This is a genomic window from Paenibacillus sp. OV219, assembly GCF_900110075.1.
In the GTDB taxonomy this organism is placed as follows: Bacteria; Bacillota; Bacilli; order Paenibacillales; family Paenibacillaceae; genus Paenibacillus_Z.
The window spans coordinates 230,686-288,356 of sequence record NZ_FOCJ01000007.1; the positions used below are offsets into that span (position 1 = coordinate 230,686).

Below are 57,671 nucleotides of genomic sequence, written 5' to 3' on the forward strand. Positions count from 1 at the left end.
ATGTACCTCTATCGGAAGCCCAGAACGCTCGACCATTCTTCGCGCCAGATTACCGACAATCTCCAGCTTATGAAGTCCTGCATCAATGTCCACAAGCCACAGCTCGCGAACGGGCAATTCATGATGATACTGAATAAAACCTTCCACCAGCTCCGGCGTGTACGAGGAGCCTCCACCAATTACGACCATTTTCAATCCGTCTGCCACAAACACTCACATCCCTTTCTTACACCGTTATATGATCAAAATCCCCTAAAGCCCGCATACGCACATACACGTCCTCGGTAATCGTCACTCCGTCCTCTTCCATCGCTGCCCATACGGCTCCGAAGACCGGATCCACTGTCAGTGTTACGATGCGAGCGCTCGGCGCAACCTCATGGACAACCTGCTTCAGTGCACCGCGAATCCAACCGCCGCGGTCACCGCGTGTTACAAGGCTGCCAGTTAATACGACGTCGAACTCGTCGCCGCCCATCCCAAGCCGCCGTGCAACAGCGGCTGCGGATTTCCCAAGCTCCTCACCTTGGCGCTGCAAAATCGCAATCGCAACTGCATCGCCTGCCGCCGCCGCTTCGAACAGCAGCTTCGCCACATCTACAGGTACGTTCTTATCGTGATCGAGATAATCATTGTACATGTTCTCCACGCTTGAATAATCGAGACTAGCCAGCAGTAGCTCCGTCAGCAGCGTCGGCTGCTCACGCTCGTCCCAGGCGCGGATGACCGAGCGGAACACTTCCACATTCAAAGCGCCGCCTCCGCCAAAATCGCCATACATATAGCTGAAGCCGCCGACCTGCAGCTGCTCGCCAGCCTTGTTCCGGCCGGCACAGTTCGTGCCTGTGCCGCATATAACCGAGATGCCGTAAGCGCGATCCGTTCCGGCGCGCAGGCCAATGATCGTATCGCACGCGATCGAGAAGCGCGGGAATCCGAGCGCGCTCACAATCGGGCGCAGAATGCGGAAGTCCGTCTCGCGGTCAGCGCCAGCAAGGCCGAAGTAAGCATGCGCCACATCCGCACGCTGTATGCCCGCTTGCTGCAGTGCAGCAGCAGCTGCTTCCTCCAAGTGACGTGCCGCCTGGCCAGCATCAATCTGATGATTGCCGTTGCCGCTGGCTCCTTTGCCGAGCACATAGCCGTGCTCGTCCGTAACTAGCGCATGCGTCTTGCTGCCGCCGGCGTCAATGCCAACATAGTAAGCCATCGTAAGCTCACTCCTTTTCTTTATGCTCTAGCAGCGCAGCTGCAATAGTTTTTGTAGATTGCCTTACTATGAGTTCAGGTTCGATTCGGACACTGGAAGCGCGTTCCATTGCACCGTCAATTCGCTTGAGCAGCATATCAGCAGCTGCAACAGCGATAAGATCGGCAGGCTGGCGTACCGTCGTCAGAAACGGACGCAGCCGTGAAGCGATAACCTGGTCGTCGTAGCCAACAACCGCCACTTCATCCGGCACGCGAATGCCCGCCTCAAGAAAAGCATTGGTCACGCCGACGGCAATCGTATCGTCCCCAGCAAACACGGCGTCAGGCAGATGCTTCGTTTCAATCCAGCGCCGGGCAGTCTGATAGCCGAACTCCGTCTCGTAATCGCCGCTAGCGATCTCGAACGGCGCAAGCCCGGCTTCATCTAGCGCTTGCAGGAAGCCGCTGCGTCGTTCCTTCGTGCTGCGGAACAGCTCGCTTCCGCTCAGGTGGGCAATCGAACGTGCGCCGAGCTGCGCAAGCAACTGGCCAGCGATATATCCGCCCTTAACATTGTCGATCGTCACGGAGTAAGTGTCATTCTCCGCATTCTGGTTATCAATAAGCACATACGGAATGTTGCGCCGCTTGAGCTCGACGATATAACGGTCTTCCTCCACAGGAGAGAGCAGTATGAGTCCGTCGACGCGGTCCTCCTGAATGAGATAATGGCTTTCATCCTCCGCGAGCCGTCCTTTCGTGACCGCGACAGCAAGGAAATAACCATGCTGGGCAAGGATTTCATTCAACTCGCTAACGATCGCATCAAAGAACGAGTCCTGCAGCGTCGTCATCACGAGGCCGATAATGCCGGTTTTGCCGCGGGCGAGGCTACGTGCAGCCGCGCTTGGATGGTAATCAAGCTCCTTCATCGCATGAAGCACCCGCTGCCGGTTCTTCTCGCGTACCGATCCTGAACCGTTCAAGACACGGGATACGGTAACGACGGAGAGACCGGATCTTTTAGCGACATCAAATATGCTAACTTTCATATCCAATCATGCTCCTATGCCATTAATTAAAGTGGCTAAACGTTAGCTCTATAAACAGTCGATCAATTCATCTCATAAACCTTTCATTCCAAAAGTTAAAGCGCTTTAACTTTTGTGTATCTAACAACTATTGTAGATGACCGATGCCAATTCCGCAATCGCTTTCTTTCCCTGATCTTTAACTTATACTACTGTGGAAAGTCACTCATATGTGGAAAAGTCGTCATATTTTGTCGAAAAATTGCTATCATCGCATAAATTAATCTTGTAAAATATGAGAGATTGACTATAATAGTTATAAATCCGACTAAAACGATTGGATTTTAGTCAAGAACTAGGAATATGGGGGAGATAGAATATGAGAACAACGAAAACAGTAGCGGGATTTGGCATTACTTTAACACTGATGGCAGGCATTTTTAGCGGTTGCGGATCGAGTGACAACAGCAATTCCGGCGGTTCTTCCGATGACAAAACATTGATCGTCGGTACGCAGAACGACTATCCGCCATTCGCATATGTAGACGACAAGAACGTCCTGACAGGCTATGACGTGGAAGTGATCAAGGAAATCGACAAGCGCCTCGACGGCTACAAATTCGATTTCTCGCCTACGACTTGGGACAGTATCTTCTTATCGCTTGAATCGAACAAAATCCAGCTTATTGCGGATGAAGTAGCGAAGAGCGAGGAGCGCGAGGCGAAGTATCTGTTCTCGGACACGTCGTATTTTGCAGCGCAGACCGTTATTATCGTAAAGAAGGGTAGAACGGATATCCAATCACTGAAGGACCTTGAGGGCAAGAATGTCGGTGCGGTTGCAGGCGATTCCTACACGGTGCTGCTTGAGGATTACAACAAGAAGAACGGCGACAAGATTAAACTCAAATATAGCGAGAGCACAAGCCCAGCTGATATTTTGCAGGATGTGCAGACAGGCCGCCTCGACGCTTATGTGAACGATCCGGTTATGACAGGCGCCATTATTAAGAAGCAAAGCTTCGATCTCGATATCGTAGGCGAGCCGATCACATCCGACAACATCGGCATCGTGTTCGCGAAGGACAAGCAAGGCGAAGAGCTTAAGGCGAAGATTGATCCGATTCTGAAAGCGATGAAGGAAGACGGTACGCTTGCGAAGCTGTCGAAGCAGTGGACTGAAGGCGAGTACATCCCTGAATAAAAGCGAAGAAGGTAACGTACGATGGAAAAGCTCCTTGATATCGACTATTTGATCAAATCATTCCCGCATATTCTCAAATATTTGCCGGTCACCATCTGGATCTCCATTGCATCCATGGTACTCGGCGTTACGATCGGACTCGCGACTGCGCTGATCCGGCTTTATAAGGTGCCCGTTCTCGGGCCCCTTTCTGCGTTATATGTCTCTTTTGTGCGGGGCACGCCGCTGCTCGTTCAGATTTATCTCGTATTCTATGGCATTCCGAAGTTTATCTACTACTTCCAAACAGAGCATGGCTGGCTGACAGGGCTGGACGTCAACTACGTCTCGCCAGAGTTCTATGCGCTGCTGTCGTTCTCGCTCAATCTAGGCGCGTACTTGTCTGAAACGATTCGCTCGGCGATTGAATCCGTCGATCGCGGGCAGTTTGAAGCGGCTGATGCGATTGGTCTTACGCGTGCGCAGACGATGCTGAAGATTATTTTGCCGCAGGCGCTCACGGTAGCCTTGCCGAATCTCGGGAATACGTTCATTAGCACAGTGAAGGATACCTCGCTCGTCTTCGTCATCGGTGTCATCGATATTATGGGTGAAGCGAAGATCATCGGTGCGCGCGGGCTCGCTTACTTCGAGGTGTTCATCGCGGTATCACTCATCTATTGGCCGGTATGCATCATCATTGAACGCGTTCTCGCCATTGTTGAGAAACGTATCCGTAAATACGAAAGAAGTGCGATCTCATGATTCAGCTGCAGCAAATTCATAAATATTACGGCTCTCAGCATGTGCTGAAGGGCATCGATCTTACGGTCGGCAAAGGCGAGGTTGTCGCGATTCTCGGGCCAAGCGGCTCCGGCAAATCAACACTGCTGCGCAGCATCAACTTTCTGGAGCGCGCCACAAGCGGCACCATTACGATTAACGGTCTCACTGTGGACGCCGCATCCGCTAGCAAAACGGATGTTTTGGCGCTTCGCTTGTCTACAGGAATGGTGTTTCAGCAGTACCATCTGTTCAAGAACCTCAAGGTGCTGCAAAATGTGATGCTCGGCTTAACTAACGTCAAGAAGCTATCGCCTGCGAAGGCGAAGGAGCTCAGTAGTGCGCTGCTCGAGAAGGTTGGGCTGAAGGATCGGATGAATCACTACCCATCGCAGCTATCGGGGGGCCAGCAGCAGCGCGTCGGCATTGCGCGGGCACTGGCACTGAATCCGGAAGTGCTGCTGTTCGACGAGCCAACATCTTCGCTTGACCCTGAGCTTGTCGACGAAGTGCTATCGGTTATCAAGCAAGTCGCAAGCGAAGGGAACACGATGATCGTCGTGACGCATGAGCTTGGTTTTGCCCGTGAGGTTGCAGACCGTATTGTGTTCATGGAGGATGGCGTTATCGTTGAAGAAGGAACTGCCGAGCAGATGTTCTCGAATCCAGTGAAAGAGCGGACGCGACAGTTTCTTGGCAAAGCGCTAAGAGTGTAACGGCGTGCAGAGAGGAGCTAGAGTTATGAGCTATGCAACAGGACTAACCGTGATTGAGCGGTTCGAGCAGCTTGCTCCGAAACATATCGCAATGCCGAATGATCGTATCGGGCTTCAACTGGGCTCTTTGAAGAAAGACATTCGTAAGGTAGTAGTCGCGCTGGATGTGACGGAGGAGGTGGCAGATGAAGCGATTCGCGTGGGAGCTGATCTCATCATCGCCCATCATGCCATTATTTATCGGCCGCTCGAGCATTTGCAGACTGACAGCCCTGCAGGGCAGCTGTATGCGAAGCTTATTAAGCATGACATCGCGGTCTATATCGCACATACGAATTTGGATGCAGCCGAAGGCGGCGTGAATGATCTTTTGGCGGAGGCGCTGGGATTGAGCGAGTTGGGTCTGCTTACGGTCGTACATACGGAGAAGCTGAAAAAGCTTGCGGTCTTCGTGCCCCAGACGCATCATCAGCAGGTGCTGGAAGCGATGTTTGCAGCAGGCGTCGGTCGAATTGGCGATTACAGCAACTGTTCGTTCAACCTGTCGGGAGAAGCAACGTTCATGCCGTCGGACAGCGCGCAGCCGTTCATCGGTGAGGCAGGCGTGCTGGAGCGAGTGGCGGAAGTTCGGATTGAGTCGGTTGTGCCCGAAAGTCTTGTGCAGCAAGCGATTCAGGCTGTCATAAAGGCGCATCCTTATGAAGAGGTCGCCTACGACATCTACCCGATTGAGCATGAGGCAAAAAGATATGGTATCGGTCGCGTCGGCGTGCTGCCTTCGGAGATGCAGCTTGGCGAGTTGGCGGAGCATGTGAAAAGTGCTTTTGGACTGGATGCGGTGCGCGTTGTCGGCGACTTAGGTGTGACGGTCCGCAAGGCGGCGCTGCTTGGCGGATCGGGCGGTAAGTTTATTAGCGATGCGATAAGGGCTGGAGCCGATGTGCTGATTACCGGCGATATTGACTACCATACCGCACAGGATGCGAAAGCGGCAGGCTTTGCGCTCATTGATGCGGGTCATTATATCGAGCAAATCATGAAGCAGGGCGTGGCGGCTTATTTGATCGGGGCACTTACGGGAACGGCGACAGAAGTCGTAGTTTCTGAGGCATCGACAGATCCATTCCGCTCAGTGTAAAGCGTTAGAAGAAGGGAGATATCTGGGCAGATGAATCCGATTGAAGCGATATTACAGCAGTACCAGGTGCTCATCCTTGACGGCGCGATGGCGACCGAGCTGGAAAGCCACGGGTGCGACTTGAATGACAGCCTCTGGTCGGCGAAGGTGCTGATGGACAATCCGCAGTTGATTGGCCAGGTGCATCGCGATTATTTTGCCGCTGGGGCGGATGTTGCGATAACGGCAAGCTACCAGGCAACCGTGGAGGGCTTTCGCAGCCGCGGGTTGAGTCAGGTAGAAGCGGACGCGCTCATTCGGCGCTCCGTGAGAGTGGCGGTCGAGGCAAGGGACGCTTTCTGGTCCAAGCCGGCGAATCGCGAGGGGCGGCCGAAGCCGCTTGTCGCCGCTTCGGTAGGGCCGTATGGAGCGTTCCTTGCAGACGGCTCGGAGTATCGGGGCGACTATCAGCTGACGGAAGCAGAGCTAATGGACTTTCATCGGGAGCGGATGCGCACGTTAATTGAAGCGGGAGCGGAGCTGCTCGCTTGCGAGACGATTCCGTGCCTGCTGGAAGCGCAGGCCATCGTGAAGCTTCTCGAGACGGAGTTTCCCGGCGTGTACGCATGGATCAGCTTCAGCGCGAAGGATGGGCTGCATATCAGCAGCGGCGAGACGATTGCCGCATGCGCGCGGTGGCTCGATGCGCATGAGCAGGTCGCCGCGATCGGCGTCAACTGCACGCCGCCGCAGCATATCCGCTCGCTCGTTAGCGAGCTCGGCAAGCATACGGCGAAGCCGGTGCTGGTCTACCCGAATTCGGGCGAAAGCTATGATCCGTCCGATAAGACTTGGCATGCCAGCGGCACGATTGAGAGCTACGGCTGCAGCGCCAAGGGTTGGCATGAAGCAGGCGCCCGCTTGATCGGCGGCTGCTGCCGGACGACACCGGCGGACATCCAGGCGATTGCCGCTTGGGCACGTGCGTAATGGAGCAGGCTGAGGCCGTTCTGTAAGTCACATCTGGTGACTTGCAGAACGGTTTTTTGTTGTTCATGTCGTGTGGGGGGAGCGCTCTCGGGAAGCAGTGGCGCCGGGAATCAGCGGCTCGAAGAGGTGAGAGAACACATAGAGTGTGTCGATTCAATCGGCGACTCTCATTACGCTCTCTCAGCTCCGCCAAGTTGCCGATTTCGGTTGTTTCCTTATCTGAGAGTGCTGAATCTGTACTCTCAGAGCTTCAATCGGCCGATTATTGTGCTGAGAGTACGTATTAAGCTCTCTCAGCTCCGCCAAGTTGCCGATTTCGGCTGTTTCCTTATCTGAGAGTGCTGAATCTGCACTCTCAGAGCTTTAATCGGCCGATTTTCGCGCTGATAGCTCGTATATTGATCTATCAGCGGCATGAAACGGCGAGGCGGCGCGCGAGGTTGCTGCCTAGTGATTCGACACTCTCCATACGTTCACTCTGCGCGAAAAAGCGCTGAAACAGTCGCCGAGAGCAAGTATAGGTTCTCTCGCGAAGCAGAGGCGCTGGCAGTGTAATGAAGGGAAAAGCCGCTCTCGGGAGGCGGGTGAAGTGTAATCGCGTGATGAGAGAGGAAATATCCTCTCTCAGAGTGCGAAAGCGGTCGTGTAGGCCGTATTCGTGTATTGAGCCGGAAAAGCGGTAATCGCGTGATGAGAGAGGGGATATCCTCTCTCTCTCAGTGTGCGAAAGCGGTCCTTCATCTGCTGTGAGCATATATAGGTTCTCTCAAGCAGCGAAGCGCCGGTTACCAGCGGCTCGAGGAGCGCCCATGTACATGCTCCGCATTATTGCATATAATTAACCCATCATTATCCAGAAGGAGCGTGCGTGAGCAGTGAGCGTAAGCTACAAGAACTGCCAGAGCTGCGGCATGCCGATCGCGAAGGGCGATAAGAACGGGACAGAAGCAAGCGGTGCGAAGAGCCTCAAGTATTGCATCCATTGCTACGTGGACGGCCGGTTCACGATGCCTGACATGACGGCAGCGCAAATGCAGGAATTCGTTAAAGGGAAGATGGTCAGTATGGGCTTTCCGAAGTTTCTGACAGGCTTCTTCACCCGCGGAATTCCGAAGCTGGAGCGTTGGAAGAGCAATTGATGCAATCGGCGGCAAAAGGAAGGGACAGGCTCGCACGGCCTGTCTCTCTTTTCGCTTGAATAGCTGTTATTTTGAACTGATTCACATGTAGTGGTATGGTGTAAGTAGCATTCATAGAAGGAGCCTTAACGATTATGGCCAACGAATCGAGAAAAAATAAACAACTTGCGAATATATCGCTCGGCATCATGGCGGCTGGCTTCGCTGCGACGATTCCGTTCAAGGACGGCGCGCTCGGGCTGCTTCATGTCGGCTTCGAAGCGGGCGTCATCGGCGGTTTAGCGGACTGGTTCGCCGTAACGGCGCTGTTCCGCCATCCGCTCGGCATTCCAATCCCGCACACGGCGCTGCTGCCGCGCAACCGGAAGAAGATGTCGGATGGCATCGTCCGCGTCCTGGAAGATCGGCTGCTCGCCAAAGAGAGCATGATCGAGAAGCTGAACCAGCTCGATCTCGCCGAGCAGCTGCTCCCGCCGCTGCGCCATGCGCTGCAATCGGCGGTGTACAGCGAGCGGCTGCCGCAGCTGCTCGAGAGCGCGCTGTGCAGCATCCCGGCAGACAAGGTCGTGCCGCTGCTCTCGGGCGAGATCCGCGCCGCTGCTGCGCGCATCGACCTTGAAGCGCTGCTGCGCGGCTTCCTGCACCGTGCCGTCGAGAACGGCACCGACGAGCGGCTGCTCGATCTGCTGCTCGAACGCGCCGAAGAGTGGGCCGGCACGGAGGGCATGCGCCGCGAGCTGGGCAATTCCGCGATGCAGCTGGTGAAAGGGCTGAATCTCGGCGGCCTCATGCAGTTTGCCGTCAACGCCTTTATCGGCTACCTAGATGAAGACCGGCTCGGCACGATGCTGCAGTCGTTCATCCTGAATAAGATTAACGAGCTGAAGGTGCCGGATACGCAGCGTCGTGCCACAATTATGCAGCATCTGCACAGCGGCCTCGAGATGATTATCACTCGCTTGTCCGAGACTGGTCAGCTGGATCAGCTGCGCGATGAGCTGTTGAATGCTTTTGACTTGGAAGGCGAACTGGCGCGTCTGTTCGAAACGCTTCGTGAGAAAGGCATTGCGTTCGTGCACGATGATTCGTTCGCAGAACGCGTATGGCCGCTGCTCTCGCAGCTGGCGGACCGTTTCGAAGCGAACCGCGAGCTTGTGGCAGATGCCGAGAACTGGTTAAAAGGCCAGATCGTGCAGCTTATTGAACGCAACCACACGAGGATCGGGTCTTTCGTGCAAGAGAATCTCGACCGCCTCGACAACGACCAGCTTGTTGAATTAATTGAAGATAAAGTCGGCCAGGATTTGCAATGGATTCGTGTCAATGGCGCGGTTTGCGGTTTCCTGATCGGCCTTGTGCTGAAGTCGATTGAGCTGATAGTCGGCGCATATTGACCTAACATGCTCTGGACCTCTGTCAAATGCCAGCTATTTGCGAGAAACCGCGATATAGTGAGGTAGGCAGAGGATACTGGAGCAGTTCTTTGTTGTAAGCGTTATATCCACCTAACTTGGCAGGAAACGAGAGTGCACCCTCTGCGGCATTCCTTTACAAAGAGAGGTTGGGAGCGTAACATGAAGCAAGCTAAATGAAACGCTGAATTTCTTTAATTAAGAAATCGGGGGAACCACTAGTAATGGCAAGCGCACGGTGAAGCATTTTTCGCCAGTTGCAGCCATTGGGGTGAATCTTGAAGGAAGCCCGGCCGCTTCGGCCTTGCAGCTCTTCAGGTAGGGCGACTCTCACGCCCGAATCCGGCAGCTAACCTCGTAAGCGTAACCGAGAGGCGACGAATTATCGTGCATATAGACACTTTTTATAATAAATTTGTGCCTAGAAGCCGCGAGAGGCGTTCCTCTTCTTTAAGAGGCAGTCCCCCCCGTACAGGCTTCTTTTTTGTGCGCATTATAGAATTTATTAGTTCCACTTGTACAAATTTCGATAATGTTCCCGTGAAACGTAAGCTTTTGCCGTAAGGACGGCGACAGCCGTTTACATTTGGTTCAAGGCAATAGTTTTACAAAGTTTGGGAAAGTTTAGTTTATAGGTGTAGGAAGGAAGGCGAAGTTTGTTATGGCTGGTTACCGCCGTAAAACCCCTGAGGAATTGCTATTATCCATCTCCAAAATCCATCGCGGACGTCTGAAAGTGTACATTGGTGCTGTTAGCGGTTCTGGCAAAACCTATCACATGCTGCGCGAGGGCCAATCGCTGAAGCAGCAGGGGATTGAGGTTGCCGTCTGTGCGGTGTCGACGATGCGCCGCCCGGAAACGGTAGAGCAGCTCGCAGATTTGGAACGGATTCCAAGCATTCACTGGTATAAAGGCGAAGAAGAGAAGAAGGATCTTAATCTTGATGCGATACTGGAACGTAATCCGGAGGTGCTGCTTGTTGACGGGCTGGCGCATAAGAATCGTCCGGATGCTAAGTTCCCGACTCGTCTTGAGGATATTACTTTTCTGCTCAGCCATGGCATCAGCATCATAACGACTGTCAATGTGTACGAACTGGACGGCGTCACGGAGCTTGCTCAGAAGCTGACCGGCATTGAGGCGGAATGTACCGTCACGGCCGATGCGCTTGAGCTTGCGGACGAAGTGCGGCTCATTGACGTTTCGCCGGAGACCATATTAAATCGGCTGAATGAGGGGCGTCTATGTAATATTAAAGACCCAGGTCTGCTGAAACGCGGCAATCTCGGCAAGCTAAGAGAGCTGTCTCTGCGGCTGATGGCGGAAGGGGTCAACGAATCGCTGGAGAAGTATCGCGAGGAGCAGGGCTTCATCGGCCCATCCGGCGCGGCAGAGCGGATTCTTGTCGCCGCGCAGTATCACTGGAACGGCTCGATTTATATCCGCCGTGGCCAGCAAATTGCGAAGCGGCTTGGCGGTGACTTGCAGGTCGTCGTCTTCACCGATTCGAGCCAAGAGCCTACGAAGGAACGTGAAGCGTTCAAGCGCTCTATTTTGAAGCTGACAGAGAAATTGGATGCGGGCTTCCGCGAAATATCGGTCGGCAATCGCAGGCAAGTTCCGCCTGCGCTCATTAAATATGCGATGCTCATCAACGCGACGCGCATCGTTATGGGGCATTCGAAGCAGACGAGATCGCAGGAGTTCTGGCAAGGCTCGATTGCAGGCTCCGTACTGAAGCAGGTGCGCAACATTGACCTGTTCTTTATGGCGGACCGCGCTGAGCACGAAGGCGAGCGCGTATTACCGGCGAAGCGCTCGGTGTCGAAGCAGGCTTCGCATTCGGAGCCTTACCGCAGACTTAGCGCGCAAGAGGTCGAGAAGAAGATCGAGCGCATTCGCCGCGGTACGTTCAAGGTATACATCGGCGCAGCGCCTGGCGCGGGCAAGTCCTATATGATGCTGCGCGAAGGCAATGATCTGTTGCGCAAAGATATCGACGTTGTCATTGGCCTCATGGAGGCGCATGACCGCGCAGAGACGCTGCAGCAAGCAGGCAAGCTGGAGATCCTGCCGCGCAAAGTGATTGATGCGGAGAAGGGCATTACGGAGATGGATGTCGACGCCATTATTGCGCGCAATCCGGAAGTTGTGCTGATCGACGAGCTGCCGCATACGAATGCGCCCGGCAGCCACAATGCGAAGCGTTATGAAGATGTGCAGCAAATTCTCGAAGCGGGCATTTCCGTTATCGCAACGTTTAATGTGCAGCATCTCGAAAGCTTGAAGGATGCCGTAGAGCAAATTACCGGAACGAGGATCGCGGAGACGGTACCGGACAGCATCCTGCGGCTTGCCGATGAGGTCGAGCTAATCGACGTCACGCCGATTACGCTGCAGCAGAGAATGCGGGATGGCCTTATTTATAAGAAAGATGACGTGGAGCAGGCGATGACTGGTTTGTTCAAGACAGGCAATCTAATCGCATTGCGTGAGCTTGCATTGCGAGAACTTGCCGATGACGTAGATGAGCGGCTGGAATCGTGGGAACGCGGCGGCTCGATGCGCGGACCTTGGCGTCGCCAAGAATCGATCTTTATTGCGGTGACTGTAGGTGAAACAGCAGAACGGCTGATCCGCCGCGGCTTCCGGATAGCGCATCGCCTGAAAGCAGCATGGCATGTCCACTACGTGCAGACGAGCGGCGAGCGAGGTCCTGCAGTTGATAAGCGGATCGAGGCGCTGCAGGAGCTGACAGCAAGACTCGGCGGTACGTTCGAGGTTGAGCAAGCGGCTTCCAAGAACGCCGTACCTAATGCGCTGCTGGCAAAAGCGAATGGACTGAAGAGCACCCAGATCGTTCTTGGCCAGTCGCGAAGAAGCATTTGGAGCAAGCTTTCGAACCGCCCTGTTGTGGAAACGGTGCTGCGTGAAGGGCGTCATATGGATGTCCTCGTCGTGGCGGACTTTAATCCGAATATCGCGCTTGGTGAGGAATAGAAACATCGTGAAATGGTAATCATTTCACCAAGCGCGTTTCATGATATTGGCATGCGCGATGGCAGAATGTGAGAATACTTCACTTGTTTAAAAAATTAAATTGAAACAGTGTGTATTTCTTGATAAAATCTTCATTAGTTAGCAAACAGCATAGGGGGACATCTATATGAAGAAGTGGTTAGCGTCAGCAATTATCACATTAATGGCTGTAGTAATCGTAACAGGCTGCGGTGCAAAGAATAATGAAAACACAGGCAGTGAAGCAAGCGGCAATAACGCAAGCAACGCAGGGGATACAAAAACATACAAGTTTGCAACTGATGCAAGCTATGCACCGATGGAGTTTATGGACAAAGACGAGTTGAAAGGCTTCGACATCGAGTTCCTGGATGCCGTTATGAAACAAGCTGGTCTAAAGTACGAAGTTGCAAACACAGGCTGGGATGCAATGCTTGAGAGCGTTAAGCAAGGTACAGAGTACCAAGGCGGCGTTTCCAGCGTATCCATTACAGACGACCGCAAACAAACATACGACTATTCCATGCCGTATTTTGAGTCGCGCAACGTAATCATGGTTAAAGAAGGCAGCGAAATCAAGAGTGCAACGGACTTGAAGGACAAGAAGGTTGCCGTTCAAACGGGTACGACAGCTGATATTCTCATGACGAAGATTATGGGTAACGGCAACACGGATTTGAAGAAGTTCGATAGCAACGCTGTAGCGCTGATGGAGCTTGATCAAGGCGGCGCGGACGCTGTTGTTGCGGATATCGCAATTGTAAATTACTATATTCAGACTAACCCGAAGAAAAAGTATATCAGCATTGAAGACAACACGAACTTCTCTCCTGAGTACTATGGTCTTCTGTTCCCGAAAGGCAGCGATTTAGCGGCAAAGGTGGACCCTGCAATTAAAGCCATCATTGATAATGGCACATATACAGAACTTTATAAGAAATGGTTCGGTGAAGAGCCGAATACAGCTAACTTGTTAAACGCGAAGTAATGGATTTGCTGAAGGCATGCGTTCTGACGCATGCCTTTTTGGTTGACCATTCGATATGGATTGAAAGGATGGGCAGGATGGATTTTAAGTTTGATATTATTTGGGATTATGCTCCTCTTTTCTGGAAAGGGACGCTGTACACGATCCTCATTTCCATTTCAGGCGTCGTGCTAGGCTCGATATTGGGTCTGTTCGTCGGCTTTGGCAAAATGTCGCGCCGCTGGTATCTACGCTGGCCGATGCAGTCGTATATTAATTTCTTCCGCGGAACGCCGCTGCTTGTGCAAATCTACATTGTGCACTTCGGACTGATGCCGCTCCTTATCGGGAAGACGAATTCGATCGCTGCGGCGATTACCGCGCTGACCTTGAATGCGGCGGCTTACACGGCAGAGATCTATCGCGCCGGTATTCAGTCGATTGACAAGGGTCAGACTGAAGCTGCTCACTCGCTTGGGATGACGCACTTCCAAACGATGCGTTTTATCATCCTGCCGCAAGCCATTAGACGGATGATTCCGGCATTCGGCAACGAATTTATTGTGCTCGTGAAGGACTCGTCCTTGACCGCGCTTATTACAGCACCTGAAATTATGTACTGGGCCGGCGTTATGAAAGGCCAGTATATTCGGATTTGGGAGCCGTACTTGACGGCTGCGTTCATCTATTTCATCCTTACTTATTCCTTGAGCAAGCTGCTTAATTGGATAGAAAGGAAGGCGCAACCCCTATGAGTTCGATTATTGAAATTAAAGACTTGTCGAAAGCGTATGGCAGTAATGTCGTATTGAAAAATATCGACGTGACTGTTAACAGCCAAGAGGTTGTCGTCGTCATCGGTCCGTCCGGATCGGGTAAATCGACGTTCTTGCGCTGCATTAACCTGCTCGAAACGCCAACTGGCGGTGAGATTATTATTGAAGGCCAGTCGCTGATGGATAAGAAAACGAGCATTACGAGCGTCCGCGCCGACGTCGGCATGGTGTTCCAACAGTTCAATCTGTTCCCTCACCTGACGGTGCTCGACAACATTACGCTTGCGCCGATTCAAATCCGCAAATTGCCGGTAGCGAAGGCACGCGAGAAAGCTACGGAGCTGCTGAAGAAAGTCGGCCTGTCCGAAAAGGCAAGCATGTATCCGCCGTCGCTCTCCGGCGGCCAGCAGCAGCGTGTCGCGATTGCCAGGGCGCTTGCAATGGAGCCGAAGATTATGCTGTTTGACGAACCGACATCGGCGCTTGACCCGGAGATGGTCGGCGAGGTGCTTGCCGTTATGAAGCAGCTGGCGAAGGAAGGCATGACGATGGTTGTCGTCACGCACGAAATGGGCTTTGCCCGCGAGGTTGGCGACCGTGTGATCTTCATGGAGCAGGGCAACATCGTGGAGCAAGGGCCGCCGGAGCAAATCTTCGAGCGTCCACAGCAGGAGCGCACGAAGTCGTTCTTGTCGAAGGTGTTGTAAGAGTTAAATAGCGTGTAACAAAGCCCCAATCCGTGAGTGGATTGGGGCTTTGTTTTGTCCTCTGCTTTAACGAACTCCACATTCGCTATTATGGGCGAAATGGCAGTCTCTGTGCTGTGCTAGAATCCGTTACAGGTTCGAAGGAGCTAATATCGCGTCAATTTTCGATCCGTTAGCATCCGCGGCAGCAAGTCATGCAAATAAATAAAAGGGACATGCGAGCAATCTAAGTTGCCCGATGTCCCTCGTTTATTAGAACGCCCAGTTGCCGTCACGGAAGACTGGTTCGTATGTACCGTCTTCACGCTCGCCGTCGATGTTCAGCTCAGCGGAGCCGATCATGAAGTCAACGTGAACGAGGCTGTTGTTCAGACCATTCGCCATTTGCTCTTCTTCGTTCATCGCTTTGCCGCCTTCGATGCAGAACGCGTACGCTTTGCCGATTGCAAGGTGACACGAAGCGTTTTCGTCGAACAGCGTGTTGTAGAAGATGAGGTTCGTATCCGAGATCGGGGAACGGTGCGGCACGAGCGCAACCTCGCCCAAGTATGCTGCGCCTTCGTCCGTATCGACGAGGTTCTTCAACACTTCAAGCCCTTCTTCCGCTTGAACGTCGATGACTTTGCCGTCTTTGAACGTGAGGGAGAAGTCCTTGATCAGATTGCCGCCGTAGCTGAGCGGCTTGGTGCTAGCAACTGTACCGTTCACGCCGCCTTTAAGCGGAGCGGTGAACACTTCTTCAGTCGGCATATTCGCCACGAAGATGTCGCCTTTCGCGTTCTCACTGCCTGCGCTGATCCAGATATGGCCTGGTGCGAGCTCAATCGTAAGATCAGTGCCCGGACCTGTGTAGCGCAGCTTGCGGAATTTCTTCTCGTTCAGATGAGAAGCTTTCGTATCCAACACCTCGATATGCTGCTTCCATGCTGCAACCGGGTCCTCTTCGTTCATGCGCGTAGCTGCGAAGATGGCATCCCATAGCGCGTCTTCACGCTTCTCAGGCGCAACATCGGGGAATACTTTCACGCCCCAATCCGGCGAAGGAACAGCAACGATCGACCAGCTTACTTTGTCGGACATCGTGTAGCTTCTCCATGTTTTCAGCGCGATGCCAGCTGCCTTGTTCGCATTCGCAATACGCCCTGGCTTAATGCCTTTGAGCAGATCTGGGTTAGGTGCAATGATGCTGAGGAATGCCGCATTATCAGCAGCCATGTCTTCCCAGCCCTTAGCACGCCACAGCGGATATTCTGTAAAAGCTTCATCAGGTGCAAGCTCGTATTTCGTGCGAGTAACGGTATCGTCGTTCCACTCCACATGGACGTTCTTCGCTCCAGCTTCATAAGCTTTCTTCACGACAAGACGCACGAACGGCGCGCTCGTAAGCGAAGTGGAGATAACAAGCGTTTGACCAGGCTGTACGTTAACGCCAACCTGTACGGCGAGAGCGGCATAGCGCTCGAGTTTTTCTTCAAAAGTTGCCAAATTGTTTCACTCCTATAGGGCAGAATAGATTTATTTTAACATACAATCGGTGCAATTCCCTAAAGGGGGAATTAAGGTGTATAATTGATGCTCAGCGAAAAATGATGAAGAGGTGACACAATTTTGACAGCGCTTCAACCGTTTACCGAGCGAGTCATTGCTGTCATCCGAAGCATCCCAGCTGGCAGTGTTATGACGTATGGCCAAATTGCCGAACAAGCAGGCAGTCCAAGAGCCGCAAGGCAGGTCGTTCGCATTCTGCATTCGCTCAGTGAGAAGCATAATCTACCCTGGCACCGAGTTATTAACGCCAAAGGCGAGATCGCAATCGGGAGTGACGAAGGCCGGTTCATGCAGCGTTATTTGCTCGAAGAGGAGGGCGTGTACGTCAACCCTGCAGGCTTCATTGATTTGGGGCAATTCCGGCATGGGCCATAGGAATGTCCAAATGATTAAGGATTCAAGAAAGAAGGATTAGCTTGCCTAGACTCATCTATGCCGCGCTTCTGGGACTCAGTCTCATTTGGGGCGGTTCGTTTTATTTTATCAAAATGCTGCTGCATGACTTCGGTCCGTGGTCTATCGCATTCCTGCGTTCGGGCTTCGGTCTTCTCGTTGTCGTGGTCATCATGACTGTGTTCAAGAAGCCTTTCGGATTTCGCACGATCCCGTGGATAGCGATGTTCATCATGGCGCTTATTAATACCGCTGTGCCGTGGACGTTAATTGGCTTCAGTGAGCAGCGGCTGACGAGCAGCCTAGCTTCCATCCTGAATGCAACGACGCCGGTATGGACAATTGTGGTCGGCATTGCGTTCTTCGGCAACAAGTCGAATCGCATGCAGTGGATCGGCCTTGCGATAGCTACAATTGGCGTGATCATCCTGCTCGGCATTCGCCCAGGTACGCTCCTCTCATTCGATGGAATGGGTCTGATTGGTATGCTCAGTGCGACTCTCGCCTACGCGGTTGGCTCGCAGCTGTCCAAACGATTGTCGCTCCGCGGACTGACCATGTACCAAATTACATACGGCACGCTGCTGAGCAGTACAGCGGTAAGCGGGATTTTTGCATTTTCTACCGAATCTATAACATGGGTGCATCTGACTTCGGCGGATAATGTCCCAATGATCCTTAGCCTAGGTATGCTCGGCTCGGGCTTCGCTTATATCCTTTTCTACTATATGGTGGAGAAAGGAAGCGCCGAGTTTGCTTCGATGGTAACTTACTTGGTGCCATGTACCGCATTAATCTGGGGCTCTACGCTGCTTGGTGAGCCGATCAAATGGAATATGCTCATTGGGCTCGTCATCATACTAGGAGGCGTCTTTATCGCAAGTCGCAAACCGAGAGCAGGCGATGTGTTTAAGCCAGGGGAAGCACGGTCAAGCTAAATAAGATTGTCGTCAAGATTTGAAAGCAAGACACAAGATCGAGGAGGGAATGTGTTGTCTTTCGTATCACGGCTTAAATGGTTTTTTAAAGAGAGATGGCTGTACTATACGGTGGCGATAAGTCTAATGACAATCGTGAGCCTGCTGCAGACCGTCCCGCCTAAAATGATCGGGAACACCATTGACCGCATCCGGAGCGGGAATCTGACGGCATCGCAATTAAGCAGCACAGTGCTGCTGTTGCTAGGCTTATCCTTGTTATTATATGTACTCGTCTATATCTGGATAACCACGCTGTACGGTAATTCCGTGCTCATCGAGAAGCTGCTTCGGGGGAGATTTCTGGCGCATCTCACACGGATGACGCCCTCGTTCTTCCAGCGCAACAATACCGGACAGCTGATGGCGCTTGCGACCAATGATATTCTCGCGATCGGCAACACCGCCGGTTACGGGGTCATGACACTTGTGAACACACTTGTCGGCGCTTCTGTCGTTATCATTACGATGGTTTCCTTGATTGATTATAAGCTGATGCTTGCTGCACTCATTCCGCTGCCGCTCCTCGCCATTGTGATCAGCAAGCTTGGCAAGCGTGTTCGGACGCGCTTTCTTGCAGCGCAGGATGCGTTCGGTACGATGAACAATCACGCGCTGGAGTCCATCTCCGGCATTCGCGTCATTCGCTCCTATGTGCAGGAGAGTCATGACTTATCCGCGTTCGATAGCGTGACGACCGATGTACTGGAGAGGAACAGGGAAGTGTCGAGTCTGAATGCTTTGTTCCAGCCGCTCATCTCTATTATTGTCGGCGTCAGTTATACGATCGGTATTGGTTACGGCTCATACCTGGTGTTCCATGGAGAGATAACGCTCGGACAGTTAATCTCCTTTAATATTTATTTAGGGATGTTAATATGGCCGATGATATCCTTCGGTGAGTTCATTAACGTGCTTCAGCGTGGTAGCGCTTCCGCCGATCGTCTGCAAGTCGCGTTCGATGAGAAACCGGATCTTGCGGATTCAGCGAGGCCTGTTGCCGTGGCGCGGCCTGAACGGATTGAGATGAAAGAGCTGACGTTCACCTATCCGGCGGCTAACCAGCCGAGCCTCAGGGATGTTTCGTTCCAGCTCGAACGCGGGCAGACGCTTGGCATTGTTGGCCGTACGGGAAGCGGGAAGAGCACGCTGCTGAAGCAGCTGCTCAGGCAGTATCAGCTAGAGCCGAATCGGCTGTATATTTCGGGCGTACCTATTGAACAGATCGCGATTGATCTTGTGAAAAGCTGGATCGGTTACGTGCCGCAGGAGCATCTCCTGCTGTCGAAGTCGATCAGCGATAACATCGCGCTTGGCAAGCCGGATGCCTCGGACGAAGAGATCCGGAAGGCGGTTGAGATGGCCTCGTTCACCTCGGACATCGCGGGAATGCCGGAGGGACTCGAAACGGTTGTCGGCGAGAATGGCGTGATGTTATCCGGCGGTCAGAAGCAGAGGCTTGCGATTGCGCGGGCGCTATTGATCGACTCGGAGATATTGATGCTGGATGATTCGTTGTCAGCGGTGGATGCGCGGACGGAGAGTGCGATATTGCATCATATCAGGCAGAATCGAGCGGGCAAAACGACGTTAATCTCGACGCACCGACTGTCTGCGGTCAGCCATGCGGATTGGATTCTTGTGCTCGATGAAGGGCGGATTATTGAAGAAGGTACTCACGAAGAGCTGATGTTCTTCGGCGGTTGGTATAAGCAGCAGTGGGATCGGCAGCAGATGGAAGCAAGCTTGGAAGAGTAATGCAGGCGTGCAGGAATGCGTGAGTGGCAAGAGTGCAGGAAAAATGAAAATCCAGGAGGTAGCTATGAACCAATCGACGACGAGACGGCTGCTTGGCTACGCGCTCGTCTACAAGTACCGGATTATCGCAGCGCTGCTCATCCTATGCTGTGCGGTTGGCGCGGAGCTTGGCGGCCCTTTTATAACGAAGACGATAATCGATAAGCATCTCTCGCTCAAGGAGAACGATTTGCCAGCTGTACTGCGTTTGCTCGGGCTTTACCTCGGGCTGCTGGTTACGGCAGGGATTTGCAACTTCACACAATCCTATCTGCTGCAAGTAACAGCGCTGCGGATTATTAAGAACATGCGGATGGATTTGATGCGCCATATCGGGCGAATTCCTTTGCGCTATTTTGACAATACGCCGATTGGACAGGTCGTGTCACGCATTGCGAACGATACGGAAGCGGTGCGCGATCTGTTCATGAGCTTCATGGCGACGTTCGTGGTGAGCGTCGTGCAGCTAACGGGCATATTCACAGCGCTGTTCATCCTCGACGCGCGGCTCGCGATGTTCGCTCTCCTGTTGCCGCCGCTGTTTGCAGTCATCATGTACATCCACTTGAAATATTCGAAAGTTTTCATCACGATCATGCGCGCACGTCTAAGTGACATGAATGCGATGATCAATGAGTCTATCGTCGTCATGCCGATCATCCAAGCGTTCCGGCGCGAAAAGATAACGCTGGATGAGTTCGAGGTACTGAACGAGGACCGTTACGTGAATCAAGTGAAGCAGTTCCGCGTGTTCTCATTGTCTTCGCGGAATATCGTCGGCACGATCGGCAGCTTGGTGACAGCCGGTGTTGTGTGGTATTTCGGGGGTCAGTCTCTGGGGACGGGGATTGAGTACGGCGTATTCTATGCGTTTATTGATTATTTAGGGCGGATTTTCATCCCGATTATCGGCATCTTCGATCAGCTTACGAATGCTCAGCGGGCCTTCGTCTCAGCGGAGAAGGTATTCGCCATTATGGATTTGGAAGGCTCAGAGGTAGATGACGCTGCAGGCGAAGGACGTCCAGAGGGCGTAGTGAAGTTCGACGGCGTTACGTTCGCGTATAAGGAAGGCGAGAACGTGCTGAAGAACATTTCGTTCGAAGCACGCAAAGGGGAGACGTTAGCGCTGGTCGGCCATACCGGCTCAGGCAAAAGCTCCGTCATGAACCTGCTGCTCGGCTTCTATGAGCCGCAGCAAGGGGTGATTTCGATTGACGGCCGCGATATTCGCGGTTTGTCGAAGCAGGCTTTGCGCAAGCACATGGGCATCGTGCTGCAGGATCCGTTCTTGTTCGCAGGCGACATTAAGTTCAATGTCAGCCTGTACAACAAGGACATTACGCTAGAGCGCGTGAAGAGCGCGCTGCGTGATGTTGGTGCAGCTTCTTTCGTCGAGCAGCTGCCTGGCGGCTATGACGAGAAGGTGGTAGAGCGCGGCAACACGTTGTCGAGCGGGCAGCGGCAGCTGATTTCTTTTGCGAGGGCGCTGGCGTTCGACCCGAGCATACTCATCCTCGATGAGGCGACGGCGAGCATCGACAGCGAGACGGAGGGCCTCATCCAGCAGGCGCTGAAGGTCGTCAGCGAAGGCCGGACGACGCTCGTCATCGCGCACCGGCTCTCGACGATCCGCGAGGCCGATCAGATTCTCGTCCTGCACCGCGGCGAGATCGTCGAACGCGGCAACCATCGCGAGCTAATGGCGCTGCAAGGCCGGTACTATAAGATGTACCAGCTGCAGACCGGCGAAGGTCATGCAGCTGCTGCGCCGGGCAGCGGCGGCGCGGTCGCAGCGTCGGCGGGGCCGACGGTGTAGCGGGTTGGATTTGGGGTTGGAGTTGGAGGGAGCAACGGGAGAATCCGTTGCTCCTTTTTTTGTTCGCCGCCGAGATCGGGGCGGCGGTCGAGGAGTTGTGAAAGAAGCTGGTTTGGTGGACGAGAGTGGCAGGAGAGGCACGCATTACTCCGCAAAAAGGATGAAGCTAGCAAAGTAACCAAAGAGAAGTAGAAGGTACCTTCCGTAGGTGGAGTTTCGGCAAAAAAGTAGAAGGAGGGGGAGTAGGTACTCTACATAGGTGGAGTTGCGGCGGAAAAGTAGAAAGAGGAGTAGTAGGTACCCTACATAGGTGGAATTGCAGCGGAAAAGTGAAAAGAGGTTGAGTAGGTACTCTACATAGATGGAAATGCGAGCGAAATGGTGAAAGAGGGGTAGCAGTAACTCTACATTGGTGGAAATACGAGCGAAATGGTGAAAGAAGCTGGTCTGGTGGACTACATTAGAGTAAATGTGGGTGGATTGTGTTGATGTAGCTGGTTTGGTGGACTACATAGGTGGAAATACGAGCGAAATGGTGAAAGAAGCTGGTCTGGTGGACTACATTGGTGGAAATACGGGCGAAATGGTGAAAGAAGGTGGTCTGGTGGACTACATAGGTGAAAATACGAGCGAAATGGTGAAAGAAGCTGGTCTGGTGGACTACATAGGTGGAAATCCGAGCGAAATGGTGAAAGAAGTTGGTTTGGTGGACTACATTAGGGTAAATGTGGGTGGATTGTGTTAATGTAGCTGGTTTGGTGGACTACATAGGTGGAAATACGAGCGAAATGGTGAAAGAAGCTGGTCTGGTGGACTACATCAGAGTAAATGTGGGTGGATTGTGTTGATGTAGCTGGTTTGGTGGACTACATGGAAGTTCGAGAGTGGCAGGAGAGGCACGCACTACCCTGCATAAAGGATGAAGCTAGTATAGTAACACATCAGCGGAAATGGGGCGTAAACGGAGAAAGAGTATCCCCCAGCGATACAAATTGGCGTAGGCGAGGAGAGGAGGTGATATGAGCGGCCTGCCAAGCTAGGTTGGTTTAGGCCGTGCACTCCAGCTGCCGCAGTAATCGGTAGCTGCTCACTGCAAGTGGAGGTTTTGCAAGGTCGCGGGGGTAAAGGGATGCGTAGAGTAGCGCCGACCGTTTCGAACGAGAGTGACTTTGGTACGAAGTATCACGGGAACGATCGTCGAAACGGACGGAACGGAGCGAAGTCATCCCGGTCCGCGGCGAGTGGCACCATAAACCGGAGCCGTAGCGGAGTCTTCCCTTTATTTTCCCGCGATGAGGCAACCCAAACCGAAGCCAAATCATGTAGAATGGTCTTATTGGATAAAGTTTCCTGAGTGGGAGGCGACTCGTTATGAAGGAACTTATTTTGCCGGACGGCACGCTGGATGTGAGCCGCATATGGCGCAGAGAAACATTATACACGGGGATGAACGGTAAAAACGTAGAGAGAGTCTACCTTACGCCGGAGCACACCGTGATCTATAAACCGCTCACGAATGAGAGCCAGCTCGGGCAGGAGGGCTGGGTATATGAGCATATTTTGCAGGGAATGACTTTTCCGCCGATCTACCCGCAGCTGCTTGCTGCTTCGGGAGCAGCTACAGGAGAGCAAAGCTGGCAGCTGTTCGAGGACTTAGGCACGCTTACGCACAATTTCGAGGAGGAGACGGCGCTTGAGCTGATCGACCATATCGCTTGGTGGCATTCGCTCCCCGTCCAACATCTAAGTAGGCAGCCACTGCTTGGCCCGAAGCCGCATATGGAGGACATCGCTGAGCAGGTGCTGAACAGGCGAAATGAACTAACGGAAACATTAGTAGCCAGATTCATAGCGCCGCAATCCATGATCGAACAGCTAGACGCACTTACCGGGCGAAGCTCGCTGACAACCTACTGGGCGAGTGACGTACTGTCTCACGGTGATCTCCACCTGGGCAACTACGCACGTGTACAAGGCATCGTCCGCGTGCTCGATTGGGAGCATGTCCATCTGAACAACCGCTATTGGGACGTATACCACGTGATTGATTTGTCGCATCCTAATTTTCCGAAAATAATGAGTATCCCCGTACGCGAACGTTTGCTGAACCGCTACCTGAAGCAAGCTGCTGAGCAAGGCGTACAGCTGAACGCACAACCATTCAAGCAAGGCTACTATTTATTCACCGCACTATTCTCGCTATGGATGCTGCTATTGATCGCCGGCGACCTGAAGCGGCTAGCAGGTGTTGATGGTAAATGGACGATCCGGCAAGTGGAGGCGCAGCTGGAGGAAACGCTAGAAAGCTTATCGCAATGCGTTCAACTACTCAATGAACAGGAGTTGGCCTAATGTTAGCGAACAACAGCCACACGCAGCGAATTGCGCTAGTAACAGGAGCGAGTGGAGGGATGGGGCTCGCGACCGCTGCGCTCCTTGCTGCCGAGCATGGCATGAAGGTCTACCTACTAGCTCGAAACGAGGAAAAGGGACAGGCTGCAGTGGATGAGGTCAACCGAAAGTCCGGGCGGCAGGATGCCGAACTGCTGCTGTGCGACCTTGCTTCTCTGGCAAGCATCCGAGCCGCGGCTGCGGAGCTTGCTGGCCGAACAAGCCGCCTCGATGTGCTCGTCAACAATGCAGGCATTATTACGCTGAAGCGGGAAGAGACGTCAGATGGCTTCGAGCGGCAGCTTGGCGTAAACCATCTGGGTCATTTTTTGCTGACAGGGCTCCTGCTGCCACTGCTGCGGCAAAGCGATTCGGCGCGAATTATCAATGTGTCGTCCGGTGCGCATAAGATTGGGAAGATGAATTATGAGGACCCGGGGATGAAGAAGGATTTTGCGGTATGGCGGGCTTACAGCAGGTCGAAGCTGGCGAATATTTGGTTCGCCAAGGAGCTCGCACGGCGTCTGCAAGGGACGGGGATTCCGGTCTATGCGCTCCACCCCGGCGCCGTCTCCACCGATATCGGCGTGAATCGGACGACCGGCTTTGGCAGGCTTGTCCATAAGCTCATGCGACCGTTTTTCCAGACGGCAGAGGAGGGTTCTGCGACGGCGGTGTATCTAGCCAGTTCGGCGCAAGTCAGCGGGAAGACTGGTGATTATTTCTATAAGAAACAACCGATTGCAGTGACGGAGCTCGCTAATTCTGCTGAGGAGGCAGGTCGATTCTGGAGCTGGAGCGAGGGAGTAGTTGGATTCCGGTACGATATTTAACGGCGAGGAGCGATCTGCGATGAGTAAGATTCAATATCCGCGGCTGCAGTACAATGCGACAATCGGCGTAACCGCGCCTTCCTCCGGGGTGGATGCGAGTAGGTATCATTGGCTGGAGCAGGCTCGTGAACGGCTAGGCTTAAGTGGTTTGCAGGTTCGATTCGGAGACACGGTGTGGACGCAAAATAAAGCAAAGTCCGCGCCAGCCGCCAAGCGAGCACAAGAGTTTAATACGATGATCCAGGCAGCTGATATTGATCTGATCATTCCGCCATGGGGCGGCGAGCTGCTCATTGAACTCATAGACCAAGTGGAGTATGACAAGCTGCCATGCAAATGGGTGATGGGCTACTCGGACCTCAGCGTGCTGCTGCTTGCCATTACGCTGAAGACGGGCATTGCGACAGCGCATGGAACGAACATCGTTGACCTGCGCGGCGAGGGGACGGATGAGACGACTGCAATTTGGCGGTCTGTTCTATCGACAGGAGCGGGCGAGTCCGTCTTCCAGTATTCATCAAGACTCTATCAGAGAGAGTGGCCGATGGATAATGGCCCTAGTGTGTTCAAACTGACGGAGCCTACGGTGTGGCGCACGCTATTGCCAGGCGGTCAACAAGTCGAAGGCAAGCTTCAGCTGCAGGGTCGACTTCTTGGTGGCTGCATTGATGTGATTCGGCATTTAATCGGTACACCATATGGAGATGTAGCTGCCTTTAGGGAAGCTTACATCCCAGGGGAGAAGCTGCTGTGGTATCTCGAGAATTGCGAGCTGAACACGGCGGATGTGCGCAGGTCGCTCGTGCAGATGAAGCTGGCAGGGTGGTTCGACCATTGCTCCGGCATTATGTTCGGACGCAGCCCGGCGAATCGGCCGGTAGAGGATTATACGATTGAGGATGTCTACGCCGATCTGGCAGACGAGCTTGGCTTGCCAATTATCTACGATATCGACTGCGGGCATGTGCCGCCGCAGCTTACGTTAATCAATGGCGCTCTGGCTGAAGTGGAAGTAGACGTGCAAGCGGGGAGCGGAACGGTTAAGCAGTATTTTAGGTAAAGAGGACTCGCTCAAGGAGGGAAGCTAGTGCAAGGCTATAACTGTTTGATGATATACAATCCGGAGATGGATCGGCTGCTCATGTGCAAGAGGCTGAAGGAGCCGTACAAAGGATTGAGCAACCTCGTCGGCGGCAAAATCGAGCCTGGGGAAGCAGGAATGGACGCAGCTTATCGGGAGCTTGAAGAGGAGACGGGCGTTAGTGCGGCAGATATCGTGCTGCATCATATTATGGATTTCAAGTACTACTTGCAGGATTGCTACGTGGAGGTTTACGCAGGCAGATTGAAGCGCTCCGTCACCGTAGAGGGAGACGAGAACGAGCTGTATTGGTCTGATCTGGACCATGATTTCTTCGACATGTCTCTCTATGCGGGGGAAGGGAATATTGGGCACATGATTGAACAAGTGAATATGAGTAAGGCTCTTCTTCTGGAGGATGGCAAGACAGCGGGCAAGGGGTGAGCAGCCCAAGCGGTGGAGTAATCGAGAAGCTGAAGATATCAGAAAAAGGAAGAAAAAAGTCGATAATGTAAAATAATGTATGAAATAATTAGGTTTATTTGTTCTAATATGGGTACATAGACGGATATAAAGCGGCGCAATTTGCAGTCTATCTGCTCAATACCTATTAAGGAGCGACTAAATTGGAAGCAACGAATGTAAATTTTAACCAATATTTTGCAACTACCCCTCAACAGGGAGCTCCTGTGATCTCGGTCAAGGATTGGATGATAACGATGCTTCTGCTCGCTATACCATTAGTGAACATCGTTATGTTGTTCGTATGGGCATTCGGCGGCGGTGCGAATCCGTCCAAGGCTAACTATGCAAAGGCCGGCCTCATCTGGGCATTAATCGGCATTGTGTTCTATGTTGTTGTTATCGTTCTGATCTTCGGTGCACTGGCGAATATGTCATAACAGCTATCATAAAGAAAGAGGTACATTTCCCTGCATCTTCTCCGCAGGGAAATGTACCTCTTTTTCGTAATAAGCATTAAATGCTGCGCTGCATCCCAGCCGCTTCCGCGACAATCTCATACGACCGCAGACGCGTCTCATGGTCGTAAATCTGTGAAGTGACAATAAGCTCATCTGCCATCGTCTCGTGCAGAATTTCCTGCAGCCGCGCTTCTACGGTGCTCTTGCTGCCGGCGATTGCGTACTTGAACTTGGACTGCAGCGCGTCCCGTTCATGCGGCATCCACAGCTCATCCATGTTGTCGATCGGCGGCTTCAGCTTGCCGGGGTGGCCGCGGATGAGGCTGAGGAATTGCTGCTGCTGCGATGTCGCAAGGTAACGTGCTGCTGCATCCGTGTCGGCGGCGACGATGTTCACGCCGATCATAATATACGGCTTCGCCAGCGCCTCCGAAGGGCGGAAGGAGCTGCGGTATAGATGGATCGCTGGCATCAAGTACTCCGGCGCAAAATGGCTCGCGAACGAGAATGGCAACCCGAGCTCGCCGGCCAGCTTCGCGCTGAAACCGCTAGAGCCGAGCAGCCAAATTGGCACGTCGCTGCCTTCTCCCGGCGTTGCCCGCACGGGGCGATGGTCATCCGCCGGCGGGTGGAAGTAGGCGCGCAGCTCAGCGAGCAGCTCGGGGAATTCCTGCCCGTGCGTCGCGAGATCACGCCGCAGCGCGCGCGCTGTCGTCTGGTCGGAGCCCGGCGCGCGGCCAAGGCCGAGGTCGATGCGGCCCGGGTACATCGACTCCAAAGTGCCGAACTGCTCGGCGATGACAAGCGGCGCATGGTTCGGTAGCATTATGCCCCCGGAGCCGACGCGAATACGCTCCGTGCCGCCAGCCACGTAGCCGATGACTACGGAGGTGGCGGAGCTGGCGATGCCCGCCATATTGTGGTGCTCTGCCAGCCAGTAGCGATTGTAGCCTAACCGCTCGACGTGGCGCGCAAGCTCAAGCGTATTGCGGAATGCATCCGCCGGTGTTGCGCCTTCAATAACGGGCGCAAGGTCCAAGACGGAGAGTGGAACGTGTATGGGATCAGTCATAGGAATTCCTCCTGTAATAGAAGTTTAGTAAGAGACCAGTGCTCCAGTCGCAGCCAAAGTGTCAAAGAAAATCGAAAGAAGCAGAATGCTGTAATATCGCAATTTTAAACTGGAATTCTATTCCTTGACAATCGATTGCACATCTTTAAAATAGGTTAATAACTGCATGAATCTACCTCACGCCATCTATTCAATATCAGGGAGGACTTGGCAGATGAGCAGTACCATTGAAGACTTACTCATGGACAAAGCGAGTAGCGCAGATTGCGGTACAATCGTGTACTCGCCGGGCGGACAGTATGGTCCTCGCTATCAGCAGGATCTACAGCTTGTACTGCTTCACACCGGGCATCTGAACGTAACGATCGATGATACGAGCCATACGATAACCCCAGGCAATGTCGTGCTGCTAAAGCCAGGGCACCTCGAGTTTTTCGAGTTCGCCCATGACCAAGAGACTTGGCATCGCTGGATTAACGTCAGAGTTCCGGAGTTCACCGGGGAGTATGAGGAGCAGCTCAGCGATCTTCCGTTCATCATACCAATCTCGGCAGAGCTAAACAAGCTGACGGACCTGATGCTAGACATGAAGCCGGGCGCAACCACAGAGAGTCCGCAGATGCGCTGTATCGGGCTTGCCGCGCTCTATCAATTCTCTCACGAGCATAAGCGAGAGAACCGGGCAACAGGGTTACATGCATCGGTGGCGCAGGCCAAGAACGTTATTCACAATCGGTTCGCGGAGAGTTGGACCCTGAATGAGCTGGCGGAGCAGGTGAATGTTACTCCGGAGCACCTCATCCGGCTATTCCACACCCATGAGAATACAACTCCGATGAAATACTTATGGCATTATCGCGTTCGCCAAGCCGCCGAGATGCTGCAAACGACGAGCGATTCCGTTGCGGAAATCACGCTGCGGTGCGGCTTCAAGTCGCCGATTCATTTCTCCAGATGCTTGAAGCAGCGGACCGGTAAATCACCTACCGAGATTCGGAGAGAATCGTGGCAGCAGAAGTAAACGACCCCATATATGACTAAACGATACAGCCTATGCGCAACATGCGCGAGGTTGTATTTTTTTTGTGTGAAATTATGCAAAATTTGACGGATTTGCTCGGATCAATTCTGGTTCATTTTTCGTCAATTGGGAGGTATTGTCCACCTATCATACAGGTGTTATTCTTCTCTTCGTAAGTATAATGGCGCTTACATAGACGATCAGCTGTGGAGGGGTAGCCTTGAAAAAAGGGATTAGCTTGTTGGTAGCTCTAAGCTTCTTGACTTACTTGGTTGGTTGCAGTACGGATTCAGGCGGCAGCACGGCATCGCAGTCAGACAACAGCAGCTCAGACTCAGGCAGCAAAAAGACGATTACCCTATGGACGTTCGCTGACACGCACAAGCAGTATTACGATGAAATGAAAGCGAAGTACGAGAAGGATCACCCAGATGTGAATATCAAGATCGAATTGCTCGAGTATACGGCGCTCTATGATAAATACACCGTGATCGCGCAATCCGGCGGCAAAGGCGCACCGGACTTGATCGACGTCGAGCAGGGTGCGTTCCCGAGATATATTAAAGGCGATGTGCCTTTCGAGCCGCTAAACAGCTATCTCGAAACAGCGGACCTATCGGATGCGATTCCGAAGGGGCGTCTCGACCTTTACACAGTGAACAGCAATATCTATGGGATTGAAATTGCGGCCTGCGTATCCGCGCTGTACTACCGGAAGGACCTGTATGACGCTGCTGGCGTCGACGTCTCGAAGCTGAAGACGTGGAGCGAGTTCATGGAAGCGTCGAAGCCGCTGCTCGGCAAGGACAAATTCGTACTTAGCGGCTCGGAGAAGGATCAAGGCTTGTTCGAGCAGCTGCTTCGCCAAGAGGGCGGCGATATCGTAACGACGGACGGCAAGATTGGCTTCGACACGCCGACAGGCATCGATGTACTGAAGCGAATTAAGGATTGGAAGGAGCAAGGACTGCTGAGCAAGACTTCTCCGGAAGGTCCGCAGTTCTGGGAAGCGTACACAAAAGGCGAGTTCGTTGCAGCATTCGGCCCGGACTGGTGGGCAGGTCAGCTTGTTCAGAACTCCCCGGATCTCAGTGGCAAATGGGCTGCGGTACCGATGCCGCTGGGCGGACCTAGCTCCGTTCCGACTTCGGTTAACGGCGGCACGGGCCTTGCGCTCAGCAAGTTCAGCGCCAATAAAGACGCGGCTTGGGATTTCTTAAAGTATACGCATCTGGATACGGATAATATCGTTGACAGCTTCCACATCATCAACCTGTTCCCGGCGCTGACAAGCGCAACGAAGTCAGCAGACCTGCACAAGGAGAGCCCGACGACGAAGTACTTCGGCGGTCAGGACATTGCACAGCTGTACGCGGATCTAGGTACGCAAGCACCGAGCCAAAACCAAGCTTGGTGGCGTTCACTGGTCGGCAAAGCATGGGATAAATTCGAACCGGATTATCAGAATGGCAAAATGACGCCAGAGGAGTTCCTCGGCAAAGTAGATAAAGAGCTGCAAAGCCTCATTGACGCGGAACAAGCCAGAAAGTAAAGGGGAGCCCATATGAACTCTCACGCCTCAGCTCGCTGGAAACTGGCGCCGCTGCTCTTCATTAGTCCGTTCTTTATCGCTTACGCCGTCTTCGGGTTGTATCCGATTCTGTACGGATTTTGGCTGAGCTTAATGAAAGGGACGGATACGTATACTTTCGCAGGCTTCTCGAATTACATGTTCGTGCTGAAGGATGGATTCTTCTGGAAGGCGATGTGGAACGGCACGAAGCTTGCGCTCGGCAGCCTGCTTCTCATCCTTCCAGTTGCACTCGGCGCAGCGCTGCTGCTCAATCGTCCGTACATTGCGAAGAAGAAGGGGATGTTCGCCACCTTCTTCTTCACACCGAACATTACATCGGCGGTCGCTGTCGGCATCATCTTCAAGCTGCTGCTGGACCGGGACAGCGGCGTACTCAACAGCCTTCTCGACCTCATTGGCATATCGCCGATCGGCTGGTTGAAGGATGCGGCGTGGACGATTCCAGCACTCATCATTCTGTGCGCATGGAAGTACCTCGGCGTCAACATTCTGTTCTTCCTCGCGGGCTTGCAGAATGTACCGAATGAGCTGATCGAGGCTGCGAAGATTGACGGCGCTTCTCCTGCCCAGCGACTGTGGCATGTGACGATGCCGCTGCTTCGTCCGATTATGACTTTCATTGTGTTCCAATGTTTGCTTGGCTCCTACGGCATGTTCAGTGAGGCGTTCATTCTCGCAGGCAGCGGCTTCGGACCCGAGAACTCGCTGGTCTTTCCGACCTCCTACCTATATGATGAAGCCTTCCGGCGTCAAGATTTCACGTATTCATCAGCGCTCGGTTATGTATTCACGCTTATGATGCTCCTCATCGGCTTCATTCAGCTGAAGATGTTCAATCTTAAAAACCAGGATGAGTAGGAGGGGAGAGCGATGGAGAAATCAGCTTTAGCGGTCGGCAATCAGGTTGTTGTTTCGCAAGCGTCAACACCAATCTGGCGTGGAACTGGCCGTATCGTCGTGTATCTAGTCCTTATTCTCATGAGCCTCTTATTCCTGGCCCCCTTCCTGTTTATGATTGGAACGGCTTTTAAGCGATACGAGGACATTGTAGGAGATCCGCTCAATCCATTGCCGCTTCATCCATCACTTGCGAACTTCAGCCATTTGTTCGACAAGCTGCCGTTCTTCGCGATGCTGGGCAACAGCTTAATTATCGCGGTCTCGCTGACGGCGCTGGCGATTATATTTAACGCGCTGGTGGCGTACGGGTTCTCGCGGTATGATTTTAAATTCAAGCACGGACTGTTCGTCTGCATGCTGGCAACGATGATGATTCCAGGGCAAATTACACTCGTTCCGTCGTTCGTCATGTTCCGCTCCTTCGGCATGCTGGACACCTTCTGGCCACTCATTCTTCCCGGAGCTGTCGGCGCCTTCGGCGTGTTCCTCATCAGGCAGGTAATGGTCGCCATTCCGAAGGAAATCTACGACAGCGCGAAGATCGACGGCTGCTCGGAGCTCGGGACCTTCTTCCGGATCGCCCTTCCGCTTAGTGGCAGTGCTGTCGGCATCGTCGGACTGCTGACCTTCATGGGAGCCTGGAATGATTACTTGGGACCACTCATTTACTTAAGCTCCGGCTCGAAAATGACGCTGGCGGTCGGCCTGACGACGATGGTGAATCCTTACAAGATTGATTATGCTTCGCCAATTACAGGCGCACTGCTTATGTCAGTTCCCGTGCTCGTATTGCTTAGTATTATCGGGCACAAATATTTCGTGGACGGATTGACGGCAGGCTCGATTAAAGGGTAACGGGAATAAAGGGTAACAAAGGTATCGCAAATAAAGGAGACGCCAAGGGGCTGAACACCCCGACAAGCGCCTCCTTTTTCCATTTCCTTGCCTGTATTTCACTCACTAATAATGCTATATTTGGAGAAAGTTACACGCAGAAATAATAGCGCCGGGGGGTGTCAACAAGCTGACTATCCTTAAACGTCTCGCGTCCCTTTCGATTCTGCCGAAGCTTGTCCTCACTTTCCTGGTTACCCTCACCCCACTGTACATCATCAGCTGGAAGATGAACGAGACCGGCTCCTCCCATGTCCAGAAAGAAATTACCGATTCGCTTGTCTCCCGCTCATCGCTCTATATGAATATGCTTGAGTTCGACCTCGACAGCGTCATCCGCCAGCTGCAGGAATACGTCAATGACGATGACTTGTTAAAGCTGACAAGCTCCTCTGAAGTGATGACCGAGATTGAGAAGATGCAGTCGCAGCTGCGCCTCAAGAGCCGGCTTGACTTGCTCAAACGTTCCAGTAAATTCGTGGAAAATGCAATCGCGTTCATCCCGGAGATGCATCGGACGATATCCGCCAATGCCAATGCAATCGGCAGCTTTGACGAGGAGCAGTTTGAGGCTTTGACGAAATCGACGAATCGGTTCGAGTCTCCTTTTCTACTGTGGAGGGATCGCATCTTCATTAGCATTCCGTATCCCGATCCCGCCGTCGCAAGCCGGCAAAGGCCCGTCTTCCTGCTAGCCGTTGAAATCTCTCGGCAAGAGCTCGGTATGATGCTGCAGGAGTTCACGAATGAAGGCGGACAAACAGTGCTGGTCGGCAATAAGCAGCCTTTTATCATTCGTGCTGGGACTGGCGAGGTCAATGAAGAGCTTATTGGTGATTTCCAGAGAGCGGGCACGGAGGCTGAGGAGTCGAAGGGCCTACGCTCGGTGACGTGGAATGACAAGTCCTACCTTGTCGTTACGAAGCATTCCTCCAGGCTCGATATGTCCCTGCTTATGTATGTGCCGGAAAGTAAAGTGAACGCCTCCCTGCAAGTGTACCGGTTCTGGTTCTACGTCTTATCCGCCATGTCAGTCTTCCTCGTGCTCTTGTTCTCCTACAGCATCTATCTCATCATTCATCAACCGCTCAAACGGCTTGTCCGCTCCTTCAGACGCATTGAACAAGGGCAATTCAATCTCGAAGTAAGCTATCCCCTTGCCGACGAATTCGGCTACTTATATGGGCAGTTCAACGGTATGGTCAAGCGGCTCGACGTGCTTGTTCACGAAGTGTACGAGCAGCAGTATCTCGCCCGGCTGGCGGAGCTGCGACATTTGCAGTCGCAAATTAATCCGCATTTTCTATATAACAGCTATTTCATTCTGTACCGGATGGCGCAGCAGCGAGATCACGACAATGTTATTTATTTCACGAAGCATCTGGGCGAATACTTCCAATACATCACCCGCGACGGCTCGGATGAAGTGCCGCTTGCAAGCGAAATTCATCATGCCCGCACCTATGCGGAAATTCAATCGATCCGGTTCGCGGAGCGGATTATGGTCGAGTTCGATGAAGTGCCGGAGGAGCTGCACAGCTTTCCAGTACCGCGATTGATCGTGCAGCCGATAATTGAGAATGCCTACAACCACGGTCTCGAGAATAAAAGAAAAGGCGGGCTCATCACCGTCAGCTTCCAGGACAAGCAAGGTACCACCCAGATTACCATAACCGACAACGGCGGCAATATGGATGAAGAGAAGCTGCGCGAGCTGCAAGCGAGCCTCCTAGATAAAGGTCCTTCCACCGAGCATACAGGGCTGCTTAATGTGCATAGGCGAATCATTATCAAATATGGCGGAGGCGGGCTCACGCTCGGCATTGGCGAAGAGCGTGGTCTTACGGTGACGATATCGATACCGAGAGAAACGAGGAACGAACATGAATCGCTTGCTCATAGTGGATGACGAGAAGTTTACTGTCGACGGATTGTACGAAATGATCGAGGATACGCCAGGGCTGGAGCTTGATCTGTACCGGGCATATTCCCCAGAGGAAGCGCTTGAGTGGCTGTCGCGGACGAAGATCGATATTGTGCTGAGCGACGTGCGAATGCCCGGCATGACGGGGCTTGAGCTGCAGCAGCGCATCGTGGCGCAATGGCCAAGATGCAAGATCATCTTCCTCACCGGCATTCATAATCTCGAGACGGCGCAGCTGGCTGTCCGTTCGGGCTCGATTGACTATATTCTGAAGACCGAAGGCGATGAAGCCATTATTCGCAGTATTCGAAAAGCGATCGACAGCCTCGAGGAGGAGTCTCAGAGCAGCCAGTTCATGCTGCAAGCGAAGGAGCGGATGAGCAGAGCGCTGCCGCTGCTTCACCGGGACTTCGTTATGTCGCTGCTTGAACTGCAGCCGGCCTTAGCCACAGCAGCGAAGCTGCAGGAGCTGCAGATTCCGCTGAGCAGCGAGCTGCCGGTCATCCCGCTTATCGGGCGGATCGACCAGTGGCGAGATGCAGGCTATCAGGATCAATCTCTATTACTCTATGCGGTGCAGAATATCGCATCCGAGTACTACGCATCCCAATCTTTCTTCACAGTAAGCCTCGACATGCATCACTTCATCTGCTTGATTCAGCCGGGCCCGGAGGCCGTGGCTGCATCTACATCTACTTCATCAATGTGGCGCGACACCGTCAGCTTCGTGCAGGGCACGATGCCCTCGATTCAGCAGACCTGCGAGAAGCTGCTGAAGCTGCCGGTCTCGCTTATTTGCGGTGCGGGAGCCGCCGCGTGGCAGCAGCTGCCGCGCGTATATGGGCAAATGCGCAAGCAGCTGCTTGTCGGACTCGGCTCCCGGGACCGGATGCTGCTCATTCAGGATCAGCAGCTCGAAGAGTTGGAGGCGCTCGAGCCGCAGCCTGCTCTCCCGCCGCTAAGGACAATAACGGCACAGCTGGAGCGGCTGATTGAAAATGGCGACCTTGCGGAATTCGCCGCAGTGGTCAAGCAGTATGCAGCATTGCCGACTCAGTATGCGGACTACGCGCTGGTGTACTATACGGTCGCGAGCGTGTTGCTCAGCCAGCTGATGCAAGGCAAGGCGCGCGAGGATGAAGCCGTGACGGCTATCGACATTGACGCGCTGATGAATCTTGCCGCACACAAGTCGCGGGATGCGGCGCTTCATTATTTGCTCAGCGCAGCCGGGGCTGTCTACGAGCGGCGTAGCACCATGCAATCCGAGCGGACGAATCAGCTGATCTGCAAGCTGCATCAGTACATCCGCAGCAATCTTGGCGGCGACTTGTCGCTTACGCGTCTCTCTGAGGTCGTTTACTTGAATCCAGCCTACTTGTCCGTCTTGTACAAGCAGCAGACGGGCCGTAATTTATCCGACTATATCGCGGAGCTGCGCCTCGATAAGGCGAAGGAGCTGCTGCTTGCCACACCGTTCAAAATCCACGAAATTGCTGATAAGATCGGCTTCGAGACATCGGGTTATTTTACAAGATTCTTCAAGAAGAGGCTGCAGATGACACCTCAGGAGTACCGGGCGAAGGAATAACCTGCAAGGATGGCTTCCACCGAACTTCCTTTTACAATTCCTATACAAGAGACAACGAATCTATAGATTGTTCCATAGAGGGCAGCGAATGCGCCATCTTATACTAAGAGGGAAGGAAGCTTGCAAAATAAAAGGGAGGTTACAGGATGCATAAGCCATTCAAATGGACGGCAATTGTGCTAATGACTTTTATTTTTGTTTTTGTATCCGCTTGCAGCTCGGGTAATGACAACAAGAACACTTCCAATTCCACGGGGAATAACGCATCCAGCGATTCGAACTCATCCAGCTCAGACAACAGCAAATCCGATAATGCGGCGAATACGACTAACGATTCGTCGAATACAGCAGAGCCGGCTGGTGAAGCTGATCCATACTTTGGCAAATACGATCCACCGATCAATATTTCGAGCGTGCGGATCATCAACGACACGTTCAAGTTCATGGAAGGCCAAACCATCGACAACAACATGTGGACGCAGGCGCTTGAAGAGAAGCTTGGCATCAAGATCAAATACGACTGGGTTGTAAGCGGCGACCAGCCTGGCGGTCAAGGCGAGCAGAAGATGAACGTCTCGATCGCTTCAGGAGACCTGCCGGAATTCATTCCGGTGAACGCGAAGCAGTTGAAGCAGCTGCAGGAAGCAGATGAGCTGGAGGATTTGACGGCGATCTACGAGAAGTACGCTTCTCCATTCCTCAAAGAAATTCTAAACCAAGACGGTCCGGCATCCCTCGCATCCGCGACATTCGGCGGTAAGCTGATGGCGATACCGAATACCGGCTCCTCGATGGACGGCGCGGCGATGATCTGGATCCGCAAGGACTGGCTCGATAAGCTAGGCCTGCAGCCTCCGCAGAGGATGGATGATGTACTGGCAATTTCGGATGCATTCACGACGAAGGACCCGGATGGAGACGGCAAGCCAAATTCGTACGGTATTGCGATGAACAAGGACCTGTATGGCGGCTTCGCAGATATTACGGGCTTCCTGAACAGCTACCATGCGTATCCGAAGACTTGGATCAAGGACGCTAGCGGCAACATCGTATACGGCAGCATTCAGCCGGAGATGAAGACGGCGCTTGCGGCGTTGCAGGCGATGTATAAGAAAGGCCAGATCGACAAGGAATTCGGAGTAAAAGACGGCGGTAAAGAAGCGGAGCTGACGGCTTCGGGCAAGATTGGCATGCAGTTCGGCCAAATGTGGAACCCGCTCTGGCCGCTCGTTGACAATAAGAAGAACGATCCGAACGCACTGTGGCAGTCATACCCGCTCGCTTCGGCAGACGACCAACCGGTAACGCCGCAGGTCGGCTTTGCGACTGGACAATATTTTGCGGTGAAGAAGGGTGCTGCTCATCCGGAAGCGCTGCTGAAGATGATCAATCTGTTCGTAGAAACAGGCTGGGGCGAGACGACGACGCCTGAGAATTATGCGAAGTACTTCACAAGCGAAGGCTTCGAGAAGTTTAAGAACATGCCGTTCCAAGCATGGCCTTCGCGTAAAAACTTGGACATTCACCTCCACGTTACGGCTGCACTGGACAGCAAGGATACATCCGGCCTCAATCCAGAGGAGAAAGACATGTACGATAAGACGGTCTCCTGGATGGAAGGCACAAACAAGGAACCGCTGAACTGGGCGTATGAGCGCGTATTTGGCAAAGAGGGCTCGTTCGTCGTCATTAACCAGTACGTGAGCGGCAATTTGCTCAAGCTGACTGAGTTCTACGGCGCACCGACACCTGCGATGGTCGAGAAGGAATCGAACCTGCAGAAGCGTGAGCTGGAGACCTTCACGAAGATCATTATGGGCGACTCCGTCGATACGTTCGACAAGTTTGTGGAAGAGTGGAAGAAGCTCGGCGGCGACCAAATTACGCAAGAGGTTAACGATTGGGCGAAGAATAAGTAAACAATCAGCAGACGCAAGCAAGTGTGGCAAATGGTAAGCGACAGGCGGGGGAAGCAGCGTCTTCCCCCGTTTTGTCGATTATGCAGGGGCCTTAAGGGGGAATCGAGTGTGTTCGGGAGAAAATGGAGTGGGCAGCTGCCGCTGCACTTAATGATTTTGCCGGGTCTAATCCTCATTCTGATCTACAGCTACGGTCCGATGTTCGGGCTACTTATTGCCTTCGAGAAATACGTACCGGCCAAAGGTATTATGGGCTCCAAGTGGGTGGGGCTAGACAACTTTCGATATGTGCTGGAGATGCCGGAATCAACGCAGATTATTTGGAATACGGTACTCATTGCGATTATGAAAATCATTGCAGGGCTCATCGCTCCAATCATTACGGCGCTGCTTCTGAACGAGGTGCGCAAAGAAGTGTTCAAGCGCGGTGTGCAGACGGTTATTTATTTGCCCCACTTCTTGTCCTGGATCATTTTGGGCGGAATTCTGATTGATATTCTGTCTCCGACGAACGGAATTTTTAATCAGGTGCTAGGCTGGTTCGGCATTGAGCCTATTTATTTTTTGGGGAGTAATTCCTGGTTCCGGTATGTCCTTGTTATAACGGATGTGTGGAAGGAGTTTGGCTTCAATACGATTGTGTATTTGGCAGCATTGACGAGCATCAGCCCGACGCTGTACGAAGCGGCGATTGTCGATGGAGCGGGCAGATGGAAGCAGACGCTGCACGTGACGCTTCCAGGTATGGCTTCCATTATCGTGCTGCTTGTCACTTTAAGTCTCGGAAACGTTCTGAACGCCGGGTTTGATCAGGTGTTTAATTTATATAGTCCGCAAGTGTACGAGACCGGCGATGTTATTGATACGTTCGTGTATCGAATCGGTCTTGTGGACGCGCAGTACGGGGTTGCGACCGCCGTTGGCGTCTTCCGATCCGTCGTCTCGCTGTTATCTATTTCGTTGTCCTATTATCTAGCTTATCGATTCGCTAATTATCGCATTTTCTGATGAGAGGAGAGAGCGGGATGCTGGAGCATTACACGGTTAGCCGAAGAGTGTTTCTATCCTTCAACTATGTGTTTCTCGCGTGCCTCGGTATTATTTGCATATTGCCGATCATTCACGTCTTAGCCGTATCGTTCAGCTCAAGCGCGGCTGCGCAAGCAGGCTATGTAAAGCTGTGGCCGGTACAGTTCACGCTAAGCTCCTACGATTATGTCATGCATAAGCCGGCGTTTTTCAAGTCGATTCTCGTTACGTTCAAGCGAGTTGGGCTGGGGATTCCGACAAATATGCTGCTGACGGTTCTTATTGCGTATCCGTTGTCCAAGGAAGCGAAGAAGTTTCCGATGCGGACGTTCTATGCTTGGGCATTTGTCGTAACGATTCTGTTCAGCGGCGGACTTATTCCCCTCTATATGACGGTTAAAGCGACACATATTCTAGACAGCGTCTGGGCGATGGTGCTGCCAGGGGCAGTGCCGGTGTTCAACGTTATATTGCTATTGAACTTCTTCCGCGGTCTGCCGAAGGAGCTGGAGGAGGCTGCGTTCATCGACGGTGCGGGACATTGGACAACGCTGTGGCGGATCTTCCTGCCGCTATCGCTGCCGGCGCTGGCGACGATTACGTTGTTCGCAACCGTTAACCATTGGAACTCGTGGTTCGACGGCTTGATCTTCATGAACTCGCCGGATCACTACCCTCTACAGAGCTACTTGCAGACGGTCGTCATTAACCGGGATTTGACGTTGATGTCCTCGGCAGATATGAAGTCGCTCACGGAGGTCAATGATCGGACGGCGAAGGCGGCGCAGATCTTCCTCGGCGCACTTCCGATTCTGCTCGTTTATCCGTTCCTTCAGCGGTTCTTCATGAAGGGAATTGTGCTTGGCAGCGTGAAAGAATAAGAGATGGAAATTGAAGGGACAGGTTGCTTGCACTAGGGCTGATGGCTCGTTTGGTGCTCGGCCAGTTCCTTCTTACACGTGAGGCGATGGTTGAATGGAAGAGAATCGGTCATGGCGTGCTCGGTGGATCTGGCATGAGGGGTACCCGTGGACAAGTGCCCCGGGCGAGCATGAATTGGTGTTGTTTCGCCGTGCGTTCGAGGTGGAGGATGCGGCGTCAGCTCGGCTTGTGCTGTCGGTGTCGGCAGATAGCCGATATCGGCTGTTTTTGAACGGCGAGTCCGTATCGGTCGGACCGTGCAAGGGCGATCAGTTTACGCATTATTATGAGACCGTTGATCTGTCGGGACAGCTTCGTGCGGGAACGAATGTGCTGGCGGCGAAGGTGCTGCATCTTGCGTCGAGTAATCCGCATAAAATGGGGCTCAGCGGGCAGATTGCCATTCAGCGATCGAATGCAGGCGTTTTCCTGCTGGAGGGGACGCTGCAGGAGGGCGAGCGCGAGGTTGTGCTGGATACCGGCGGCGAGAGCAGCGTATGGATAGCGAAAAAACAGGGCGGCTATGCGGTGAGGCCGAGCTGGGTTATTCCGTGGCTCGGCGGCTTGGAGGACGTGGATGGCGCAGGGCTTGACCACGGCTGGGAACAGTCGGAGTATGCGGCCGCAGAAGCGGATGGCTGGAAGGAAGCCGTCGTTGCAATGGCGACGCGTAATGACTTTGGTGAGCTGACGCCGTGGCAGCTGGCGCCGCGACCGATACCGCCGCTGTTCGAGCGGGAACGGCCTTTTGTAGGTGTGACTAAGTATGGCGGAGATTCCGTGGCTGAAGCAGTGTCGGGGTTGATTGGCGCAGGCGGTAACGGCGCGGTTCGCGGCAAGAGCGGTGCTGCTGGTGCAGACGGTGGAGCGGTGGTTAGCGGGAGTGGCGGAGACGAAGCGGCTTCGGCTGGTCTAACTGTGGTGCTTCAGCCGGGGCAGTCGTTCTGGGCGGAGCTTGATGCGGGAGAGCTGGCGACGGGTTATTTGCGCCTTGCGATGCGCGGCGGAGCGGGGAGCCGGATTTCGCTTGTTTGCGCCGAGTGCTATGAGGATCCGTCCTCGACGATTCGGGACCGGATTAAAGGCGTGCGCGATGACGCGGAGCATGGGATTTTGCTTGGGGATGCGGATCTATATATGGTTGCCGGTGTGGGGAATGCCGCAGTAGAGGAGGTGTTCGAGCCGTTCTGGTTCCGCACGTTCCGATATGTTCGGCTTGAAGTGAGTGTGGGCGAGGAACCGCTGGAGCTAGTATCACTCGACTACCGCGACACGGGGTATCCGCTTGAGGTGAAGGCGGAATTCAACTGCTCAGATGCGGGTTATGAAGCTCTCTGGCAATTGTCTTTGAACACGCTGCAGCGTTGTATGCACGAGACTTACGAGGATTGCCCGTATTATGAGCAGCTGTAATATACGATGGACACAAGACTGCAGATGATGTTCACGTATATCATTAGCGGCGATGATCGGATGGCTCGGCGAACTTTGCACGATTACCACAGTTCGGCACTGCCGTCCGGCATGCTGCAAAGCCGGTATCCGTCGCAGTATCCGCAGATTATCCCGTCGTTCTCGCTGTATTGGATTCATATGCTGTACGATCACTATATGTATTTTGGCGATGTGGAGCTGATCCGTTACTATCGCCGCACGATCGGCGGCGTGCTGGACTGGTTCCGCCGCCTTGTGAGGGAAGACGGTCTTGTTGGCGCGACGCCGGATGCGTATTGGCATTATTACGATTGGGTGGAAGAGTGGGACAACGGCGCGCCGGATGCGCGTGTGCATGGACCAGTAACGATACTCAGCCAGATGTATGCAGCTGGCTTGCGCACGGCGGCGAAGCTGTACGAGGCTGTGAACTGGAGCGACGCAGCAAGAGAAGCACGGGAAGAAGCGGACGCGCTGTGCGCTGCGGTGCTGAAGCATTGCTGGCGCGAGGAGCGCGGGCTGTTCTCCGACGGTCCGAGCGTCGATATGTTCAGCCAGCATGCGCAGTTGTGGGCTGTCGTGTCCGGCGCGGTGTCCGGCGCTGAAGCAGAAGCGCTGCTCGAACGGATGCTGAGCGACAAGTCGCTGCCGGTCGTGTCTGTGCGGATGTCGTATACGCTGCTTCGCACGCTCTCCGGCATCGGGCGGTACGATCTGGCGCAGCCGATCATGCAGCAGTGGAATCAGTTCCTCGAGCTGCATCTAACGACGCTACCAGAGTGGGCCTTCGGCAGCCCGCGCAGCGACTGTCACGCGTGGAGCGCTCTGCCGCTCTCCGAGTTTACAAGCGAAATTCTCGGCGTCAAATCCGGTCGCTCTGGCTACGCCGAGATCCGCATTATGCCGCAGCCGCTGCACCTCACCTGGGCGCGCGGCAAAGTCGTCACGCCGCACGGCATAGTCGAGGTCAGCTGGAGCCTAGCCGAAGACGGAAGCTTCCAGCTTCAAGGCGAAGGCCCAGCCGGCATCCCAATCGTACTCACGCTGCCGAGCGGCGAAGTCGTTGAACTGCCAGCCGGTGGACGGTTCGGGACAGCTGTATAGAAGATCGTTTGAGGGAGCCCTGTTGTTTGGGGCTCCCTTATCTATTTGCAGGCACACGGCGGAGACTGAGCCTTTTCCCGCAACGATACACACACGCTATTCGAACTTACATAGAGCTACATTGCACGGAGCCACTTCAAACGGATCCCACAGCACTTATTTTGCCGAAAACATCGCTTTCCCACCGCTAACGGACGCCAGATGCCTTATTCACTCCAAAATGCACGCAAATTTCGGGCTTATTTTCGCCTAATAAGCGCTCTGGGATCGTTACGTTAACAGACAGTTCGTCCTTCCACGGAACCGGAAAGCGGGTACAATTATATACACGAGTACAATTCCAAAATATGCTAGTATGAAAGCGGACGATGTTTATTCAGAATGCAATGGAGGGCAGTGGATGAAAAGGCAACTTACCTATGATTCATTCATGAAGTGGAATTTGATAATCTCCATTTCAATTGGTGTTCTGTTTATAGCGAAGAGCTATTTTAGTGGAGATATACAAACTGCCATGGACAGTGAAGGTGTAACAGAAGCAAGTGGCGTGATAACTGTTCTATTTCTCATACCTATCATATTGGTTTTTTCCGGGGCGTCCTGTTGTGCCATATTTTTCTTGTTGCTTCGACTAATGCGGTTAATAATAAAAGCTATTAGATTTAAGCATAATTCTGAGTCTGGAGAGGCACATACTTACCATGGTGGGCTGCCTATCCATGAGCAGCTGAAGACTCTCCGTTCCATAGGCATTCACTTAAAGCAAGATATTCAGCTCGAGGACTGCTTCCAAGATGAACATCGAGCTTACGAATCGCGACCATACTTACTTCTACTAAAGGACTTGGGCTCGGAGATTGAATCTGAGGACGGCACATTCATATCAGCGAGCAATAACGTCTGGTGTTTTGATCGAGAATGTATTGAAGACCATGGAGACTACATTCGTTTGCTCGAACGGATTAGAGATATGGTTCAGTCGGAGCTTTCTATTGAGCATATAGCTGACTATGTCGATCTTGAGAAAGATGAGGCCAATATCTCATTTATTGTCAATGGAGTGGCTCATAACTATGAACTGCGTGTAAATAAAGATTGGGCGGACTTGCAGATACTCGCTATTTTCACAAGGTTGCTAGCGGAGCATGGCAGCAAGAAGAGGTTCTGTTTTAGCGATCTTGGTAATGATGTGCTAGTTGTACTCATTGACAGGGAGCGATTCGGGGATTTGAGGAAGTTGCTGGACATTTTTATCCCGATAGGGTGAGATAATATAAAATGGTTAAAAAGTCCGTGTTAGATTAACCCCAGAAAGAGTTGAATAAAGAGATAGCGGTAAGCCAAATCACTCACAAAGGAGAGGAACCAATATGCTCTCATTCCTAAAGAAACTATTTAAATCGAACGAGGAACCCCTTCCTAGTCAAGAAATTAACCAAGATATTAGCCGGAGAGTTACTTTGCCATCGCCGCCAAACGTGCAGGCATCAAGCGCGCAAACATTATCTGGGCAACCCAAACCCGACCACCCGGTCCCTTTCGGATACAAAATCCAGTGGCTCGCAATTCAGACGGACAGCGTGGAGAAGGTTATTGAACAGCTGTCTGTCACTGGCTTGCAGCGATCAAATTGGGCGAATGGTATCGAGAGTGCCTATGAAGATTATATTTTCATCACCCCTCCAGTTAAGGGCGGGGTCCTTGTAATTGGGAACGCAATGCCGAGCGCTGGCGGTGTTGACCATGTGAATGAAATTAAACCAGTCATTGAGAGGCTTAGCAAGGTGTTCGACGAAGTGCATTATTACGGCTCGCACAGGGTCGTTAATTACTACGTCTGGGCAAAAGCGAGCAATGGCAGAATCACAAGGGCATTCGGTTCGGAGGGCGATGTATTTTGGGAGGAAGGGACTGCTACGGCAGAAGAGCGTGCGCTAGGTTTCCGGTTCGGAGACGTGGAGGCTGAAGATGCGTGGTTGCCAAGTGAAGAGGATGTGCTGGCAATCGCGAAGCGCTGGAGCATAGACCCTCAGATGAAATATAGCGATCTGGAACCTGGAGTGGGGTATATCGGTAAAGTTAAATCGGAATAAAAGGAGGTCCCACCGACCATGCAAAACATGGACAACATCTACCTCATAACCGACATCCCCGGCTGCACGCCGCAGATTAGCCGGCTGCTCTCGATGATGAATTACGCGAGGCATACGACCATCACTTGATTTAGGCGATCTGGGCAGGGAGAAGATCAAAGGGCATAAGCTCGACTACTATCTCGGCAAGCTCGAAGAGGTACGGGGCCGCACTTACGACTTATTCCGAACCGTCGATGATGATTGGCTGTACGAGCAGGAGGAGTTCTGGTACGGCAAGCAAACGAATAACTACTTCAAGTGGTTTCACGTATTTGAGGATGAGATTAATCACCGTGGTCAGATCCGACTCATGTGCAAAAGGTTACCCTTCTAACTCACCACAACTACCATCCGCCGAAAAACAAAGCGCCGCGGCTCCCACCGCGGCGTTTCTTGCATTACAAGCTATCCCTCACCCATACCATCATTTCCCCAACGCCCCGATTAGCCCACGCATAGTAAGGAATGAAGGTCGCGGTCACAGGCGTCCCTGACCAGCTGACATCATTTGCGTACAGCGCATCCGCCTGCCATTCCGCAGAGCCAACCCGCTCAGCGGCGGCTGTGATGACACTAAGTCCCCCGAGCAAGCCAGGCTCGAATCGCACGTCGAACTCACACTCTCTCGCGAGAACAACCTGATGCAGCTGCGGGCCGTTATCCGCTTCCTCCATGCAGTAGACGAACGGTCCGTGCTGCAGAGCGGTTTTGCCGATTGTATCTCGGATCAGCGGATGACCCTTCATCCGCAGCACTGGCATCTCGAATGCGATGTCGACGGTATCGCCCACCTGCCAGACGCGCTTCAGCTCCACATAACCGTTGCCCGGATCTCCTTCAGAAACCGATAAAACACTTCCATTCACCTGAATACGATAGCGACCGCCGCACCAGCTCGGAATACGAAGGGACAACGTGAATTCAGCTGATGTAGAAGCCGAAACCGAAGTCGAAGTCGAAGCAAAAGCGGGGGTAGAATCGGAACCGCCGGCCTGATTTTGCCGCTCATTCGGCCCGCTATGGTCGTTGTACTGCTGTTCACCTTCGTCGGCGTGTGGAATGATTTTCTCGGACAGCTCGTCTATCTCGGACGGGAGCAGCTGTACAGGTCGCACTATGGGCAATCCATTTTTTGCAAGCGCTTTTTTAAAGGCTTTTCCAATCTAATCATTTGCTTATACTCTCCTCATAATTTTCTATTACTTGCCTGCTATGATGAGTGCAAAGAAGATTACTAGAGGAGTGGATTAGAATGGCAGAGCTTACGAGAGAAGTGCAGTCGCTTGTTAATCAGCTTCATCTATCGGATCAAGAGATTGCGGAGAAGTTTCAGTTCACGCAGTTTGGTAAGCAGCTTACACTTGATGAATCCGTTCGGTTCATCTCGTTCCTGAAGCAGGAGCTTCTGGCAACTGCAGAAGCTTGAGCAGTTCTCGTCATCGTCGCTAATACATACCAAGGCTTTCTTCAAGTAGGGCGTCTACTTGGGGGGAGCCTTTTTTTACTTGGAAAGCCGATATATCATTTCCAATTGGAAAGAGGTATATATCATGATATATTGGTATACAAGAGTTATATACGAAGCTGCCCTGGCGGCGCGCCATTGTCAGTTTATGGAGGTCTTCACTTATGTCAGGCGAGTCTGGATCCAAACCGATGTATGAGAAAATATTCGAAGAGCTGCGCGATCAGATTATAGAGCGGAAGTACGGAGTCGGCGACCGCGTCCCATCCGAGAAGGAGCTTGGCGACGAGCACGGCGTCAGCCGCATTACGAGCAAGAAAGCGCTGGAAATGCTGGCGACTGAAGGTTATATCGTCCGCCAGCCGGGGCGTGGATCATTTGTGGCAGAGCCACAGCAGAAACTGGCTGCCAAAGCAGTTAACGGCACTGGGCAGCAGCTGGGGCAGCCGCGCCATACAGGTGGGAAGCTGCTAATTGGCCTCGTAATTACCGATTTCGCCGACAGCTACGGCACCGCACTCATTTATGGCATGGAGGAAGCGTCACGCGCCAATGACAGCTATCTCGTGCTGCGCCGCTCCTTCGGCATCCCGGCGTATGAGGAGCAAGCCATTCAAGGGCTGCTGGAGCTTGGGGTCGACGGCCTTATTATTTTTCCGGCGCAAGGGGAGTATTTCAATGCGGAGATATTGAAGCTCGCGATTATGAAATTCCCGTTCGTGCTTATCGACCGCCATCTTAAAGGGATATCCGCAGGCTCCATTAGCACGGACAACGCGAAAGCGGCGATTGAGGGCACGAACTACCTGTTCAGGCTCGGGCATAAGTCGATCGCATTCCTGACGCCTCCGCCGATGGATACAACGGCTATTGAAGAGCGAATTGAAGGCTTTATCCAAGCGCATGCGGAGAGTGGCATTATGGTCGACCGCGAGCTGTGGATCGAAGACATTACGTCTTCCCTACCGCAAGGTAATGCCGAGGAGAATCGAGTGCGCGATGTCGAGAAGATTGCTAGCCACTTGCGGGAGTATCCGCAAATTACGGCGATTTTCGCGACTGAGTACAACATTGCGCAGCTAGCACAGCGTGCGGCGAATGAGTTGGGGCTGAAAGTGCCGGAGGATTTGTCGATCATTTGCTTCGACAGTCCGGAAATTAACGGCGCATTCCCGCTTACCCACATGAAGCAGAATCAGTTAGAGATAGGACGAATCGCCTTCGAGAACGTGTTGAAGCTGCGGGCAGGCGAGACGCTCCCGAACAAGACGCTGCTTGATGCGACGCTGATGCTCGGCAAGTCAACTGGGCCTATGAAGCTACGGGAGCCTAAATAGCAGGTTGCAAGAAACGATGTATGAAGGTTGACTAGGTCAGCCCTTTGACGCAAGCGCGCCAGAGGGCTGTCTCTATTAATATACTAACTATATAAAATGGTATAAATCTAAATTAAATTGTTACGTAGAAGCATATTGACATACTAGGTTTATGCCAATAAAATTAATGTAAGCGCTTCACAATTTCCGTCGCTTATTCCTCGGTTTTTACATCGGTCCTCTTCTTCTGGCGCCTAATGGGTCACGCTCGACATCCTTATCTCACTTCTGCTTGCAATGCCTGTTTAACTTTTAATGAATCTGCGTTTAGCTATGTTCATAGTTAACTAAGCGAAGGAGGTGTTCGAACGTTAGTCACGCGCTTACGGCGCGCCAGGATCACATCAGTGCTTGTCGGATTCACAAACCACAAGGAAGAGGAGTGCATGCGGGTGAAATCGTTATGGAGGTTTGGCAAGAAGGCGGCAGCTGTCCTGCTAGCGGCTGCGCTGTTAATCCCGGCGGTCGGCGGAGGTCATAAGGCAGAAGCCTTTACTACGGCGAATGCGGATACGGCGATGAATGGCTTCGTGAACACTTTCTATGACTCTACGGCAAAATATTTCTACACGAACAGCGATCATGCCATACATACTCATGCATCAGGCCCGAACAGCGGCTTATACACCGATTTCTGGTGGGAAGCTCAGCTGTGGGAGACGGTCATGGATGCGTATGAACGGACTGGAAGCAGCACGTATCTCACGATGATTAATGATATTTACACGGGCTTTAACGCCAAGTATACCGACATGATGACGAATACGTTCAATGACGATTTGGGCTGGTGGGCGCTTGCCTGCATGCGGGCTTACGAAATCACGGGTACGGCGGAATACCGCAACCGGGCGTCGTTCCTCTTCGACCAAATCTATTCCTTCTACGATAGCACGTATGGAGGCGGCATCTGGTGGAAGCGCGACGGCACGTCAGCGCAGAAGAACGTAGCGACGAACGCGCCGATGGTCATGACCGCAATCAAGCTGAAGAATGCAACTGGCGACAGCACATATTTGACGAAAGCGACGACGATCTATAGCTGGGTCAAGAGCAAGCTGGTCAGCGGCAGCAAGGTGAATGATCACGTCGAGGGCAGCGGAAGCGGTACGGTCATCGACTGGGATTTCTCGTATAACTATGGCACCTTCCTTGGCGCAGCGCTGGCGCTATATCAAGCGACAGGCACGAGCAGCTATTTGACCGATGCCAACAATGCTGCGAATTATGTCATTAACAACATGACACTATCTTACTCGCTGATGTATGAAGGTGAGGATGACGGAGCCGGGTTCAAAATGGTTTTTGCCCGCAACCTGAACAAGCTCCGCATCGCAACAGGCAACGCGACCTACCTCAACTTCTTGCAGCAAAATGCGACGCAAGCATTCAATCACCGCAGAACGAGCGATAACGTCATCGGCAGCGACTGGACAGGACCGACAGGAACGGGCTTCGTGCAGAGTATTGCCGCTGCGGCTGGCGCGTCGATTCTGCAATTTACACCTGCGGACAATTACACGGGTAACATTGCTGGCAACGGTACGTATGAAGCGGAGAATGCGCTGAAGAGCAGCTCGATTATTTCGGAGAGCACGCAGGCGGGCTTTACGGGACGCGGTTATTTGGCAGGCTGGAATTCAGCCGGCACGATTACGTTCAACGTCAATCAGAACTCGGCGAGCACAAAGACGGTGACGATCCGCTATGCAGGTGGAGCGGGTAATTCGAGCAGGTACGTCTCGGTGAATGGAACCGTCGTTGCGAACAACCTGAGCTTCCCGAGCACAGGCAGCTGGGGAACTTGGAGCACGGTAACGATCAATCTGAGCTTGAATGCAGGCTATAACAAAGTAATTATCGGGTTTGACAGCAGCAAGGGAAACAGCAACTATTTGAACGTCGATAAAATCTCAGGACTATAAGCTAATGGCGGATTGCCGCGGCTTCACTCGTAATCTGGAGTTGGAGTGGAGCTGCGGTATCCTCTCGTAAAGAAGGTTGGTGAGCATCTCGGTGAAACGTAGAAGCATAATGATTACGGCTGCAGCGGCGGCATTAGTAATTGCCGGATTGGCTGCATGGCAATTGGGATCCGGTGGCACAGCAACAACAGGAGGAGCCACCACAAAAGGGGGAGCCGCCACATCTGAAGGAACCGTTCAAAAAACCGCTCCATCGGTATGGAGTGAGCGGGCTGATCTTGCGCAGAAGGAGCTATTAAGCTCATTCTGGAATGAGGATCGAGGTTTATTCAACAATGCGGTACCTTGCATTGATCAACAGTGTGACAACCCATTCAACTATTGGTGGCTTGCGCACGCAGTCGATGTGCTCACCGACGGCTACGAGCGGACAGGCGATATGCAGTATGTGAAGCAGCTAGATAAGCTCTATCAAGGGTTGCTGGGGCGCAACGGTGGCGACTTCATCAACGATTATTACGACGATATGGAATGGATGGCGCTCGCTTGGCTAAGGGCATACGACGCGACCGGCGATGAACGGTACCAGCAGGCGGCGATGACGCTGTGGCAAGACATTCAGACTGGCTGGAATGATGCGGTAGGCGGCGGAATCGCTTGGCGCAAGTCGCAGACCGATTATAAGAATACACCGGCGAATGCGCCGGCGATTATACTGGCAGCTCGGGTATATGAACATACGAAGGCTGCCGCTGATTTGGAATGGGCCAAGAAGCTGTACGATTGGGAGAAGAGCAATCTCGTGGACCCAGATACCGGGCTCGTGTGGGACGGCATTAATCGCCAAGGCGACGGCGCTGTCGACAAGAATTGGTTGTTCACCTACAGCCAAGGCGTGTTCATCGGCGCGGGAGTGGAGCTGTACCAGATCACCAAGGAACAGCCGTATCTCGACGATGCGCGGAAGACGGCCGATAATTTGAAGAACGATTTCCTCTCGTCGACGACCGATATGCTGCCCTTCGAGGGTGGAGATGACGCGGGCTTATTCAAAGGTGTGCTAGTCCGTTATATCGGCGAGCTGATCAAGGTCGATCCCGCTCAGAAGGAGCTACGCGAGATGCTGCTTACCAACGCGAAAGCCTTATGGGAGGATGGCAAAGCGGAGGATAAGGCGCTGTTCAGCAATTCATGGGATCAGACACCTGACGAGGTCGTTCAGCTGAGTACGGAGCTTAGCGGGGTCATGCTGCTCGAACAGGCGGCGCAAGTAGAGAAACAGCAATAATGGGAGGTCATGTAGGTCATGGTATGGGAGAATCGCGCGGAAGAGGCGCAGCAAGCGTTGTCGGCATTATTTTGGAATCCGTCCATTCGTCTGTATGATATTGAAATTCCTTGCCCGGATGGGGTATGCAATACGATCTTTCATTACTGGTGGATGGCGCACGCGGTTGATGCGCTCGTCGACGGGTATAAAAGGACTGGCGATGCGAAGTATGCGCAGACGCTTGAGGAAATCTATGACGGGCTGCTCGTCCGCAATGGCGGCGCGTTTCCGAATGAGCTGTACGATGACATGGAATGGATGGCCATCGCTTGGCTCCGAGCTTATCGGGCGCTTGGCGTGGAAAGATATAAAGAGGCAGCTCTCCTGCTATGGGAGGATGTCAAGACCGGCTGGAACGACACCATGGGCGGAGGCATCGCATGGCAGAAGCCGCAGCTTGATTATAAGAATACGCCTGCGAACGGGCCGGCTATTATTTTGGCGGCGAAGCTGTACCAGCAGTTCGGTCGTCAGGAGGATCTCGATTGGGCGATACGTATCTACGATTGGCTGAAGAGCCATCTTGTGAACCCTGATAATGGCTTTGTCTGGGACGGCATGAACCGTATCGGGGACGGGCAGATCGATAAGGATTGGAAATTCACGTATTGCCAAGGCGTCTACATTGGTGCCGGCGTAGAGCTGTACCGGATTACGCAGGAGCGCATATATTTGGAGGATGCGCTACGCACGGCTGCTGCGGCTGAGCAGGAGCTGACGGATCCGATAAGCGACTTACTGCCGGATGAAGGAGACGGTGATGGCGGATTATTCAAGGGCATCCTTGTCCGCTACCTCGGCGAATTGGCGAAGGAAGAGCCGGAGCATCGCTCGGCAGCGCCGCTGCTCGCGTGGAACGGGGCAACGCTGTGGTCGCTAGGACGTGACGCGGACCGCTGCGTATTCCATACGAACTGGGGGACGCAGCCGGCGGAGCGCGTAACGCTAAGCACGCAGCTGAGCGGTATTATGCTGCTGGAGCAACTCGCAGCGCTAGAGCGTCAAGGCATTGGAGCAGCTGCTCGACTGGACGAAGTGGTGTAAGGTTCCATGCGTAGAGAAAGATGACTAAAGACCTACTAAAAATGCACTTCACATTCCAATGAAATCCAGTATAATTGGCAATATAGACAAGCATTGGAGTGGGCACATGAACTATTCGGGTCACTTGAGAGCAATGAATGCGATGGAACCGATTGTGGTTGATATATTAGAAGAGCATTTTGTTAAGCCAGGTGTGCTCAATTGTACTTGTGACAATTGCAAGCTTGATATTTTGCTGTTGACATTGAATCATCTTCCTACGCATTATACCTCCAGCCAGGAGGGCGAAGCCTACATCAAGGCTCATTATATGAACCTGCAGCAGCAGTCGGATGTGCTGAGAGAAATTACGAATTCGGTTCAGGTGATTGAGCAGAAGCCGCATCATCGGTTATGAAATGAAATCATCCATTCTTACGGAATGGGTGATTTTTTTGCTTCGTAGTGACACGATATGGCAAGATAGGTACATAGATGAGCTTTGTGAAAAAGGAGTGTTCGATGATGCGCAATGTGCTGGTGCTGGGCGGTACACGATTTTTTGGGAAGAAGCTGGTAGAGAGGCTGCTGCAAGCAGGCGATCAGGTTACGATTGTGACAAGAGGCGGATTGTCTCATCCATTCGGTGAGCAAGTGAAGCATTTGCAGCTGGACCGTACGAATGCAAAGGCGCTCGAAGAGGCAATTGGCGATACCTCTTATGACGTGGTGTACGACAACATTTGCTTTAAGCCGGTGGAAGCCGAGGAAGCGGTGAAGCTGTTCGCGGGCAAGGCGGGCAAATATATCGTTACGTCGACGCTGAGCGTGTATCCATTCGGGGAGCCGCGCAAGACGGAGGAGTACTTTGGCGCACTGGAATATACGGTGCCGAATCCGTACCCACCAGATATCAATTATGGCGAGGGCAAGCGTCTGGTCGAAGCGATCTTCCTGCAGCAAGCATCCTTCCCCGTAGCGGCGGTACGTTTCCCGATCGTACTTGGTGCGGATGATTATACGCGTCGACTGCATTTCCATGTCGAGCATGTTCAGCAGGAGCTGCCGATTGGTATGCCGAATACCGATGCGCATATGTCGTTCATCGACGCCGACGAGGCTGCGGCTTTCCTCGATTGGTTGGGCCGTTCGGATGCGGTGGGGTCGTTTAACGCCTGCTCCAAAGGCGAGATTTCGCCAGGCGGCATCGTGGCGCTCATCGAAGAGGCTACCGGGAAGAAAGCATACATCGCACTCGAGACGGACAAGCAGCACGAGTCGCCGTTCGGCGTGCCGGAGCCGTGGTACATGAGTACAGCGAAGGCAGAAGCTGCGGGCTATACGTTTAAACCGTTGAATGATTGGCTGCCACCTCTCATTAAGCAATTGGCTGCGGAATAGATTAGGAATGATGACGGTCACCTTGGCTCTGCCTCGGGTGGCTGTCTTTTTTTATACACATAGCGATTGGAAAATCTGCCCATACTACGTGAGGCTATTTAGCTGAGGGTGGAGGGTAAAGATGAGAAACGATCGAGCTCGTTTACAAATGTGGTTAAGAAGAGGCATACTGCCGGCGCTGCTGCTTGCTGCTGTCTTCTTCAGTGGGGCTGTGCAGGCGAAGACGGCTGAGCCAATGCCGAAGAAGCCGCTCATGGCAGCCTTCATTCGTGACGGTGCGCTGTGGGTAAAGGTAGATGGCGGCGGTGAGAGGCGATTGACGGAAGCGAACCAGGTGCGTGGACCGAAATGGTCGGCAGACGGGGCTTGGTTTGCTTATACTAGGGGGGAGAACGGGCAGGATCTGTGGATGGTGCATGTCGCTTCAGGCAAAAGCCGACTCGTTGCGGCGGGCGCGGACGGCAGGCGATATGTGTGGTCTCCGAACCGAGGACTGCTTGCCTTCGAGCGGAATCAGCGGCTGTATGTCGTCGGTACGGCGGACACCTCGCAGCCGGTTGAAGTGACAGGAGCTGTTGGCGACATCGGGGATTATGCTTGGCTGCCGAACGGTGATGGCTTCCTCGTATCGACGGCGGCTCACCTGCTACCGGATGGGGCTTGGACACCAGTACGACTCATTGAAGTCATGCTTCCGAGCGGACCTGCCGCAGGTGGATCGCGGGCGAAGCCGCTGACGGTGCTGCCAGCAAAGCTGAACGATCAGGTCGTCGTGGGCACGAGCACGTTCAAGTGGTCAGCAAGCGGCAAGTGGATCGCGTTCTTGGCGACGCCAACGGCCTCGTTGTCCGCAGATGGTAACACGTTATGCGTGCTATCGTCTGATGGGAAACAGCTGAAGCCAGTTGATATGATGGTGAACAATGCGAACTGGTTCGAATGGTCGGCGGAGACCGATTCGCTAGGGCTTATAAGCGGAATCGGGCGGGAGGCGATCTCGAACAAGCAGTTGAAAGTCGCCGTGGCGCCTGCGTTCCGGCCGGGACCGTCATATACGCCAGCGGGCTATGCGGATCAGAATTTCACATGGCTCACTAGGAGCGACATCGTCGTACAGCGTGCGAAAGAGAGTGGAGGAATCAGCAATCCGGAGCAGCGGCCTTTTCCAAATCTGGTGAACGTGAAGCTCAGCGGCGGTCAGCAGAAGCGGATAACGAGAAGCAGCACTGAAGCGGGCGACTATCAGCCGGTGGCGCTAGGTGTTAACGGCCTCGCTTGGGTGCGTTCGAACAAGTCCACAGCCGACGTGATGCTCACACCGCCGGAGAAGATCGGGAAGAAAGCGAGCGTATGGATCAAGGACATTGATATCGGCGACAATTTCTACGAGCAGTGGAGCTGGGGCTCGGTGCTGAAGTTTTATTGAGGATTGTGGTATGGAGGGACACCTGTGAAGGTGTTCCCTTTTTGTTTTAAAAATACAAAAAATCTAAAGATGGCACTTTTCAAAGTGTCTATCTTTCGGGTTGTAGTTCAGCATGGCCGGGGCTTTTTAACTTATGCGAAAACCTCTTCCTCGATCATCGCTGCTGCAGCTTCTTCGTTTCCTATTAGGGTATTGGTGAAATGCATTTGAACGCCAAGCGCGATGGCAATTTTTAAGATCGTTTCAATAGAAGGGGCAGTCGTACCTCCTTCAAACCGGGCAATGGCGGATTGCTTCATGCCCGCAACCTCGCCTGCCAAGAAATTATCTTTTTCGTATTACGATGAGCCGCCGGTAAGAGATCAAAGACGAGAGAAACAAATTACTTTCCCTTACCATCCGGACGAAGCGATGACTACCAAGATCAGACAGGAAGTTAATGTTACGATTGATGGCAAGAAGATAACCATCGGTACGATCACCGCAACTCCGACCATGACTTTAATCGAGGGTACATCTCAACCGGAACTAGGCATAGGTATGGACGGAATCGATCTGATCGCTAATGGAGAGTCGGTACCGCAGACCTCTGGCGAATCTTCTTTCTTAACCCATGCATTTTCAATGCGGTATGCATCCCTTCCGGAAAATCTTCAATCCGTACAACTTATCATTAAGAAAACCGGTGATACGGTGCAGATTCCTGTTAAGTAAGCAAGATTAGCGTTAAAATGGTAGTTGTGACGGGAGGTAAATTCATGTTGATAATGGATGAAAAAATCAAAGCATCAGAGGTATTGCTAACAGGACTAGATGGTGAAGACTTAGGCATAGTATCGAGGGAAGAAGCTTTGCGTATGGCGAAGGAACGCGGGGTTTCGCTCGTATGTACGTCGCTCATGAGCAGCCCGCCGCCTTGCAAGCTGATCAGCAAGGGAGCGGCGAAGCAGGACGCATCGGCGCAGAAGCGCGAGGAGAAGAAGAAGGATCAGCCGTTGAAGGCGAAGGAGATTCGGCTGACGCCGCATATCGAAGACCACGACTACGACACGAAGCTGCGCCAGTGCGAGAAGCTGCTCGCCTCGGGCAATGCGGTCGATCTCGTCGTTCGCATCCAAGGCAAAGAAGGCGCCAAGGCGAAGGAGCTGCTGGAGCAGCTGGTGAAGGATCTTGCCGGTAGCGGCAAGAAGGAGACCGGCATTCAGCTGAGCGGCAAGCAGGCTGCCGTCAAGCTGCTGCCCTTGTAAACAGAGAAAGGAGCATCCTCCACTTGGGGGATGCTCCTTTAGGCTGTTGAGAAATAACTGCATAAATCCAGTTAATCTACCGATGTTGGTCCATTTCCAGCGAAATAGATGCGAAAATCCAGTTAATTTCTACGATTATCTCAGAATGAGCATCATTCTTGGAAAATAGATGGATTTTTGCAGCTAATTCATCCAAAGTCGAACTCAGCCGGTGAAATAACTGCATAAATCCAGTTATGCAGAAGGTGAGGGAGCATCCTCTCGCTAAGGGATGCTGTTTGCAACTAATGAAGCTCGTTCAGAACGAATGCCGGTCTGAATAATTCCGGTACACTTCCTCATCCGGGTCATGGCTGCCGAACGAATGCTGCACGTTATCTACAATCTCCTCTACCGCGTCGCTGAGCATGTCCAACGGACCAGAGCTCTCGTGATCGCGCGGCGTATTAATGCCTGCCGCTGTGTTGGAGGTTTCGTTGTAGTACTCATCATACTCATCTTTGGTGTCTCGGTTTTTCATTACATATTGCCACCTTCTCTTGGGATGGGTGCTGCCTTGCCATACATTGCAATTCCTTTGTGTCCATTCCTTCCTATTCTGCCCATCAATGCCAGGGAATATTGTGAACTTTTTTTGGGTACAAGTACTAGAAAATAGCCGCCGCATCATAAAATATCGTAACAGAACTCTTCCAGCTTATGTGAGCTTTGGAGTTGCTGCATCGCTGTGTTATAATCACAGCAACTATTTCCATTATCCGGAGGCGATTATGCTCAGCTTCGACCAGAAAGTGTTGATTTTGGAGTCCTATCCTGAGCTCAAGCGGAAGGACGTGTCACTAGGCCGCGTCAATTATCAGTACGAAGAGAGCCTGTATGACAAGAAAAATGTCGCGTTTCACCTGCACCCGAACGGAAACGGCTTCATCTATGCCGGCAACCTGGAAGGTTATGATACTGATGACAAGGGGTTCGTTAACATTCGCAGCTATGACGAGGATGCGTTTCGCAGCCTGGTAGAGGAGTCTATCCGATCACTCTCCTACCGAAAGCCGGAATGGAACGAGCGGTCAGTTAGAGAAGCGGCGACCGTGCCGCGTATCAGAAGCGAAGTGTCTTCATCGACATGGTTTGGACCGGATAGGCAATCGCTGATTTTGCGTCATGAGGACGATCTCTGGTATGTATACGCAGGCGCGAGCCTGGAGATGGTGCTTGAAACCTACGAAGAGGCAGAGCAATATTTGCAGGAGGAAGGCTTCTTCCTGCTGTAATGGATATGAACCGTCAGGGCGATATGCGAATCTGACGGTTCTTTTGTTTGTTCACATCATAAAGGGGGACGAGAAGGATGACGATTAAAGCAATTATTTTTGATTTTGACGGTACGTTGATGGATACGGAAACATGCGCGTATGAGGCGATCTGCAGAGTGTACAACCATTATGGACAAGAGCTCGCGCTCGAGAAGTGGGCAATCTGTATCGGAACGGTGGACAGCCCATTCGACCCGTACGATCATCTGCAGGAGCTGGCAGGCAGACCGCTTGACCGGGCTCAGTTGAAAAAGCATTTCGACCAGCTGCATGAAGAGGAGCTGCATAGCGCGGTGCTGCGGCCAGGTGTGCAAGAGATTTTAGATGAGGCAAAGCGGCTTGGTTTGCGCATCGGCCTAGCATCCAGCTCGGAACGCGTGTGGATAGACCGGCATTTGAAGGAGCAGGGCATTGCTGCGTACTTCGAAGTGATTTGTACAAGAGACGAAGTACGGCTGGCGAAGCCGGACCCTGCTTTGTATTTGCTCGCATTGGAGCGGCTCGGCGTGAGTGCGGACGAAGCGGTAGCAGTCGAAGACTCGCTTAACGGGCTTACAGCAGCTAAGCTGGCGGGATTGCGTGCGATTGCCGTGCCGAACCCGGTGACAGCGCAGATGAATCTGTCGCAGGCCGATGTGATGCTGGATGGTTTTGAAGATATCGAACTGGAGGAGCTGCTTCGTAAACTCGCCAAGTAGAGCCTAATAGACTTAGTAGAGCCTTGCCAATCATAGAAAACTACGCCGTGCAGCCTCTTCTTTAACCCTTTCTTAAGGTTCGCCATGTACAATTGGACTAGCGGAACAATGGACGATACAAGAAGGGGCATGGCAA

The 57,671-nt window shown here is 52.9% G+C and carries 54 protein-coding genes and 1 riboswitch (1 of these 55 running past the window's edge); of the genes, 46 read left to right on the top strand and 8 right to left on the bottom strand.

Features of this window, described 5'->3' with window-relative positions:
* The 3 genes in view from BMY11_RS18710 to BMY11_RS18720 are tightly spaced (at most 19 nt apart) and all read right to left on the bottom strand, a layout consistent with a single transcriptional unit that may run on beyond the window.
* Positions 1 to 207 carry the 5' end (the start) of a 6-phospho-beta-glucosidase gene (locus tag BMY11_RS18710; protein ID WP_090579487.1) on the bottom strand. Its footprint begins 1,101 nt before the window's first position, so 207 of the gene's 1,308 nt are visible here — the first part of the coding sequence; the start codon lies at positions 205 to 207; its stop codon lies off the left edge, out of view.
* Between the two features lie 19 nt (positions 208 to 226).
* Positions 227 to 1,210 carry an N-acetylglucosamine kinase gene (locus BMY11_RS18715; protein ID WP_090579490.1) on the bottom strand — a complete coding sequence of 328 codons (984 nt, stop codon included), beginning with the start codon at positions 1,208 to 1,210 and terminating at the stop codon, positions 227 to 229.
* 7 nt (positions 1,211 to 1,217) lie between these two features.
* Positions 1,218 to 2,243, bottom strand: coding sequence for a LacI family DNA-binding transcriptional regulator (locus tag BMY11_RS18720; protein WP_090579493.1), 1,026 nt, complete (start codon positions 2,241 to 2,243; stop codon positions 1,218 to 1,220).
* A 358-nt stretch (positions 2,244 to 2,601) separates the two neighbouring features.
* Here BMY11_RS18720 and BMY11_RS18725 point away from each other — a divergent pair, with 358 nt between their 5' ends.
* The 11 genes from BMY11_RS18725 (at position 2,602) to BMY11_RS18775 (ending at position 15,031) form a co-directional block, all read left to right on the top strand.
* Entirely contained in the window at positions 2,602 to 3,426 is an 825-nt protein-coding gene (locus BMY11_RS18725) for a transporter substrate-binding domain-containing protein (protein WP_090579496.1), read from the top strand.
* A gap of 21 nt (positions 3,427 to 3,447) precedes the next feature.
* A complete protein-coding gene (locus tag BMY11_RS18730; RefSeq protein ID WP_090579499.1) occupies positions 3,448 to 4,170 on the top strand; it encodes an amino acid ABC transporter permease in 723 nt (240 codons plus the stop codon).
* Positions 4,167 to 4,904 (top strand): amino acid ABC transporter ATP-binding protein, encoded by a 738-nt coding sequence (locus BMY11_RS18735; RefSeq protein ID WP_090579502.1) that lies wholly within the window; start codon positions 4,167 to 4,169, stop codon positions 4,902 to 4,904. Before BMY11_RS18730 ends, BMY11_RS18735 begins: the two co-directional genes overlap by 4 nt.
* A 25-nt stretch (positions 4,905 to 4,929) precedes the next feature.
* Complete coding sequence (locus BMY11_RS18740) at positions 4,930 to 6,042, top strand: Nif3-like dinuclear metal center hexameric protein (RefSeq protein WP_090579505.1); 1,113 nt, start codon at positions 4,930 to 4,932, stop codon at positions 6,040 to 6,042.
* 30 nt (positions 6,043 to 6,072) lie between these two features.
* Positions 6,073 to 7,011, top strand: coding sequence for a homocysteine S-methyltransferase (gene mmuM / locus BMY11_RS18745; protein WP_090579508.1), 939 nt, complete (start codon positions 6,073 to 6,075; stop codon positions 7,009 to 7,011).
* A gap of 875 nt (positions 7,012 to 7,886) precedes the next feature.
* Positions 7,887 to 8,150, top strand: coding sequence for a zinc ribbon domain-containing protein (locus tag BMY11_RS18750; protein WP_256217641.1), 264 nt, complete (start codon positions 7,887 to 7,889; stop codon positions 8,148 to 8,150).
* A 134-nt stretch (positions 8,151 to 8,284) separates the two neighbouring features.
* Positions 8,285 to 9,544 (top strand): DUF445 domain-containing protein, encoded by a 1,260-nt coding sequence (locus tag BMY11_RS18755; protein ID WP_090579512.1) that lies wholly within the window; start codon positions 8,285 to 8,287, stop codon positions 9,542 to 9,544.
* A 190-nt stretch (positions 9,545 to 9,734) separates the two neighbouring features.
* A riboswitch (cyclic di-AMP (ydaO/yuaA leader) is annotated at positions 9,735 to 9,941 on the top strand.
* Positions 9,942 to 10,223: 282 nt separating this feature from the next.
* Positions 10,224 to 12,563 carry a histidine kinase gene (locus BMY11_RS18760; protein ID WP_090579515.1) on the top strand — a complete coding sequence of 780 codons (2,340 nt, stop codon included), beginning with the start codon at positions 10,224 to 10,226 and terminating at the stop codon, positions 12,561 to 12,563.
* Between the two features lie 166 nt (positions 12,564 to 12,729).
* Positions 12,730 to 13,569, top strand: a complete 840-nt coding sequence (locus BMY11_RS18765) for a basic amino acid ABC transporter substrate-binding protein (RefSeq protein ID WP_090579518.1) — start codon at positions 12,730 to 12,732, stop codon at positions 13,567 to 13,569.
* A 77-nt stretch (positions 13,570 to 13,646) separates the two neighbouring features.
* A complete protein-coding gene (locus tag BMY11_RS18770) occupies positions 13,647 to 14,303 on the top strand; it encodes an amino acid ABC transporter permease (RefSeq protein WP_090579962.1) in 657 nt (218 codons plus the stop codon).
* On the top strand, positions 14,300 to 15,031 hold the full coding sequence (locus BMY11_RS18775) for an amino acid ABC transporter ATP-binding protein (RefSeq protein WP_371262878.1): 732 nt from the start codon (positions 14,300 to 14,302) through the stop codon (positions 15,029 to 15,031). The genes BMY11_RS18770 and BMY11_RS18775 overlap by 4 nt, the downstream gene beginning before the upstream one ends.
* A 252-nt stretch (positions 15,032 to 15,283) precedes the next feature.
* Here the strand turns inward: BMY11_RS18775 and BMY11_RS18780 are convergent, their stop codons facing one another.
* Positions 15,284 to 16,516 carry an aminopeptidase gene (locus BMY11_RS18780; RefSeq protein WP_090579521.1) on the bottom strand — a complete coding sequence of 411 codons (1,233 nt, stop codon included), beginning with the start codon at positions 16,514 to 16,516 and terminating at the stop codon, positions 15,284 to 15,286.
* A 123-nt stretch (positions 16,517 to 16,639) separates the two neighbouring features.
* On the opposite strand from BMY11_RS18780, the gene BMY11_RS18785 reads away from it, so the two are divergent.
* From BMY11_RS18785 to BMY11_RS18830, 10 genes are all read left to right on the top strand, one after another.
* Positions 16,640 to 16,954: an MGMT family protein gene (locus BMY11_RS18785; RefSeq protein ID WP_305728896.1), complete on the top strand. Its 315-nt coding sequence runs from the start codon at positions 16,640 to 16,642 to the stop codon at positions 16,952 to 16,954.
* A 41-nt stretch (positions 16,955 to 16,995) separates the two neighbouring features.
* Positions 16,996 to 17,910: a DMT family transporter gene (locus BMY11_RS18790; RefSeq protein ID WP_090579527.1), complete on the top strand. Its 915-nt coding sequence runs from the start codon at positions 16,996 to 16,998 to the stop codon at positions 17,908 to 17,910.
* Positions 17,911 to 17,961: 51 nt separating this feature from the next.
* Positions 17,962 to 19,707: an ABC transporter ATP-binding protein gene (locus BMY11_RS18795; protein ID WP_371262879.1), complete on the top strand. Its 1,746-nt coding sequence runs from the start codon at positions 17,962 to 17,964 to the stop codon at positions 19,705 to 19,707.
* Between the two features lie 64 nt (positions 19,708 to 19,771).
* On the top strand, positions 19,772 to 21,565 hold the full coding sequence (locus BMY11_RS18800; RefSeq protein ID WP_143069306.1) for an ABC transporter ATP-binding protein: 1,794 nt from the start codon (positions 19,772 to 19,774) through the stop codon (positions 21,563 to 21,565).
* Positions 21,566 to 22,097: 532 nt separating this feature from the next.
* Complete coding sequence (locus BMY11_RS18805) at positions 22,098 to 22,310, top strand: hypothetical protein (RefSeq protein WP_143069307.1); 213 nt, start codon at positions 22,098 to 22,100, stop codon at positions 22,308 to 22,310.
* Positions 22,311 to 22,936: 626 nt separating this feature from the next.
* Positions 22,937 to 23,917 carry a phosphotransferase gene (locus BMY11_RS18810; RefSeq protein WP_090579540.1) on the top strand — a complete coding sequence of 327 codons (981 nt, stop codon included), beginning with the start codon at positions 22,937 to 22,939 and terminating at the stop codon, positions 23,915 to 23,917.
* A complete protein-coding gene (locus BMY11_RS18815; RefSeq protein ID WP_090579541.1) occupies positions 23,917 to 24,789 on the top strand; it encodes an SDR family oxidoreductase in 873 nt (290 codons plus the stop codon). Before BMY11_RS18810 ends, BMY11_RS18815 begins: the two co-directional genes overlap by 1 nt.
* A 19-nt stretch (positions 24,790 to 24,808) precedes the next feature.
* Positions 24,809 to 25,849, top strand: coding sequence for a S66 family peptidase (locus tag BMY11_RS18820; protein ID WP_090579968.1), 1,041 nt, complete (start codon positions 24,809 to 24,811; stop codon positions 25,847 to 25,849).
* Between the two features lie 27 nt (positions 25,850 to 25,876).
* Positions 25,877 to 26,314, top strand: coding sequence for an NUDIX hydrolase (locus BMY11_RS18825; protein WP_090579544.1), 438 nt, complete (start codon positions 25,877 to 25,879; stop codon positions 26,312 to 26,314).
* A 182-nt stretch (positions 26,315 to 26,496) separates the two neighbouring features.
* Positions 26,497 to 26,772, top strand: coding sequence for a hypothetical protein (locus BMY11_RS18830; protein WP_090579546.1), 276 nt, complete (start codon positions 26,497 to 26,499; stop codon positions 26,770 to 26,772).
* A gap of 76 nt (positions 26,773 to 26,848) precedes the next feature.
* Here the strand turns inward: BMY11_RS18830 and BMY11_RS18835 are convergent, their stop codons facing one another.
* Positions 26,849 to 27,865: an LLM class flavin-dependent oxidoreductase gene (locus BMY11_RS18835; RefSeq protein ID WP_090579549.1), complete on the bottom strand. Its 1,017-nt coding sequence runs from the start codon at positions 27,863 to 27,865 to the stop codon at positions 26,849 to 26,851.
* A gap of 214 nt (positions 27,866 to 28,079) precedes the next feature.
* Between BMY11_RS18835 and BMY11_RS18840 the strand changes: the two genes are divergently transcribed.
* From BMY11_RS18840 to BMY11_RS18895, 13 genes are all read left to right on the top strand, one after another.
* Entirely contained in the window at positions 28,080 to 28,886 is an 807-nt protein-coding gene (locus tag BMY11_RS18840; RefSeq protein ID WP_177182710.1) for an AraC family transcriptional regulator, read from the top strand.
* A 220-nt stretch (positions 28,887 to 29,106) separates the two neighbouring features.
* Positions 29,107 to 30,438 carry an ABC transporter substrate-binding protein gene (locus BMY11_RS18845; protein ID WP_090579554.1) on the top strand — a complete coding sequence of 444 codons (1,332 nt, stop codon included), beginning with the start codon at positions 29,107 to 29,109 and terminating at the stop codon, positions 30,436 to 30,438.
* A gap of 12 nt (positions 30,439 to 30,450) precedes the next feature.
* Positions 30,451 to 31,338: a carbohydrate ABC transporter permease gene (locus BMY11_RS18850; protein WP_090579557.1), complete on the top strand. Its 888-nt coding sequence runs from the start codon at positions 30,451 to 30,453 to the stop codon at positions 31,336 to 31,338.
* Between the two features lie 12 nt (positions 31,339 to 31,350).
* Entirely contained in the window at positions 31,351 to 32,235 is an 885-nt protein-coding gene (locus BMY11_RS18855) for a carbohydrate ABC transporter permease (protein WP_090579559.1), read from the top strand.
* Positions 32,236 to 32,503: 268 nt separating this feature from the next.
* On the top strand, positions 32,504 to 34,183 hold the full coding sequence (locus BMY11_RS18860; protein ID WP_256217642.1) for a sensor histidine kinase: 1,680 nt from the start codon (positions 32,504 to 32,506) through the stop codon (positions 34,181 to 34,183).
* Positions 34,158 to 35,789, top strand: coding sequence for a response regulator transcription factor (locus BMY11_RS18865; protein ID WP_090579565.1), 1,632 nt, complete (start codon positions 34,158 to 34,160; stop codon positions 35,787 to 35,789). The genes BMY11_RS18860 and BMY11_RS18865 overlap by 26 nt, the downstream gene beginning before the upstream one ends.
* Before the next feature lie 146 nt (positions 35,790 to 35,935).
* Entirely contained in the window at positions 35,936 to 37,708 is a 1,773-nt protein-coding gene (locus tag BMY11_RS18870) for an extracellular solute-binding protein (protein WP_177182711.1), read from the top strand.
* A 150-nt stretch (positions 37,709 to 37,858) separates the two neighbouring features.
* Positions 37,859 to 38,716, top strand: coding sequence for an ABC transporter permease (locus tag BMY11_RS18875; RefSeq protein ID WP_371262888.1), 858 nt, complete (start codon positions 37,859 to 37,861; stop codon positions 38,714 to 38,716).
* Between the two features lie 17 nt (positions 38,717 to 38,733).
* Positions 38,734 to 39,618 (top strand): carbohydrate ABC transporter permease, encoded by an 885-nt coding sequence (locus tag BMY11_RS18880; protein WP_090579570.1) that lies wholly within the window; start codon positions 38,734 to 38,736, stop codon positions 39,616 to 39,618.
* Positions 39,619 to 39,712: 94 nt separating this feature from the next.
* Entirely contained in the window at positions 39,713 to 41,071 is a 1,359-nt protein-coding gene (locus BMY11_RS29380) for a family 78 glycoside hydrolase catalytic domain (protein ID WP_256217644.1), read from the top strand.
* Positions 41,072 to 41,077: 6 nt separating this feature from the next.
* Positions 41,078 to 42,196, top strand: a complete 1,119-nt coding sequence (locus tag BMY11_RS29385; RefSeq protein WP_256217645.1) for an alpha-L-rhamnosidase C-terminal domain-containing protein — start codon at positions 41,078 to 41,080, stop codon at positions 42,194 to 42,196.
* A 400-nt stretch (positions 42,197 to 42,596) separates the two neighbouring features.
* Complete coding sequence (locus BMY11_RS18890; protein WP_090579572.1) at positions 42,597 to 43,463, top strand: hypothetical protein; 867 nt, start codon at positions 42,597 to 42,599, stop codon at positions 43,461 to 43,463.
* Positions 43,464 to 43,566: 103 nt separating this feature from the next.
* Positions 43,567 to 44,289, top strand: coding sequence for a hypothetical protein (locus BMY11_RS18895; RefSeq protein WP_090579575.1), 723 nt, complete (start codon positions 43,567 to 43,569; stop codon positions 44,287 to 44,289).
* A gap of 440 nt (positions 44,290 to 44,729) precedes the next feature.
* On the opposite strand, the gene BMY11_RS18905 is transcribed toward BMY11_RS18895, so the two are convergent.
* On the bottom strand, positions 44,730 to 45,446 hold the full coding sequence (locus BMY11_RS18905; RefSeq protein WP_090579578.1) for a glycoside hydrolase family 127 protein: 717 nt from the start codon (positions 45,444 to 45,446) through the stop codon (positions 44,730 to 44,732).
* 137 nt (positions 45,447 to 45,583) lie between these two features.
* Here BMY11_RS18905 and BMY11_RS28930 point away from each other — a divergent pair, with 137 nt between their 5' ends.
* The 8 genes from BMY11_RS28930 (at position 45,584) to BMY11_RS18935 (ending at position 54,274) form a co-directional block, all read left to right on the top strand.
* Entirely contained in the window at positions 45,584 to 45,757 is a 174-nt protein-coding gene (locus tag BMY11_RS28930; protein WP_177182712.1) for a hypothetical protein, read from the top strand.
* A gap of 203 nt (positions 45,758 to 45,960) precedes the next feature.
* Entirely contained in the window at positions 45,961 to 47,133 is a 1,173-nt protein-coding gene (locus BMY11_RS18910) for a GntR family transcriptional regulator (RefSeq protein WP_090579581.1), read from the top strand.
* A gap of 431 nt (positions 47,134 to 47,564) precedes the next feature.
* Complete coding sequence (locus tag BMY11_RS18915; protein WP_177182713.1) at positions 47,565 to 49,094, top strand: glycoside hydrolase family 76 protein; 1,530 nt, start codon at positions 47,565 to 47,567, stop codon at positions 49,092 to 49,094.
* A gap of 91 nt (positions 49,095 to 49,185) precedes the next feature.
* Positions 49,186 to 50,382: a glycoside hydrolase family 76 protein gene (locus BMY11_RS28935; protein ID WP_256217646.1), complete on the top strand. Its 1,197-nt coding sequence runs from the start codon at positions 49,186 to 49,188 to the stop codon at positions 50,380 to 50,382.
* Between the two features lie 18 nt (positions 50,383 to 50,400).
* Positions 50,401 to 51,468 carry a glycoside hydrolase family 76 protein gene (locus BMY11_RS28940; RefSeq protein ID WP_177182714.1) on the top strand — a complete coding sequence of 356 codons (1,068 nt, stop codon included), beginning with the start codon at positions 50,401 to 50,403 and terminating at the stop codon, positions 51,466 to 51,468.
* Between the two features lie 106 nt (positions 51,469 to 51,574).
* A complete protein-coding gene (locus BMY11_RS18925) occupies positions 51,575 to 51,865 on the top strand; it encodes a late competence development ComFB family protein (protein WP_177182715.1) in 291 nt (96 codons plus the stop codon).
* 104 nt (positions 51,866 to 51,969) lie between these two features.
* On the top strand, positions 51,970 to 52,848 hold the full coding sequence (locus BMY11_RS18930) for an NAD-dependent epimerase/dehydratase family protein (RefSeq protein WP_371262881.1): 879 nt from the start codon (positions 51,970 to 51,972) through the stop codon (positions 52,846 to 52,848).
* Between the two features lie 121 nt (positions 52,849 to 52,969).
* Positions 52,970 to 54,274 (top strand): TolB family protein, encoded by a 1,305-nt coding sequence (locus BMY11_RS18935; RefSeq protein WP_143069308.1) that lies wholly within the window; start codon positions 52,970 to 52,972, stop codon positions 54,272 to 54,274.
* 131 nt (positions 54,275 to 54,405) lie between these two features.
* Here BMY11_RS18935 and BMY11_RS18940 read toward each other — a convergent pair whose 3' ends face one another.
* On the bottom strand, positions 54,406 to 54,573 hold the full coding sequence (locus BMY11_RS18940; RefSeq protein WP_090579594.1) for a helix-turn-helix domain-containing protein: 168 nt from the start codon (positions 54,571 to 54,573) through the stop codon (positions 54,406 to 54,408).
* Between BMY11_RS18940 and BMY11_RS18945 the strand changes: the two genes are divergently transcribed.
* Both BMY11_RS18945 and infC read left to right on the top strand, forming a co-directional pair.
* Positions 54,572 to 54,988, top strand: a complete 417-nt coding sequence (locus BMY11_RS18945) for a hypothetical protein (RefSeq protein ID WP_090579597.1) — start codon at positions 54,572 to 54,574, stop codon at positions 54,986 to 54,988. The two genes, BMY11_RS18940 and BMY11_RS18945, sit on opposite strands and share 2 nt — an antisense overlap.
* Before the next feature lie 44 nt (positions 54,989 to 55,032).
* Positions 55,033 to 55,521 carry a translation initiation factor IF-3 gene (gene infC / locus BMY11_RS18950; RefSeq protein WP_090579601.1) on the top strand — a complete coding sequence of 163 codons (489 nt, stop codon included), beginning with the start codon at positions 55,033 to 55,035 and terminating at the stop codon, positions 55,519 to 55,521.
* A gap of 298 nt (positions 55,522 to 55,819) precedes the next feature.
* On the opposite strand, the gene BMY11_RS18955 is transcribed toward infC, so the two are convergent.
* Positions 55,820 to 56,041, bottom strand: a complete 222-nt coding sequence (locus tag BMY11_RS18955; protein ID WP_090579604.1) for a hypothetical protein — start codon at positions 56,039 to 56,041, stop codon at positions 55,820 to 55,822.
* A gap of 250 nt (positions 56,042 to 56,291) precedes the next feature.
* Here BMY11_RS18955 and BMY11_RS18960 point away from each other — a divergent pair, with 250 nt between their 5' ends.
* Entirely contained in the window at positions 56,292 to 56,795 is a 504-nt protein-coding gene (locus BMY11_RS18960) for a hypothetical protein (RefSeq protein WP_090579607.1), read from the top strand.
* 77 nt (positions 56,796 to 56,872) lie between these two features.
* Positions 56,873 to 57,535, top strand: coding sequence for an HAD family hydrolase (locus BMY11_RS18965; protein ID WP_090579610.1), 663 nt, complete (start codon positions 56,873 to 56,875; stop codon positions 57,533 to 57,535).
* Positions 57,536 to 57,671: the final 136 nt, after the last annotated feature.

Excerpts from the sequence above, each read along its gene's own strand:
- BMY11_RS18715 (WP_090579490.1), bottom strand. The coding sequence starts at position 1,210 with ATGGCTTACTATGTTGGCATTGACGCCGGCGGCAGCAAGACGCATGCG.
- BMY11_RS18720 (WP_090579493.1), bottom strand. The coding sequence starts at position 2,243 with ATGAAAGTTAGCATATTTGATGTCGCTAAAAGATCCGGTCTCTCCGTC.
- BMY11_RS18725 (WP_090579496.1), top strand. The coding sequence starts at position 2,602 with ATGAGAACAACGAAAACAGTAGCGGGATTTGGCATTACTTTAACACTG.
- BMY11_RS18730 (WP_090579499.1), top strand. The coding sequence starts at position 3,448 with ATGGAAAAGCTCCTTGATATCGACTATTTGATCAAATCATTCCCGCAT.
- BMY11_RS18735 (WP_090579502.1), top strand. The coding sequence starts at position 4,167 with ATGATTCAGCTGCAGCAAATTCATAAATATTACGGCTCTCAGCATGTG.
- BMY11_RS18740 (WP_090579505.1), top strand. The coding sequence starts at position 4,930 with ATGAGCTATGCAACAGGACTAACCGTGATTGAGCGGTTCGAGCAGCTT.
- mmuM (WP_090579508.1), top strand. The coding sequence starts at position 6,073 with ATGAATCCGATTGAAGCGATATTACAGCAGTACCAGGTGCTCATCCTT.
- BMY11_RS18755 (WP_090579512.1), top strand. The coding sequence starts at position 8,285 with ATGGCCAACGAATCGAGAAAAAATAAACAACTTGCGAATATATCGCTC.
- BMY11_RS18760 (WP_090579515.1), top strand. The coding sequence starts at position 10,224 with ATGGCTGGTTACCGCCGTAAAACCCCTGAGGAATTGCTATTATCCATC.
- BMY11_RS18765 (WP_090579518.1), top strand. The coding sequence starts at position 12,730 with ATGAAGAAGTGGTTAGCGTCAGCAATTATCACATTAATGGCTGTAGTA.
- BMY11_RS18770 (WP_090579962.1), top strand. The coding sequence starts at position 13,647 with ATGGATTTTAAGTTTGATATTATTTGGGATTATGCTCCTCTTTTCTGG.
- BMY11_RS18775 (WP_371262878.1), top strand. The coding sequence starts at position 14,300 with ATGAGTTCGATTATTGAAATTAAAGACTTGTCGAAAGCGTATGGCAGT.
- BMY11_RS18800 (WP_143069306.1), top strand. The coding sequence starts at position 19,772 with ATGAACCAATCGACGACGAGACGGCTGCTTGGCTACGCGCTCGTCTAC.
- BMY11_RS18805 (WP_143069307.1), top strand. The coding sequence starts at position 22,098 with ATGGTGAAAGAAGCTGGTCTGGTGGACTACATTGGTGGAAATACGGGC.
- BMY11_RS18810 (WP_090579540.1), top strand. The coding sequence starts at position 22,937 with ATGAAGGAACTTATTTTGCCGGACGGCACGCTGGATGTGAGCCGCATA.
- BMY11_RS18815 (WP_090579541.1), top strand. The coding sequence starts at position 23,917 with ATGTTAGCGAACAACAGCCACACGCAGCGAATTGCGCTAGTAACAGGA.
- BMY11_RS18820 (WP_090579968.1), top strand. The coding sequence starts at position 24,809 with ATGAGTAAGATTCAATATCCGCGGCTGCAGTACAATGCGACAATCGGC.
- BMY11_RS18835 (WP_090579549.1), bottom strand. The coding sequence starts at position 27,865 with ATGACTGATCCCATACACGTTCCACTCTCCGTCTTGGACCTTGCGCCC.
- BMY11_RS18840 (WP_177182710.1), top strand. The coding sequence starts at position 28,080 with ATGAGCAGTACCATTGAAGACTTACTCATGGACAAAGCGAGTAGCGCA.
- BMY11_RS18850 (WP_090579557.1), top strand. The coding sequence starts at position 30,451 with ATGAACTCTCACGCCTCAGCTCGCTGGAAACTGGCGCCGCTGCTCTTC.
- BMY11_RS18855 (WP_090579559.1), top strand. The coding sequence starts at position 31,351 with ATGGAGAAATCAGCTTTAGCGGTCGGCAATCAGGTTGTTGTTTCGCAA.
- BMY11_RS18860 (WP_256217642.1), top strand. The coding sequence starts at position 32,504 with ATGAACGAGACCGGCTCCTCCCATGTCCAGAAAGAAATTACCGATTCG.
- BMY11_RS18865 (WP_090579565.1), top strand. The coding sequence starts at position 34,158 with ATGAATCGCTTGCTCATAGTGGATGACGAGAAGTTTACTGTCGACGGA.
- BMY11_RS18870 (WP_177182711.1), top strand. The coding sequence starts at position 35,936 with ATGCATAAGCCATTCAAATGGACGGCAATTGTGCTAATGACTTTTATT.
- BMY11_RS18875 (WP_371262888.1), top strand. The coding sequence starts at position 37,859 with ATGATTTTGCCGGGTCTAATCCTCATTCTGATCTACAGCTACGGTCCG.
- BMY11_RS18880 (WP_090579570.1), top strand. The coding sequence starts at position 38,734 with ATGCTGGAGCATTACACGGTTAGCCGAAGAGTGTTTCTATCCTTCAAC.
- BMY11_RS29380 (WP_256217644.1), top strand. The coding sequence starts at position 39,713 with ATGGAAGAGAATCGGTCATGGCGTGCTCGGTGGATCTGGCATGAGGGG.
- BMY11_RS29385 (WP_256217645.1), top strand. The coding sequence starts at position 41,078 with ATGGACACAAGACTGCAGATGATGTTCACGTATATCATTAGCGGCGAT.
- BMY11_RS18890 (WP_090579572.1), top strand. The coding sequence starts at position 42,597 with ATGAAAAGGCAACTTACCTATGATTCATTCATGAAGTGGAATTTGATA.
- BMY11_RS18895 (WP_090579575.1), top strand. The coding sequence starts at position 43,567 with ATGCTCTCATTCCTAAAGAAACTATTTAAATCGAACGAGGAACCCCTT.
- BMY11_RS28930 (WP_177182712.1), top strand. The coding sequence starts at position 45,584 with ATGGCAGAGCTTACGAGAGAAGTGCAGTCGCTTGTTAATCAGCTTCAT.
- BMY11_RS18910 (WP_090579581.1), top strand. The coding sequence starts at position 45,961 with ATGTCAGGCGAGTCTGGATCCAAACCGATGTATGAGAAAATATTCGAA.
- BMY11_RS28940 (WP_177182714.1), top strand. The coding sequence starts at position 50,401 with ATGGTATGGGAGAATCGCGCGGAAGAGGCGCAGCAAGCGTTGTCGGCA.
- BMY11_RS18925 (WP_177182715.1), top strand. The coding sequence starts at position 51,575 with ATGAACTATTCGGGTCACTTGAGAGCAATGAATGCGATGGAACCGATT.
- BMY11_RS18930 (WP_371262881.1), top strand. The coding sequence starts at position 51,970 with ATGATGCGCAATGTGCTGGTGCTGGGCGGTACACGATTTTTTGGGAAG.
- BMY11_RS18935 (WP_143069308.1), top strand. The coding sequence starts at position 52,970 with ATGAGAAACGATCGAGCTCGTTTACAAATGTGGTTAAGAAGAGGCATA.
- BMY11_RS18945 (WP_090579597.1), top strand. The coding sequence starts at position 54,572 with ATGCCCGCAACCTCGCCTGCCAAGAAATTATCTTTTTCGTATTACGAT.
- BMY11_RS18940 (WP_090579594.1), bottom strand. The coding sequence starts at position 54,573 with ATGAAGCAATCCGCCATTGCCCGGTTTGAAGGAGGTACGACTGCCCCT.
- infC (WP_090579601.1), top strand. The coding sequence starts at position 55,033 with ATGTTGATAATGGATGAAAAAATCAAAGCATCAGAGGTATTGCTAACA.
- BMY11_RS18955 (WP_090579604.1), bottom strand. The coding sequence starts at position 56,041 with ATGAAAAACCGAGACACCAAAGATGAGTATGATGAGTACTACAACGAA.
- BMY11_RS18960 (WP_090579607.1), top strand. The coding sequence starts at position 56,292 with ATGCTCAGCTTCGACCAGAAAGTGTTGATTTTGGAGTCCTATCCTGAG.
- BMY11_RS18965 (WP_090579610.1), top strand. The coding sequence starts at position 56,873 with ATGACGATTAAAGCAATTATTTTTGATTTTGACGGTACGTTGATGGAT.